We start from the raw sequence: 57,671 nt of genomic DNA, 5'->3' as shown, positions 1-57,671 counted from the left end.
GACGCGCCGTCGCGGCTTTGCAGCGTGAGTTCTTCCAGCGTGAACAGGGCGCGCAACGAGGCCGCACCCAGCAAAGCGGCAATCAGCAAAAAAGCGATCACCAGCAGTTGCCGGAACGAAAATTTCTGCAGCATCTTTAAAAGTTAGGGGGTTGCGGTAGTGAAGGTGTTGCCAGTGCAAGGGGGCCGCTTCAGACAGCACCCGTGTGTTGTTGGCGCTTCACGGCGTGGCAAGGAATCTGGCACCATGACTCAAAAATTCATTGTAGATCAATGATCTTGCCACCGGAAAACGATTAAATGCCATCGCCAGGATGGCCTTCATGCCTCAACTGGCAGGCCGGCTATGGCCAATGCTGAGCAGGGTTCCATCGCCCAGCTTGAAGACACTGACGACTTGTTCCAGATGGCCCGCCTGATCCTGCATCGATTGCGCGGCGGCGGCGGCCTGTTCGACCAGGGCGGCATTTTGGTGGGTGACATTGTTCATTTCGCCAATCGCATCGTTGACCCGCTCGATGCCTGCGGTCTGCTCAACGCTGGCGGCGGCAATGTCACCCATGATGTCGGTGACGTGGCGAATGCTGTTGACGATTTCAGTCATGGTGGTGCCAGCCTGATGGACCAAGGTGCTGCCGGCATCGACTTTGTCGACCGAGTCGCCGATCAGCGTCTTGATCTCATGGGCCGCGGCAGCTGAGCGCTGTGCCAGGCTGCGTACTTCCGCGGCGACGACCGCAAAACCGCGCCCCTGCTCACCGGCGCGCGCCGCTTCCACTGCCGCATTCAAGGCCAGGATGTTGGTCTGGAATGCGATGCCATCGATGACGCCAATAATGTCGCCAATTTTTTTCGACGATGCATTGATGGACTCCATGGTATGGACCACTTGCGCCACCACGGCCCCGCCTTTGACCGCGACCTCGGATGCGGAAATGGCAAGCTGATTGGCACGCCGCGCATTATCGGCATTCTGGTTGACCGTGGACGTGAGGTCTTGCATGGAGGACGCCGTCTTCTCCAAAGAACCGGCCTGCGACTCGGTCCGTCTGGACAAATCGAGATTGCCGCGGGCAATCTCACTGGAGGCGCCGAAGATGGTGTCGGTGCCCTCGCGCACCTGGCCGACGACTCGCACCAGGCTTTCATTCATGTCTTGCAAGGCCTGCTGCAGCTCGCCCATTTCGTTGTTGGAGTCAACCGAGATTTGCTGCGTCAGATCGCCAGCCGCAATGTTGCGCGCCACCTTCACGCCGGACTCCAGCGGCTGGGTGACGACTTTGCGAATGAACGGGTAGATCAGCATCAGCACCGGAATGCAGGTGATGAAGGCGGCAAGAATCGACTTCAGACGCTGATCAGCCAGGCCCGCGTTGACCTGATCGAGCGAGACCTTCATGCTGACAGCACCCAGCACGGTGTTCTCGGGCACCAGGTGACAGAGCGTGCAGTCCTTGCCCAGGGAATTCTTCATCGCCAGGGTGGGACGCACGGCCCGCAGATATTCACCCTTGCCGTCGGATTCGACCTGGATGACTTCCTTGCCGGTCTGCAGCACCTGTTTTTCGATGGCGTCCGGATTGCTGTCATCCTTGGCGGTGCCGGGCCCAAAGAGCTTGCTGACGCTCTCGCCGCGCAGCACGCGCACGTCACGAATCGAGCCGAGCTGCTTGACCTGATCGAGAAACACATCGCGCTGCGCCACGGTGCCTGTCACCATCATGCCCGTGAGTCCCGCCATGGTGGCGTTGTGCATGCTGAGGGAAAATTCGCGCGCCTGATCCAGGGCCGCCTCGCGGTAAACATAGCCTTGCCAGACGATCACCCCGGACCACACAACGATCAGGGCGGCTCCGATGGTGGCCAAGAGCTGTACCCAGATTTTGAATTTAGCGACGCGCAAGGTGTGAGTCCTCATGGGATCGAATAAAAAAGCCGCTGATTTTACCGTGGGGTGGTCTGGCTCACCTAGTTCGTTAGAACTAGGTGAGCGGCATCGCGCATAGTTCTTTTTTCAAGAAGGACCTGTTCCACAGAGGGATAGCGTCGCAGGGTTGAAAAACCTAAAGTCATGTCAATCCAAAAGGAGTTTCTGACATGACCAAGAAAGGGCAAGCCCTCTCGGTGCTGATGGTTAGCACATTCGCATTCACCGTGTGTTTCATGGTCTGGATGATGTTTGCCGTGATCGGTATCCCGATCAAGAAAACACTGGATCTCAATTCAACCCAATTTGGCATTCTGATGGCGATGCCCGTGTTGACCGGCTCGCTGATCCGGGTGCCACTGGGCATCTGGACGGACAAATTTGGCGGCCGCATTGTGATGACCGTCCTGATGGCCTCCACGGTGCCCGCCATCTGGCTCATGACCTACGCCACCGCCTATTGGCACTACCTGAGCATTGGCCTCTTTGTCGGTATGGCGGGCGGCGCGTTCTCGGTCGGTACGCCCTACGTGGCACGCTGGTTTCCGAGAAAACAGCAGGGCTTTGCGATGGGTATTTTTGGCATGGGCAACGCCGGAGCCGCCCTGAACAAGTTTGTGGCACCGGCGCTGGTGGTGGGCTTTGGCTGGACCATGGTGCCCAAGGTTTACGCCGGCATCATGCTCGGCACCGTCATTCTGTTCTGGTTGTTCAGCCACAGCGATCCAACGCACCAGGTGCCCAGCCACGTCAAATTTGTCGATCAACTCAAGTCGCTGAAAGACCCCAAAGTTTTCAAGTACTGCCAGTACTACAGCATCGTGTTTGGCGGCTATGTGGCCATGTCGCTGTGGATGGTGCAGTACTACGTGGGGGAGTTCGGGCTGGATATTCGCACCGCCGCCCTGCTGGCCGCGTGCTTTTCGCTCCCAGGTGGCATCCTGCGTGCCGTCGGTGGCTGGTTGTCGGACAAATACGGCGCCCACGCCATGACCTGGTGGGTGCTGTGGGTGAGCTGGGTCTGCCTGTTTTTGTTGAGCTACCCGCAAACCGACTTGACGATCGCCACCACGTCGGGCCCAAAAACATTTCACATCGGCCTGAACGTCTATCTCTTCACCATTTTGATGTTCACCCTGGGCGTTGCCTGGGCTTTTGGCAAAGCCAGCGTGTTCAAGTACATCAGCGATGACTACCCGCACAACATCGGCACCATCAGCGGCATTGTGGGTCTGGCCGGCGGCATGGGCGGCTTCTTGTTGCCCATCATGTTTGGCGCCCTGATGGACCTGACCGGCATCCGCTCCAGCGCCTTCATGCTGATGTACGGCGTGGTCTGGGTGTCGCTGATCTGGATGTACCTGACCGAGATACGCCGCAGCGAATTTCTGGGCAAGAGCGTCCCGGCGCCCGCAGCGCAGAACTGAAGCCAATTTTTTTTGAAAGACCACAATGACCAAGCAAGCAAGAACCGGTGCTGACATTGCCGACTGGCGCCCCGAAGACGAGCAGTTCTGGGAAAACACCGGCAAAAAAATCGCCTACCGCAACCTGTGGATTTCCGTGCCCAGCCTGCTGTGCGGTTTCGCCGTCTGGGGCATGTGGGGCATCATCACGGTGCAGATGCTCAACCTGGGCTTTCCTTTTACCCAAGCTGAACTGTTCTCGCTCACCGCCATTTCCGGGCTGGCCGGCGCCACCATGCGCATCCCCTCGTCTTTCTATATCCGCCTGGCCGGCGGGCGCAACACCATTTTCCTGACCACTGCCATGCTGCTGGCACCGGCCCTGGGCACTGGCATCGCATTGCAGCACAAGGATTGGCCTCTCTGGGTGTTCCAGATGCTGGCCTTGTGGTCGGGCGTGGGCGGTGGCAATTTTGCCAGTTCCATGTCCAACATCACCACCTTCTTTCCCAAGCGCCTGCAAGGCACCGCGCTCGGTCTTAATGCCGGCTTGGGCAATTTCGGCGTCACCGCCATGCAGATCATTATTCCTTTGGTGATGACGGTTGGCATGTTTGGCGCCATGGGCGGAGACCCGATGCCGCTGATCAAGGACAGCGGCTGGATATTCGGAAAAATTGTCGCCGGCACCCCAACCTACATTCAAAACGCCGGGTTTGCCTGGGTCCTGTCACTGGTTCCCTTGTCGGCACTGTGCTGGTTTGGCATGAACAACCTGCTTCCTATTTCCCCCAATATTGGCGGCACCTTGATGGCGTTCATCAAGATCACCTGGATCTACACCTTGACCTTCATTCCGGCCGGGATCGGTCTGTATCTCTATATGCCCGCACCGACCGGCCTTGGCTTGCTCAATATGTGGATTGCCATGCCTTTGATCATTGTCGGGACCCTGTTTCTGATGAAGCTGGCTGCGTTTGGAACGATGAAAGACAACATTGCCAAGCAGTTTGAAATCTTCAAGAACAAGCACACCTGGTCGTTGACCTTGCTGTACCTGGTGACCTTTGGTTCGTTCATTGGTTTTTCGATGGCACTGCCGCTGGCCATCACCGTGATCTTTGGTGTCAGCCATGTGCCGGACGCTGCCGGTGTGATGCAACACACGCTGAAAAACCCGAACGCACCGTCGGCCCTGACCTACGCCTGGATCGGCCCCTTTGTCGGCGCGCTGATTCGGCCGGTAGGCGGCTGGATTGCCGACAAGGTGGGGGGTTCCATCGTGACGCAGATCATCTCGGTGGTGATGGTGGGCGCCTCCACGGGCGTCGGCTACGTGATGATGCAAGCCTATGGTTCAGCGACGCCCGAGCAGTACTTCTCGCTCTTCATGTGGTTGTTCGTGCTGCTGTTTGCCGCCAGCGGCATTGGCAACGGTTCTACTTTTCGCACCGTCGGCGTGATCTTTGATCGCCAACAGGCCGGGCCGGTGCTGGGTTGGACCTCGGCCGTGGCAGCCTACGGCGCCTTTATCGCACCGGTCGTGATTGGGACCCAGATCAAGGCCGGCACGCCGCAAACCGCCATGTACGGCTTTGCCATCTTTTACGCCCTGTGCCTGGTGCTCAATTGGTGGTTCTACCTGCGTGCCGGCTCGGAAATCAAGAACCCATAAGCCATTTGCTCCGACACCCATGCGCTTAATACGCTATTTATTTAATAGCACACTAGGCAGATAACACGGGGGCTAGAGCCTGTTTTTATATAAACTTTACCGAGGTATTCCATGAGCCACTTCCTGGATCGACTGACTTACTTTTCACAACCCAAAGAGCCTTTCTCGGGCGAGCACGGCGTCACCACGGGTGAAGACCGCACCTGGGAAGACGCCTACCGCGACCGCTGGGCGCACGACAAGATCGTGCGCTCCACCCACGGTGTGAACTGCACCGGCTCTTGCTCGTGGCAGATCTTCGTCAAGGGCGGCATCGTGACCTGGGAAACCCAGCAGACCGACTACCCCCGCACCCGCTGGGACATGCCCAACCACGAACCGCGGGGTTGCGCACGCGGCGCCAGTTACAGCTGGTATTTGTACAGCGCCAACCGGGTCAAGTACCCGATGGTGCGCGGCCGCCTGCTTAAATTGTGGCGCGAAGCCCGTCAGTCCCATGATCCGGTCGATGCCTGGGCCTCGATTGCCCAGTCTGAGCCTAAGCGCCGCGAGTACCAGAGCGTGCGCGGCCTGGGCGGTTTTGTGCGTTCCAGCTGGGAGGAAGTCAATGAGATGGTGGCGGCAGCCAACGTTTACACCATCAAGCAACACGGCCCGGATCGCATCATCGGCTTCTCGCCGATCCCGGCGATGTCGATGGTTTCGTATGCGGCGGGTAGCCGTTATCTGGCGCTCATCGGTGGCGTGCCGATCAGCTTTTACGACTGGTACTGCGACCTGCCACCGGCCAGCCCGCAGGTCTGGGGTGAGCAAACCGACGTGCCGGAATCGGCCGACTGGTACAACTCCACGTTCATCATTGCCTGGGGCTCCAACGTGCCGCAGACGCGCACGCCGGACGCCCATTTCTTCACCGAGGTGCGCTACAAAGGGGCCAAGACAGTGGCGGTGACGCCCGATTATTCAGAAGTGGCCAAGCTGTCCGACATCTGGATGAAGCCCAAGCAAGGGACCGATGCGGCGGTGGCGATGGCCATGGGCCACGTCATCCTGAAGGAGTTTTACTTCCCCGATGGAGGCAAGCCGCGCAGCGCTTACTTTGACAACTACGTGCGCCGCTACACCGACATGCCCATGCTGGTGATGCTGAAAGAACATCAGTTGCCCAATGGCGACACGGTGATGGTGCCGGATCGTTATGTGCGCGCCTCTGACTTCAATGGCAAGCTCGGCGCCGCCAACAACCCCGAATGGAAAACGGTTGCCTTCGACGACAACGGCAAAGTGGTTTTGCCCAACGGCGCAATCGGTTTCCGCTGGGGCGCAGACGGCCGTGCCGATGAAGGCCAATGGAATCTTGAAGCGAAAGAAGCTCGCCACGGCACTGAGGTCAAACTCAAGCTCTCGGCGCTCGAAGGTGAGAACCCAAGCAGCGAGACGGCCAAGGTCGGCTTCCCCTACTTCGGCGGCATCGTCAGCGAGCACTTTCCGAACAACGCCACCGGAGCGGGCGCCAACAATGTGCTGGTGCGCACGGTGCCGGTGCAACGCATTTCGCTCGGCAAAGAAGGCGACCAGCGCGACGCCCTGGTCGCCACCGTGTTCGACCTGCAAGTGGCCAACTACGGTGTGGCACGGGGTCTGCCGGGCGAGCTGGCGGCGAAGGATTTCAACGACGACACGCCTTACACACCGGCCTGGCAGGAGCGCATCACCGGCACGCCGCGCGAGCAGCTCATCACGGTGGCGCGCCAGTTTGCCGAAAACGCCGACAAGACGCAGGGCAAGTCGATGGTGATCATTGGTGCGGCCATGACCCACTGGTACCACTGCGACATGAACTACCGCGGCGTCATCAACATGCTGATGATGTGCGGCTGCATTGGCCAAAGCGGCGGCGGCTGGGCGCACTACGTGGGCCAGGAGAAGCTCAGACCCCAGACTGGCTGGACCGCACTCGCCTTTGCGCTGGACTGGGTGCGCCCGCCGCGGCAGATGAACGGCACCAGCTTCTTCTACACGCACACGGATCAGTGGCGCTATGAAAAACTGGGCGTGGATGAAATCCTGTCGCCGCTGGCGGACAAGTCCAAATTTGGCGGCAGCATGATCGACTACAACGTGCGCGCCGAGCGCATGGGCTGGCTGCCGTCGGCACCCCAACTCAAGACCAATCCGTTTCAGGTGGTGCGCGACGCCTTTGCTGCGGGCATGGACGCGAAAGACTACACCGTCAAGAGCCTGAAGGACGGCTCGCTGCAGATGAGCTGCGAAGACCCGGACCATCCTGACAACTGGCCGCGCAACATGTTCATCTGGCGCTCCAACATCTTGGGCTCCAGCGGCAAGGGGCACGAGTACTTCTTGAAGCATCTGCTGGGCACCACGCATGGCGTGCAAGGCAAAGACCTGGGCGCTGACGAAGCCCGTCCAACCGAAGTGGTCTGGCATGACAAGGCCCCTGAAGGCAAGCTGGACCTGGTGGTCACGCTGGACTTCCGCATGAGCACCACCTGCCTGTACTCCGACATCGTGCTGCCGACCGCCACCTGGTACGAGAAGAACGACCTCAACACCAGTGACATGCACCCCTTCATTCACCCGCTGTCCACCGCCGTGGACCCGGCCTGGCAGTCCCGCAGCGACTGGGAAATCTACAAAGGCTTTGCCAAGAAATTCAGCGAAGTCTGTGTCGGCCATCTGGGAGTCGAGCGTGAAATGGTGCTCACCCCCTTGATGCACGATTCCCCCGCCGAGCTGGCGCAGCCGTTTGGCGTGCAAGACTGGAAGCGCGGCGAGATTGACCTGATCCCCGGCAAGACCGCACCCAATATGACGGTGGTGGAGCGGGACTATCCGAATGTGTACAAGCGCTTCACGGCCCTGGGCCCGCTGATGAACAAAGTCGGCAATGCTGGCAAGGGCATCGCATGGAACACACAAACCGAGGTCAAGCAACTCGGTGAGCTCAACGGACTGGAAACGGCTGAGGGGGTGACCTGCGGCATGCCCAAAATTGACACCGACATCGATGCCTGTGAGGTGATCCTGCAGCTCGCACCGGAAACCAATGGGCATGTGGCCGTCAAAGCCTGGGAGGCCTTGAGCAAACAAACCGGGCGGGACCACACCCACTTGGCCTTGCACCGTGAAGACGAAAAGATACGCTTTCGCGATATTCAGGCGCAGCCGCGCAAGATCATCAGCTCCCCCACCTGGAGCGGCATTGAGTCCGAAACCGTGTCCTACACCGCCAACTACACCAATGTGCATGAGTACATTCCATGGCGCACCCTCACCGGTCGCCAGCAGTTCTACATGGATCATCCGTGGATGGCCGCGTTTGGCGAAGGCTTCACCAGCTACCGCCCACCGGTTGACCTCAAGACCACCGCCGGCATCCAGGGTGTCAAGCCCAACGGCAACACGGAGATTGCGCTGAACTTCATCACGCCGCACCAGAAGTGGGGTATTCACTCCACCTACAGCGACAACCTGATGATGCTCACGCTCAGCCGCGGAGGCGCCATCGTCTGGATTAGCGAAGATGACGCCAAGAGCGCCGGTATTGAGGACAACGACTGGATCGAGCTGTTCAACGTCAACGGCGCACTGACGGCGCGCGCGGTGGTCAGCCAGCGGGTCAAGCCCGGCATGGTGATGATGTACCACGCACAAGAAAAAATCATCAACATCCCGGGCTCCGAGATCACCGGTGGCCGGGGCGGCATTCACAACTCGGTGACCCGCATTGTGCTCAAACCGACTCACATGATTGGTGGCTACGCGCAATTCAGTTACGGCTTCAACTACTACGGAACCATTGGCACCAACCGCGATGAGTTTGTCGTGGTGCGCAAGATGAACAAGGTGGATTGGCTGGATGAAGAGACACAAGGAGCAGCAGCATGAAAATACGCGCACAAATTGGCATGGTGCTGAACCTGGACAAGTGCATCGGTTGCCACACCTGTTCCGTCACCTGCAAAAACGTCTGGACCAGCCGCCCTGGCATGGAATACGCCTGGTTCAACAACGTCGAGACCAAACCCGGCATTGGCTACCCCAAGGAGTGGGAAAACCAGGACAAATGGAATGGGGGCTGGCATCGATTAGCCAGTGGCAAGATCGAACCGCGCCAGGGAGCAAAGTGGAAGTTGCTGATGCGCATCTTCGCCAACCCGAACCTGCCCGAAATTGATGACTATTACGAGCCCTTCACCTTTGACTACGAGCACTTGCAGTCGGCACCTGAATCAAAAGCCGTACCGACAGCGCGCCCGCGCAGCCTGATCACCGGCCAGCGGATGGAGAAAATCGAATGGGGTCCGAACTGGGAAGAAATTCTGGGCGGCGAATTCTCCAAGCGCAGCAAGGACAAGAACTTCGACGATATCCAGAAGGACATCTACGGGCAGTTTGAAAACACCTTCATGATGTACCTGCCAAGGCTGTGTGAGCACTGCCTGAATCCGGCCTGCGTGGCGAGCTGCCCCTCGGGCTCGATCTACAAGCGCGAGGAAGACGGCATTGTGCTGATTGACCAGGACAAATGCCGTGGCTGGCGCATGTGCGTCAGCGGCTGTCCCTACAAGAAGATCTACTACAACTGGAAGAGTGGCAAGGCAGAGAAGTGCATCTTCTGCTACCCGCGTATTGAAGCCGGTCAGCCGACCGTGTGCTCGGAAACCTGCGTCGGTCGTATTCGTTACCTTGGCGTGCTGCTGTACGATGCCGACCGGATTCAGGAAGCCGCCAGCGTCGAACATGATCGCGATCTGTACCAGGCCCAGTTGGACATCTTCCTTGATCCCAACGACCCCAAGGTGATCGAACAGGCTAGAGCCGACGGCATTCCCGACAATTGGATGATTGCGGCACGCAAGAGCCCGGTGTACAAGATGGCCGTTGACTGGAAAGTCGCCCTGCCGCTGCATCCCGAGTACCGCACGCTGCCGATGGTCTGGTATGTACCACCGCTGTCGCCCATCAGTGCCGCCGCCAATGCCGGTCACATCGGCACCAACGGCGAAATTCCGGACGTGAAACAACTGCGCATCCCGGTCAAGTATTTGGCCAATCTTCTGACCGCTGGCGACACCCAGCCGGTCGAGCGCGCACTGGAGCGCATGCTCGCCATGCGGGCGTACCAGCGTGAAAAACATGTCGATGGCCGCATCAACACCGCAGCGCTGGATCAGGTCCACATGACCCAGGCCGAAGTGGAAGAGATGTACCACGTGATGGCGATTGCCAATTACGAGGATCGTTTTGTGATCCCGAGCACGCACCGCGAGTATGCAGAGAACACCTTCGATGTGCGCGGCGGCTGCGGCTTCTCGTTCGGCAATGGCTGCTCGGATGGCGCCAGTGAAACGAGTTTATTTGGCGGCCCCAAACGCCGCACCATTCCAATCAAGGCGGGAGTCTGATCATGGCACTCAAAAACGCTTCTATCACCCTGCGCGTGCTGGCACGCCTGCTGTCCTACCCCAACGCCGAACTCAAAAGCGACCTGGCCGACATGCAGAGCGCCGTTCACGCCGAGCAGGCCCTGGGCAAGGATCGACTGGCTGAAATCGACGCACTCACCAGGCACCTGGCGCACAGTGACACGCTGGAACTTGAGGGCGAGTTCGTCGAACTGTTTGACCGGGGTCACGCCACCTCACTGCACTTGTTCGAGCATGTGCATGGCGACTCGCGCGAGCGCGGTCCGGCCATGATTGACCTGGTGCAGACCTACGAAAAAGCGGGTTTGTTTCTGGGGCCAGATGAAATGCCGGACTACCTGCCGGTGGTGCTTGAATTTGTGTCCACGCAACCGCCCAAAGAAGCCCGCGCTTTTCTGGCCGAGATGGCGCATATTTTCAATGCCATCTTCAGCGCCCTGCAACAACGCCAGAGCGCTTACGCCAGCGTGCTGGGTGCCCTGTTGGAATTGGCCGGCGAAAAGGCGCACGCCGTCAAAGTCGCGGCCGAGGAGCCGCTCGATGCCAGCTGGGAAGAACCTGTGGTCTTCGACGGTTGCTCTGTCAAAGGGCAAGCCAAACCGGGTCAATCGCAAGCGATTCACTTTGTCAAAAATGAGGCGACGCACGCCAGCGCAAAGGCCACCGTGCACGAAGGAGTACCACAATGAACGCGTTCGAGAATTTTCTGTTTGGCATCTATCCCTACATCTGCCTCACCGTTTTTTTGCTCGGCAGCCTGATTCGATTTGACCGGGACCAATACACCTGGAAGAGCGATTCATCGCAGATGCTCAAAGCCGGGCAGTTGCGCTGGGGCAGCAACCTGTTTCATATCGGTGTGCTGTTCCTGTTCTTCGGGCATTTCGCGGGCCTGCTCACGCCGCACTTTGTCTATGAGCGCTTCGTGAGCGCAGGTGACAAGCAATTGATGGCCATGGTCACTGGCGGCATCGCAGGGCTGCTGGGTTTTATCGGCGTGAGCTTGCTGTTGCACCGCCGACTGTCCGAGCCCCGTATCCGCATCAACTCCAAAACCAGCGATATCTTGCTGCTGGTTTTGCTCTGGCTCCAGTTTGCCCTGGGACTGGTGACGATTCCGGTGTCGGCACAACATATGGACGGCGGCTTGATGATGGCATTCGGTGAATGGGCACAGCACATTGCCACGTTCCGTCCGGGTGCAGCTGAGCTTCTGGCTGGGGCCGGCGTGATTTTCAAATTGCACCTGTTCCTGGGCATGAGCATTTTCCTGATCTTTCCGTTTACCCGGCTGGTGCACGTCTGGAGTGGTTTTGGCACGGTCGCGTATCTGATGCGACCTTACCAGGTGGTACGCGCCCGTCGCTTGAACGTGCCGGCCGGTCAGAATCAACCCCGCCAGCCCGGCGCGGGCGTATAAGGATTGAGCCATGCAAGTCAACACGCCATCTCAAGCAGAAATTGCCCACGTCAACGGTTTGGCACTGCACGCGACAGACGAGGTACTGTCCGCCGACGAGCTGCGCCAACGTGCCTGTTCCGAACTGTTGCGCCAAGCCGCCATTGCCAAGGGCTTGCTCCCCGCCAGCGACACCTTGTCCACCGACGGCGTATTGAGTGAAGACGCCAGCAGCGCGATTGAAGCCTTGCTGGAGCAAAGCTTGGCCATCCCGGAGCCCTCGGAGGAGGCCTGCAGGCGCCACCACGCCGCGCACCTTGCCCTCTACAGCACCGGTGAGCGGGTCGAAGTACGGCACATTCTGTTCGCCGTGACACAAGGCGTTGATGTGGTGGCTTTGCGCAATCGCGCCGAGACCACCCTGCTCGACGTGCGCTGCCATGACGGAACTGGTGCTGAAGACAGATTTGCCAAAGCGGCCGGCACCTTGTCCAACTGCCCGAGCGGGGCGCAGGGTGGCAAGCTGGGCTGGCTGGTCGCCGCGGACTGTGCCCCCGAGTTCGCCAAGGAGCTTTTTGGCCACACAGAGGTCGGTGTGCTGCCGCGTCTGGTGCACAGCCGTTTTGGTTTACATGTGGTTGAAGTGCTGGCGCGCGAGCCCGGGGTTGAACAGCCGTTTGAAGCCGTCAGAGGAGCTGTTGCGATGTCACTGCGGCAAAAGACTTACGTGACCGCCTTGCGTCAGTATTTGCAGCTGTTGGCCGGCCAAGCGGACATCGCTGGGGTCGACCTGGAGGCGTCGGACACAGCCCTGGTTCAGTGACCGCGCCATCAATGGAAGCGACGCTCTAACCGAGGGCGTCGTTCACCTGGTCGTTGAACTCGGCCAGACTGACAGCATTGCCAATCTCGCGAGGCATGGCGTCGCGAATCGAAAATACGCCCAGGATCTTGCCCGCCGTATTGATGATCGGCAAATGCCGGAAACCACGCTCGATCATGATTACCACGGCATCCGCAACTCTCATATCGGGACCAACGCTTTGAGGGTTGCGTGTCATCACATCCGACGCCAGCGTGGTTTGTGGGTTGAGTGCCTTGGCCAGCACGCGGGTCATCAAGTCACGTTCGGTCAGGATGCCCTGCAACACCCCTGCAGCATCGATGACCAGAATACTGCCGCAGTTGGCCTTGGTCATGATGCACGCCGCATCCCAAACGCTGGCCTGCGGTAAAAGGCTCACCACATGACGCTGTGGTATCGATTGAAACACGGTGCGTTCAGGCATGATTTGCGTCCTATTCAAAAAAATGAATGAAAAAGTGCAGGCCAGTATCAGCGCAGGGCTGCGTTGATCTTGTCGAGCGCCTGAGACCCCGGGCAAAGTTGCTTGACACCAAACTTGTTCAGGGGAGTGTCGCTGGTGTTGAGTGACACATGCAAATCAACGGCAAGCGGATCGAGGTAGAGCAGACCAGTGACCACTTCACCACGTTCCTGGTGCGCGTTGATGTAGCTGAGCGCTGCGTAGCGGTCAGTCGGATCGTAATCGCTGTGCAGCTTGCGCAGACGCAAAATGGTGCCGTCGTGTTGTTCGACATCCACCACTTCGCCTGGCGCGTACTCGGTCGTGATCGGGCTGTGCTGCGGGATGAAGTCAATGCGGCTGACCGCTTCGTTGTGCGCACGCACATAGTCGTAGCTCTTGGTGCTGCCGCCATGATTGTTGAAGGTCACGCAGGGGCTGATGACATCAATAAACGCCGCTCCACCGTGTTCGATGGCACCCTTGATCAGGGGCACCAGCTGGGCCTTGTCACCCGAGAAGCTGCGCGCCACATAGGTAGCGCCCAGTTGCAGGGCCAGTCCGACCAGATCAACGGGGCTGTCGCGGTTGATGGCCCCCTTCTTGCTCTTGGAGCCCCGGTCTGCCGTGGGCGAAAACTGCCCCTTGGTCAACCCATAAACGCCATTGTTTTCAACAATGTAGGCCATGCGCACGCCCCGGCGCATGGCATTGGCGAACTGCCCCAGGCCAATGGAAGCCGAATCACCATCACCCGACACGCCCAGGTACAGCAAATCGCGGTTCGCCAGATTCGCACCGGTCAAGACCGACGGCATGCGTCCATGCACGGTATTGAAGCCATGCGAAGCGCCAAGAAAATAGGTAGGTGTCTTGGAGCTGCAACCGATGCCCGACAACTTGGCAACACGGTGCGGCGCGATATCCAATTCAAAACAGGCCTGAATGATGGCCGCTGAAATGGAGTCGTGGCCGCAACCGGCACACAGCGTGGAAACCGGGCCTTCGTAGTCACGACGGGTGTAGCCGACCTTGTTCCTGGTCAGCTCTGGATGATGCATCCGGGGTTTGGCAATGTAGGTCATGCGGCCTCCTTTTGCAGGGAAGTGATGGAAGAAACCAGCGCATTCAAATTCTTGCTGATGGCCTGGGTGATGAATCGTGCCGTGATGGGGGTGCCGTCGTAGTGCAGCACCTTGACCAGACGCTTCGGATCAACCTCCAGTTCATTGACCAGCAGGGAGCGCATTTGCGCATCACGGTTTTGCTCGACGACAAACACCTTGTCATGCTCCGCGATGAACCGATCAACCGACGCCGGGAACGGGAACGCCAGAAGCCGCATCGCATCCAGATGCATGCCCTGCTCTTCGAGCACATCCAGGGCTTCGCGCATGGCCGGGCTGGTTGAACCAAAATAGATCACACCGAAGCGCGTGGCTTGCTGGGCCTTGCGCAGCAGCGGTTGCGGCACCAGATCGGCGGCAGTTTTGAACTTCTTGAGCAGACGTTCCATGTTGTAGACGTAATCTGGCCCGCGCTCGGAGTAGCGGGCATAGGCGTCTTTGGAAGTGCCGCGCGTAAAGTAAGCACCCTTGCTCGGATGCGTACCCGGCAGCGTGCGCCAGGGAATGCCATCGCCGTCCACATCTTTGTAACGACCAAAATCCTTGCCGGCTTCGAGTTCCTCGGCCGTCATGACCTTGCCGCGATCGTATTCACGCGCATCGTCCCAGACGAAAGGCTTGCACAAGCGCTGATTCATGCCAATGTCCAGATCGGACATGACAAAGATCGGCGTTTGCAGACGATCAGCCAGATCCAGCGCCGCCGCCGCATGCTCAAAACACTCATGCGGGTCTTGCGGGAAAAGCATCACATGCTTGGTGTCGCCATGTGACGCGTAGGCGCAAGCCAGCAAATCAGACTGCTGCGTGCGCGTGGGCATGCCGGTGGAAGGCCCGCCGCGCTGCACATTGATCAAGGTGACCGGAATTTCGGCGAAGTAGGCCAGCCCAAGGAACTCGGTCATCAGCGATATGCCAGCGCCGGAGGTGGCGGTGAAAGACCGCGCGCCATTCCAGCCAGCGCCAATGGCCATGCCAATAGAGGCCAATTCGTCTTCGGCTTGCACGATGGCGTAATTGAGTTGACCGGTTTCAGGATCGACCCGGAACTTGTCGCAATACTTCTGAAATGCCTCGGGCACCGAGGACGACGGTGTAATCGGGTACCAGGCCGCTACCGTGGCACCACCATAGACGCAGCCCAAAGCAAGCGCGCTGTTGCCATCCGTAAAAATCTGGTCGCCCACCTTGTCGGATCGGCGCACCCGGATGCCCAATGGGGCCTCAATATGCTGCTTGACGTAGTCGCGCCCCAGATGGATCGCGCGCACGTTGGACTCAAGCAGTCGCTCCTTGCCCTTGAACTGCTCGGCAAAAAGCTTTTCAAAAACACTGGCATCAACATCGAGCAACACAGAGAGAGCGCCGACGTAAATGATGTTCTTGAACAACTGACGTTGCCGGGGATCGGTATACGCCGCGTTGCTGATTTCGGTCAGTGGCACGCCGATGACTTGCACATCCTTGCGAAACTTGGACTCAGGGATGGGGCGCGTGCTGTCGTAAAAAAGATAACCACCGGGCTCGATTTCGGCCACGTCCGCGTCCCAGGTCTGGGGATTCATGGCGACCATCATGTCAACGCCACCGCGGCGTCCGTGGTAACCCTTTTCGCAAACCCGCGCCTCGTACCAGGTCGGCATGCCTTGAATGTTGCTGGGGAAGATGTTGCGCGGACTCACCGGCACCCCCATGCGCATCACAGCCTTGGCAAACAGTTCATTGGCCGAAGCCGAACCGGAGCCGTTGATATTGGCAAATTTAATGACGAAATCGTTAATGGCTTCAATGCGCTTCATGCTTAATTCCTAATTGGTTGGGGACAGAGCTAGCTCGCTAACGCGTAGCTGCGGTCAGTCCCGCAAAGCTTCATGATGAACTTTTTGGCTGTCCCGACACCCGGGACCAGCCTGGGTCGTGTTCAGCAAGAATTTCTGCATATCCCAAGCGCCCGTCGGGCAACGCTCGGCACACAAACCACAGTGCAAGCACACGTCTTCATCCTTGACCATGACACGCCCGGTCTTGAGTTCGCTCGAAACATACAGGTCTTGCGCCGTGTGGTGCGCCGGGGCTTTCAGCCGGGTACGCAAATCAGCTTCGTCACCATTGCTGGTGAAGGTGATGCAATCCATCGGACAGATATCGACACAGGCGTCGCACTCGATGCACGTGTCACGGTTGAACACGGTCTGCACGTCACAGTTCAGGCAGCGACTGGCTTCCTTGAAAGCGGTGGCGGCATCAAAACCCAGTTCCACTTCGACGCGGATGCTCGCCAATGCCACCTCGGCCTTGGCCCAGGGCACGACAAAGCGCTTGTCGACCGATACATCGTTGTGGTAGCTCCACTCGTGAATACCCATTTTCTGGGACATCAGGTTAGTGCGTGGTGCCGGGCGAACCTCCACCGCTTCGCCATTGAGAAACCGGTCAATCGACACCGCGGCCTCATGACCATGCGCCACGGCGGTAATGATGTTTTTAGGTCCATACGCGGCGTCGCCACCAAAGAACACCCGGGGAACAGATGATTGAAAAGTATCTTTACCCAGCACCGGCAAGCCCCACTTGTCAAACTCAATGCCAGTGTCACGCTCAATCCAGGGGAAAGCGTTTTCTTGACCGACGGCCACCAGCACAGTGTCGCACTCAAAAACCACATCAGGCTCGCCCGTGGGCACCAAGGTGCGCCGACCCTTGTCGTCATAAACCGCGCTCACCACCTCAAAGGTCATGCCCGTGAGCTTGCCGTCCTTATGGTTGAAACTTTTTGGAACATGGAAGTTGATGATTGGAATGCCTTCGTGTTGCGCGTCTTCCTTCTCCCAAGGCGAGGCCTTCATCTCTTCGAAGCCGCTGCGCACGATCACTTTGACGTCGGAGCCACCCAGGCGCCGAGCGGAGCGGCAGCAGTCCATCGCGGTGTTGCCGCCACCCAGCACAATGACACGCGGTCCGACGCTGGTGACGTGGCCAAAGGAAACGGACGCCAGCCAGTCAATGCCAATGTGAATACCAGCCTCGGCTTGTTTATGCCCGGGCAAATCCAGCACCCGTCCCCGAGGCGCGCCACAGCCGACAAACACAGCGTCATAGCCCTGCGCCATCAACTCTTTCATCGAGTCAACACGCTGATTATTCTTGAACTTCACCCCCAGATTAAGGATGTAACCTGTCTCTTCATCAATGACCGATTCGGGTAGCCTGAAATGCGGAATCTGGGTGCGCATAAAGCCGCCGGCCTTGGCTTCGCCCTCGAACACGGTCACTTCGTAACCCAAAGGTACCAGGTCACGTGCCACCGTCAATGACGCCGGACCCGCTCCAACACAGGCGATGCGTTTGCCATTGGACGGCGCCACCTGGGGCATACGCGCTTTGACATCGTCCTTGTTATCGGCGGCCACCCGTTTGAGGCGACAAATCGCCACCGGCTCGGGCTTCTCGCCATTGTTTTCCTCGACGCGTCCGCGACGACAGGCGGGCTCACAGGGACGGTCGCAGGTGCGCCCGAGAATGCCTGGAAATACGTTGGACACCCAATTGATCATGTAGGCATCGGTGTAACGCCCTTGACCAATCAGACGAATATATTCAGGAACGGGGGTGTGGGCCGGGCAGGCCCATTGACAATCAACGACTTTGTGAAAATAAGCCGGATTGCCCAGGTTGGTAGCTTGCAATTTTGTCTCCTATACCCTTGATACACCGCTGCTGCGAAGGTGCTTGAAAAAGTGTACACGCATAGGACTGTAATTCACTCTCGGGTCAATCCCGTAGCCAGGTGCTACAAAGGCGTTAGTTATTGACCCAACGCAAATATCTGGCGTCGACCCGCACAAACTTCAGGCCGCCCCTGCCGACAGCTTGCCCAACGCAACAACAACCTCCGCCGGGGCCTGCACCAACTCAATCAAAACCCCCTCGCCACTGATCGGAAATTCGTCATTCGATTTAGGGTGCAAAAAACAGATATCAAAACCAGCCGCACCCTTGCGAATGCCGCCCGGCGCAAAACGCACACCATTGGCCGTGAGCCATTGCACGGCCAATGGCAGGTCGTCGATCCAGAGCCCGACGTGGTTGAGCGGCGTGCTGTGTACGGCAGGCTTCTTGTCAGGGTCCACCGGCTGCATCAGGTCGACTTCAACCTTGAATGGACCGCTGCCCATGGCGCATATGTCTTCATCCACGTTTTCACGCTCGCTCCTGAAAGTGCCCGTCAGTTCCAAGCCCAGCATGTCGATCCAGAGCTTTTGCAGTCGGGTTTTGTCGGTGCCTCCAATCGCAATCTGCTGGACGCCCAGCACTTTGAAAGGCCGCTCCGAAGCTGGCCGAAAAGAGCCGCTACTCATGCGAACTCCACAATCGGCTGATCCACGGTCAGGCTCTCTCCCTTCGCCGCCAACACCTTGGCCACCACACCGTCGGCCACCGCAAAGAGCACGTTTTCCATCTTCATGGCCTCGATCACCGCCACGCGCTCACCCGCCAGCACTTTTTGACCCGCTTGTACCGCCACGTCCACCAGCAAACCTGGCATCGGGGACAGCACATAACGGCTCATGTCGGGCGGCGCCTTGTAGGGCATCAGGGCATAAAGCTCGGCGGCACGCTTGGAGAGCACCAGCGTGTCAATCTGTGTGCCGTTGTGCAAAACCCGGATCGCCAGCGGATTTTTGCCAGCCAAACTGCCGCGCTCGACCTGCGCTGTGAAGGGCTCGCCATTGCAAGTGCCCTCCACACGCACTTGACCCAGGTGGTAATTGCTGCATATTTTGTAGCTGCTGGCGCCCACCCTGACAAGACCACAGCCTGTTTTCCCTTCAAATTCCGTGACGACAACCGGTGTCGGTTTGGAGGCCCCTTGCTGACCCAGGGTCACCACCACAAAGTCTTCACCCACCTCCACCTCATGGCCCTCCATCTGACCGCTGATGAATGTGGCGCGGTTGCGGTACATGCGGTTAACAAATGCCGCCAGGGCAATCAGCAGGTCGGCATCGTCGTGCGGGACATCTTCGGCGCGGAAACCTTTTGAATAATTCTCAGCAATAAAACCGGTGTTGAAGTCCCCGGCAACCACTTTGGGATGCGCCAGCAATGCGGCCTGAAACGGGATGCTGCTACTGACGCCACGGATCACAAAACCGTTGAGTGCTTCGCGCATCTTGGCAATCGCGTCAAGGCGGTCCTTGCCATGCACGATCAGCTTGGCGATCATGGAGTCGTAATACATCGGAATTTCGCCGCCGTCCTGCACCCCGGTATCCACCCGCACACCGTGCCACTGGCTGGTATCGGCCGCAAACATGGTCTCCTTCGGCGGCTGAAAGCGCACCAGTCGCCCGGTCGATGGCAAAAAGTTGCGAAACGGATCTTCGGCGTTGATGCGGCATTCAATCGCCCAGCCATCGCGCTTCACATCAGCCTGGCTCAAAGGCAGCTTTTCACCCGCGGCGACGCGAATCATCAGCTCCACCAGGTCCAGGCCCGTGATGCACTCGGTCACTGGGTGCTCCACCTGCAAGCGGGTATTCATCTCCAGAAAGTAAAAACTCTGGTCTTTGCCGACGACGAATTCCACGGTACCGGCACTCTGGTAGTTCACCGCTTTGGCCAGCGCCACCGCCTGCTCGCCCATCGCCTTGCGGGTGGCTTCGCTGATGAAGGACGACGGCGCTTCTTCCAGTACCTTTTGATGACGACGCTGGAGCGAGCATTCACGCTCGTTGAGGTAAACCACGTTGCCAAAGCTGTCGCCAATCAACTGAATTTCAATGTGGCGCGGCTCCTCGACATACTTCTCGACAAACACGCGGTCGTCGCCAAAGCTGCTGCGAGCTTCGTTACGGCAACTGGTATAGCCCTCAAACGCTTCCTTGTCGTTGTAGGCGACGCGCAGGCCTTTGCCACCGCCGCCCGCGCTGGCTTTGATCATGACGGGGTAGCCAATGCCTTGGGCAATTTCCACCGCCTTTTCCGCCGTTTCAATCGCGCTATTGACGCCGGGAATGCAGTTCACGCCCGCAGCTCCAGCCAGCTTCTTGGACTCAATCTTGTCGCCCATGGCGGCCATCGAGTAATGCTTGGGGCCGATGAAGACAATGCCTTCTTCTTCCACTTTTTTCGCAAATGCCGCGTTTTCACTCAGAAATCCATAGCCGGGGTGCAAGGCCTGGGCGCCGGTCTGCTTGCAGGCGGCGATGATCTTGTCGGCCTGCAGATAGCTGTCGCGGCTCGGCGCCGGGCCGATGTTGACAGCCTCGTCGGCCAACAGCACATGGCGTGCGTCCTTGTCGGCGTCGGAATACACCGCCACCGTTTTGATACCCATTTTTTGGGCGGTCTTGATGACACGGCAAGCGATCTCGCCGCGGTTGGCGATCAGAATTTTGGTAAACATGGTGCTCTCCTAACGTTATTCGGTCAGCGAATGTTGAAATTCGTTGTGGTACTGGGTCTGTTCTGTTGACGGTGCGCCAAGGTCTTCTTCTGGGCCCGCGGCAGGCCGGGGGTGTCCGTCTGCGCTCATGTCCCCCGTCCAAAGGCTCCCGCCTTTGGACTCCTCCTTGACTTCGCTGCAACGGACACCCCCATCCTGCCGCTGCGAAGTTCTGAATTTGACTTTCGCGCTGGAATACCAAGTGGCCGGGATCGGGCTGTCTGGGTGTTCTGCGTAGGTAAAGGAGGAGGCCGCAGGCCGGGGGACACGCAGCAGAGCACCCGGGCAGGCCGATCCAGCGCGATACAACTTCATATGAAACCTCAACGGAAGTTACAGCGGAATATTGCCGTGTTTGCGCCACGGGTTCTCAAGCTTCTTGTCACGCAGCATGACCAGCGAGCGGCAGATGCGTTTTCGGGTTTCGTGCGGCAGGATCACGTCGTCAATAAAACCCCGGGCCCCCGCCACAAACGGATTGGCAAAGCGGGCCTTGTACTCGGCTTCTCTGGCGGCCAGCTTGGCGGGGTCGCCCTTGTCTTCACGGAAAATAATTTCCACCGCACCCTTGGCGCCCATCACCGCAATTTCGGCGTTGGGCCATGCCAGGTTGACGTCACCGCGCAGATGCTTGGAGCTCATCACGTCGTAAGCGCCACCGTAGGCTTTGCGGGTAATGACGGTAATCTTGGGCACCGTGCACTCGGCAAAGGCATACAGCAGCTTGGCACCGTGCTTGATGATGCCGCCGTACTCCTGCGCGGTGCCGGGCATAAAGCCAGGCACATCGACAAAGGTGATGACCGGGATGTTGAAGGCATCGCAAAAGCGCACAAAGCGCGCCGCCTTGATACTGCTCTTGATATCCAGGCAGCCAGCCAGCACCAGCGGCTGATTGGCCACGATGCCCACGGTCTGTCCTTCCATGCGGCCAAAGCCAATCAGGATGTTCTTGGCGTACTCGGGCTGCAGCTCAAAAAAGTCGCCATCGTCCACCGTCTTGACGATCAGTTCCTTCATGTCGTAGGGCTTGTTGGCGTTGTCGGGCACCAGCGAGTCCAGGCTCAGGTCCATACGGTCGGCCGGGTCGCCGCTGCGGCGCACCGGTGCTTTCTCGCGGTTGTTGAGCGGCAGGTAGTTGTAGAGGCGACGCAGCATCAGCAACGCTTCCACATCGTTCTCAAACGCCAGATCGGCCACGCCGCTCCGGGTGGTGTGGCTGATGGCGCCGCCCAGCTCTTCGGCCGTCACCTCTTCGTGCGTCACGGTCTTCACCACCTCGGGGCCGGTGACGAACATGTAGGAACTGTCCTTGACCATGAAGATGAAGTCGGTCATGGCGGGTGAGTACACCGCACCCCCGGCGCAGGGGCCCATGATCATGCTGATCTGCGGCACCACGCCGCTGGCCATCACGTTGCGCTGGAACACATCTGCGTAACCGCCCAGAGACGCCACGCCCTCCTGAATACGGGCGCCACCCGAGTCGTTCAGGCCGATCACGGGTGCACCAACCTTCATGGCCTGGTCCATCACCTTGCAAATTTTTTCCGCGTGCGCCTCACTCAAGGCACCACCAAACACGGTGAAATCCTGGCTGAACACAAACACCAGGCGACCGTTGATCATGCCGTAGCCGGTGACCACGCCATCGCCCGGAATCTTCTGGTCCTGCATGCCGAAATCGACGCATCGGTGTTCGACGAACATGTCCCACTCTTCAAACGTGCCCTCGTCGAGCAGCAAATCCAGGCGCTCGCGGGCAGTCAGCTTGCCTTTTTTGTGTTGCGCGTCAATGCGCTTTTGGCCACCACCCAGGCGCGCAAGCTCGCGTTTGGCTTCAAGTTGTTCAAGGATGTCGTGCATGGTTTTCTCTTTCTTAAGATGTGATCGTCTCGGTCGATGTTTACTATTATTTTTATAGCTAACTACGCCCTGTTTACCTGGGCTAGGAGCAAATTTCGTGCTGCAGTGGAGGCGGCCATGCGGCCTTCCAGCACCGCCTGGGTCAGTTGGGGCAGCAGCGCCTGCACTTGCGGGTGCTGGCGAAACGCCTGCTTCAAACCGGCATCAATACGCTCCCACATCCAGGCCAGTGATTGCTGCTGGCGGCGTGCGGCGAAGTTGCCACTTTGTGTTTGCAGTGCCTTGAAATGCTGCACCGCAGCCCAGAAGGTTTCCACGCCCTGCTCTTTCAGGGCACTGATTTGAATCACTTGCGGATGCCAGATTGCTTCATTGTGATGCGCATGTTCCGGGTTGCCATGCAAGCCCAGCAAGCGCAGTGACGAGGTGATCTGCGCTTGCGCCCGCGTGGCGGCATGAGGGTCAATATCAGCCTTGTTGATCACCACCAGATCAGCCAGCTCCATCACGCCTTTTTTGATCGCCTGCAGATCGTCCCCCGCGTTGGGCAGTTGCATCAGCACAAACATATCGGTCATGTTGGCCACGGCGGTCTCGGACTGCCCCACGCCCACGGTTTCGACAATCACCACGTCATAACCTGCGGCCTCACACACCAGCATCGCTTCACGCGTTTTTTCGGCCACGCCGCCGAGCGTGCCACTGCTGGGGCTGGGGCGGATGTAAGCGTGCTCATGCACCGAGAGCTTTTCCATGCGCGTCTTGTCGCCCAGGATCGATCCCCCCGAGACGGAGGAAGACGGGTCAATGGTGAGCACCGCCACGCGGTGGCCCTGACCAATCAGATACAGGCCCAGCACCTCGATGAAGGTAGATTTGCCAACGCCCGGCACGCCGCTGATGCCGAGACGGAACGATTTGCCGGTGTGAGGCAGCAAGGCCGTCAAAAGCTCGTCAGCCTGCACCCGATGGTCGGCGCGGGTCGATTCCAGCAAAGTGATGGACTTGGCGATGGCACGGCGCTGGGCAGCATGATTGGCACTCAAAACGCCTTCGAAATAGACCCGTTCGGGCTGAGCTTGTCGAAGCCCACCGAGCCCTTCGACAGGGCCTGTCCTGAGCGTGTCGAAGGGCTCAGGGTGAACGGCGGAATCCGGTGTTGCTTGTAAATCAGTCTTTGACTTGGACAGTTCCTTGATTCGCGCCCAATCCCCAGCAATCAAAGCCTCTTTCTTCGCACGCGACCAACCTTTGATCTGCTGCTCAAACGCAATCGCCCCTTCGCGGGTTTCAAACTCGCCTTGCCAGACAAGCTCAACTGGCTTGCGCGTCGCGGTGTAGCCAATTTCGCCCGCGTAATGCTGCTGCATGCGGACCTCAATGTTGTCGGTTTGCCCGGCGTAATAAGAGCCATCGGAGCATTGCAGGAGATAAACAAAGAAGGGCTTCATGCCAGACGAACTCCACATCTCAAGTCCCGGGGCCCCAAGCGCTTAAGAGGTGCAAGCTTCACTTCAAAGGCGTCAACATCCCAGCGCCACGCTTCCTGAATTGTGTAACTTTCGTCGTAAAGAACCCAAATGAAAAAATCCCAATCTTGATTGCTTGGCTTGCCTGTTCTGGTAACGAAAGAGCCCGGCTTACCACTCGGGCGATTCCCTTTTACTTGGTAGCGCTGACCTGAATACCGAAAATCAAAGCCCTTGCGAACCGCAGTCGCACCTTGCATTTCTAGCGAATAACTCTCTGGCGAGTGACCGATCAACATAGCTGCATCAAACTCAGCGACAGCTCCAGTCACACCTTGCGGCGCCACTCCAAAGGCCTTCTCCCACTCAAGAGCAATGCGAACCAGGTCTGTACGGAGACTGTTATGGGTGTAATCGTGCGTCACAGTAGTACTTTGACAGAGTGCCCTTCGACAAGCTCAGGGCGAACGGTTTGAATTTCAGGCAATGGCCTTCTTGATCTGCTCCAGCACATCTTTGGCGCTGGCCGGTATCGGTGTGCCGGGGCCATAAATGCCCTTGACGCCAGCCTCATAAAGCATCTCGTAGTCCTGGCGCGGAATCACGCCGCCTACGAACACGATGATGTCGTCGGCGCCCTGCTTCTTGAGTTCGGCAATGATGGCGGGCACCAGGGTTTTGTGGCCCGCCGCCAAGGTGCTCACGCCGACGGCATGCACGTCGTTTTCAATCGCCTGGCGGGCGCATTCTTCGGGGGTCTGGAACAGCGGGCCCATGTCCACGTCAAAACCCAAGTCAGCAAACGCCGTGGCCACCACTTTGGCGCCGCGGTCGTGGCCGTCCTGGCCGAGTTTGGAAATCATGACACGCGGGCGGCGACCGTAAGCCTCGGCAAAAGCGTTGATTTCAGTCTTGAGGGCTTCCCAGCCCTCGGCGGAGTCATAAGCTGCTGCATACACGCCGGTCACCTTTTGTGTGTCGGCGCGGTGGCGCCCATAAATTTTTTCCATGGCATCACTCACCTCACCCACGGTAGCGCGCAGGCGCATCGCTTTGATCACCAGATCCAGCAAATTGCCTTCACCCGTTTCCGCTGCAAAAGTAATAGCTGTCAACGCTGCATCCACGAGGGCTGGGTCCCGTTTTTGCTTGATACTTTTGAGACGCTCGATCTGCCCGTCGCGCACCGCCACGTTGTCAATATCGCGCGATTCAATCGCATCTTCGGTCTTGAGCTTGTACTTGTTGACGCCGACGATCACGTCTTTTCCGCTGTCAATACGCGCCTGCTTTTCGGCCGCAGCGGCTTCAATTTTCAGCTTCGCCCAGCCGCTGTCAACGGCCTGGGTCATGCCTCCCATGGCCTCGACTTCTTCAATGATGGCCCAAGCCGCATCCGCCATGTCTTGCGTCAGCTTTTCCATCATGTAGCTGCCAGCCCAGGGGTCGATCACATTCGGAATATGGGTTTCTTCCTGAATGATGAGCTGGGTGTTGCGGGCAATGCGCGAGCTGAATTCGGTGGGCAGCGCAATGGCTTCATCAAAGCTGTTGGTGTGCAGACTTTGCGTGCCGCCAAACACGGCCGCCATCGCTTCAATGGTGGTGCGCACCACGTTGTTGTAGGGGTCTTGCTCGGTCAGGCTCCAGCCACTGGTCTGGCAGTGGGTGCGCAGCATCAGCGACTTGGGCGACTTGGCGTTGAAGCCTTTCATGATGCGGCACCACAGCAGACGCGCGGCGCGCATCTTGGCCACTTCCAGATAGAAGTTCATGCCGATGGCCCAGAAGAAAGAGAGCCGCCCGGCGAACTCGTCCACATCCATGCCCTTGGCAATGGCGGTCTTCACATACTCCTTGCCGTCGGCCAGCGTGAAGGCCAGCTCCAGCGCCTGATTGGCGCCGGCCTCCTGCATGTGGTAGCCGGAAATCGAAATCGAGTTGAACTTCGGCATGTTCTTGGCCGTGTACTCGATGATGTCGCCAATGATGCGCATGGAAGGTGCAGGCGGGTAGATGTAGGTGTTGCGCACCATGAACTCTTTCAGAATGTCGTTCTGAATGGTACCGGAGAGCTTGTCCTGGCTCACGCCCTGCTCTTCGGCCGCCACCACGTAACCCGCCAGCACCGGCAGCACGGCACCGTTCATGGTCATGGACACGCTCACCTTGTCCAGCGGAATCTGGTCGAACAGCACCTTCATGTCTTCGACCGAATCAATCGCCACGCCCGCCTTGCCCACGTCCCCTGTCACGCGGGGATGGTCGCTGTCGTAGCCCCGGTGGGTCGCCAGGTCGAACGCCACGCTCACGCCCTGCCCGCCCGCGGCCAGCGCCTTGCGGTAAAACGCGTTGGATTCTTCGGCGGTGGAGAAACCGGCGTATTGCCGAATCGTCCAGGGCCGCACCGCGTACATGGTGGCCTGCGGTCCGCGCAAGTAGGGCTCAAAGCCCGGCAAGGTGTTGGCGTAAGGCAGGTTTTGGGTGTCGGCAGCGGTGTAAAGCGGCTTGACCGTGATGCCGTCCGGCGTGTGCCAGTTGAGTGCCTCCACATTGCCGCCCGGTGCGGATTTGGCGGCCGCTTTGGCCCAGGCCTCAAGGCTGGCAGTCTGAAATTCAGGGTTGTTTTGGGTCATGGCAGAGGCCGTTCGCAATGGGTTGATCAAAATCAATCGGGTACCGGATGATCACGGACCTCTCTAGCCCGTGCTTGTCTCGATACGGAGATGAGAGTTTACGTTATTTATAATTATTGATTCAAAAAATTATTTCAAGCTTAGAATTCGCCCCATGTCAGCACTTTCGCTTTCTCCCCGCGCACTCTATGAAGAGGTGGCTGAACTCCTGCGTCAGCGCATTTTCGCGCGTGAGCTGGCGCCCGGGAGCTGGATTGACGAGCTCAAAATTGCCGAAGCCTATGGCATCAGCCGCACGCCGCTGCGTGAAGCGCTCAAAGTGCTGGCGGCCGAAGGCCTGGTCACCATGAAGGTGCGCCGTGGTGCTTATGTGACCGAGGTGTCCGAACGCGACTTGTCAGATGTGTACCACCTGCTCAGCTTGCTGGAATCTGATGGTGCCGGCGTGGTGGCAACAACGGCCACGACACCCCAGATCGAAGAGCTGCAGGCGCTGCACCTTGAACTGGAAGCAGCTGCCGCCCCGGACCGGCAAGACCGGGAACTCTTTTTTGAGATCAACGAACGCTTTCACATGCGCTTGCTGGAGATTGCCAACAACCGCTGGCGCGACCAGATGGTGACCGATCTGCGCAAGGTGATGAAGCTCAACCGCCACAACTCGCTGCTGAAATCAGGGCGCATCGAAGAATCACTGAACGAACACCGTGCGCTGATGGCGGCCATTGCGTCACGGGACGCGGCACTGTCCGTGCGGCGGATGCAGGAACACTTCAAGAACGGCCTGGAAGCCGCCAACTGAACCGTGGTTCAGAAGGCGTAAAAAGGGCCGGTTCCCAGCGTCGATGCCTGCCCCTCGATGCCAAAAAACACCCGTCGGCCGTAAAAGAAGGGCAAACCCCAGTCAAAGGTGGACGGATGGCCAGGGATGTCACCCGCCAAGGTTGGAAATACGTGATTGCGAACTGTATTGGTTCTGCTGGCAAACAAGTCCGTCGCGTTGCCAATCGGAAACAAGAGCTCGGGACTCGACGCCCCTTTCGCGTCCACCAGCGTGGCTAACAAGGTGGTGGGTGACGTTGGACAATAGAAACCGTCTCCACATTTTTCAATGGCGGATTCAAAAAACAAGCCATTGGAGCCCGAGTCGATAAAGCTGCGGGTAAAGTTAGGCAGGTTTTGTCCTGCCAGCACGGTGGTGAAATAGCCGGACGAGTCTGGGGTCAGAACGGTGACAGAGGCGAGTGACTGCGTGCCGATGCCAAAAGTCAGGATGCCGTCCCAGGTGGGAACTCCGGTTGAGGTGATGGCTGGCAAGGCAATCTGCACGCCGTTGTTATCGGTATCAAACAGGGGCACAGGGTTTTGCACCTGTTGGTCAAGACTTGTTGTCTTCGCACCGGTGATGACCGTGCAATTGGCGTCAGTGCAGGTGTAATAAGAACCGTTGTTGACAATGTTATTGCAGCGTTCCCCACAGTCTTCCTTGAACAATCCAATCCCAAGGATGCCGTTCGCGCCAAGCGCCTTTGCTGTGGTCATCGCGGTGCCGCCGACCGAACATGTATCAGCCGGGCTGTTGAAGGACGGGTCTGCGATGACTTGAATCGGCACACTGGCGGCCGTTTTGCCCCCCAGCACAACATCGGCCCTCACCACCGGGCCCCAGGCAAAGCTGAGGTCGACAAACTGCGCGCAATTGATCAGCGGTAAACCGCCCGTTACTGTCTCACGATCCAAATTCAAGGCAGGTGCCATCGCGCTGGACAAAAGCCGCAGGCCAAATGAGCCGGTATCCACCAGCACATGGTTGATGGTCTGGCATTGCGTGGGACTGCCGGCAGAGCTCATACCGGGATAGCAAACGGTCACATCGGTATACAAGCGGTTGACGTTGTAGACCGTGTCGTCTGGGCCCGCGTCGACATAGATGCGGAGTTCGTTGTTCTTCACCCCAGGCGCAATGGTGGGCAAACTATTTAGCGTGGGCGCTCCTGGTACGCTGATCGGAGCAGGCGCTGACCCGCCGCCGCCACCGCCGCAAGCCGTGACGAGCGTCGCAACCAGCACCAACGCGAGGACGCGATTCAAATATTTATTGCAGTACATCTTTGATATTCAGACCGGCTGGGATCAGGGCCGGCGCATAGGCATGTCCAAAAAAATTTCGCATCCGGCCACTCGATTGAATGACGAGGTCGGGATGCTCAATGCTCACCGGTCCACCGCGTCGTCCCGCAGCGCGAACCCGCTCAGTTTCCAGTTTGAAGGTGTTGAAATAAGTGCCCAGCAGGGCACTCAAGTCCGGCAACACCGGCCCCTGCCACGACACCGCAAAAACAATTCCGGCAGGCGTCGCATATTCGCGAACGCTGGTTCCATTTTCAAGCTGAACCTCGTGAAGCGTGTAGAGACTGCCTGGGGCCACGGGTGTAACAGCCTGCATTTTTGCAGCGGGCACCGCAGCCGACGCTGCGCCAGCCCCGGCTACCGAGGGTGACTGCCCCAAAGTGGCAGTCGCCGCGCCCGCGCTGATTGCCAGTAACAAACCGAGCAACAGCCGAAGCTGATTGAGCAAGTAATTCATGTTCATCATTGATCCGGCGACTCGGGCCGCTTCTGTTGCATCGCCTCTTCAACCGAGCGCTTGACCTGGTCTTGCAATTGCTGGCTTTGTTGCCGCGGCGTACCCACGGGCGCAGAAACGCCAGCCTGGGTTGCGGGCGCTGTGCCCGACACCACGCCCAACTGTTTTTTGGCCAGCAGCCCAACGACGACAAGCGCCACCAACAGACCCAAAATACCCATACCCGCTCTCATATTTCACACCTCTTTCTGGCCCTGCGCTGAACAGGTCATCCTTTAGCCCCCCTCATGTCACCTCTCTGCGGCGACGCAATTGGGCGACCCAAAGAGCTTCGATTATTACCAAGGTCGAACATCCATCAGGCGAGCCAACCAGAAATTTATATGTTTTAGGGCTCTAGCCCCCGTGAATACTGGATAGATAGCTATCAATACAGAAGCAACAAAGCTCTGGCATTACAGGGGGCTTTGGGCATTGTCGGGGCAGGCGGGGCAACACCCGCACGGGCGTTGCCATTTGAAATAATCGTTTACAACTTTTTTCGCCGCCCGCCCTGAACCTCAATAACTCGCCAGGGGAACCGGCAAGGCATTCTTGAAGGTATAGACCGTGATCGGCGCCTGCTTCATATTGCCTTTGTCGTCATAAGCATAGTTGCCGGCAATTCCCTTGTAAGTCGACTTGTAGATCTCTGCGCCGACTTTGTTCGGGTCGATGGAGTTGGCCTTCTGCATGGACTCGCCAATGAACATGGTCTGGTCATAAAAAGGCGCTGCATAAACATCGGGGTCCAGGCCAAAGCGCTTCTTGAACTTCGCCTTGAAAGCGGGGCCACTGGCGGCCTTGTCCAGAATCGAACCCCCCTGGGCACAAAACACAACATCGTTGACCGCTTCACCACCGAGCTTGCCCATCTCGGGGCTGCACAGCGTGTCGCCGCCCAACAACTTGGTCTTGATCGCCAGTTGCTGCAATTGGCGCGCCAGCGGCCCGGCCTGCGGTGCATAGCCGCCGAAGAAAATGGCTTCCGGCTTCTTGGCCTTCAAGGTGGTCAAGATGGCGGTGAAGTCCGTCGCTTTATCGGTCGTGAATTCCTGGCCCACCACACTGAGCCCCAGATTTTTGGCTTCTTTGGTGAATTCTTCGGCCACGCCCTGGCCAAAGGCGGTGCGGTCGTCGATCACGGCAACCGATTTGACCTTCAACACCTTGGCCGCATAAGCCGCCATGCTGGCGCCAATCTGGTTGTCGCTGGCAATGATGCGAAACAGGTTCTTGTAGCCGCCTTGGGTGACTTTGGGGTTGGTGCCCACGGTCGACAGCATGGCGCCGCCCTGGCTGTACAGGCGTGACGCAGGAACTGCAACGCCGGAGCAATACGGGCCCATGACAAATTTGACACTGCTATCGACCAGCTTTTGCGCCACCATGACGCCGGCTCTAGGGTCGCATTGGTCGTCTTCGGATTGCAGTTCAAATTTCAAGGTCTTGCCGCCGACTGTGATTTTCTTGCTGTTGAGGTCCTCAATGGCCAGGCGCACACCGTTTTCATTGTCTTTGCCGGCAAAGGCGTTGGCGCCTGACAAGGGGCCGGTCAGGCCAATGACGACTTTTTGTTCCTGCGCATAAGCATGGCTTGCAAAGGCAACCGCCAGAGCGCCAAAAAGGGGAATGAATGTGGTTTTGAGTTTCATGTTGGTTTCCTGAAAGTGAAGGGTTTGGTGTTGGGTTTTGATCTGCGCTGCGCTCGATCCCCACCTCATGGCGGCGTCTTGAATTTCATCGATCTCTCCTCGTTATGGGTTGTGGTGAATCAAGAAACGGCGCCTGTCCGGCGCCTGAGAATGTTGGGGGTCAGTCCATCGTCATGAGCTGCGCGTTGCCGCCTGCGGCTGCGGTGTTGGTGCTGATGCTTTGCTCGTGCATCAGTGCGCTCAGGTCGTAGCACGCGCCGGCTGCCAACTGCGCCGGTGACAGGCTTTCAATACGCACAATAGCGCCGGCCTGCTGCGCCACGCGGGGCGACAGGGCCTGCAAGGCGTCGCCATCGCCCTCAAACAACATGGCGCTCAAATGCGGCTCGCTGCGCAATTGATCGGCGCTGCGCTGCTGCACGAAGCGCAGCACCTCGGGCGGCAGCGTGTTGAGAATGCGCGCCACGACACTGTCGCCGGCGGGTGTTTCGATCCAGCACGGGTTGCCGCTGGCCAGGGCCGCTGCCAGCTGGTGTACAAGCCCAAGCGCCGTTTGCGGCACGGCCCAGACCGCGCCACGCGGCAGCAGTTGGTAACGGTTCGACTCCCCCGTGGGCCCCGGCAGCATGAAGGCCTGGCCGAGCACACTGCAGGCAAGGTAGGCTTCGCACGCGGCTGCGCCTTGAGCGGCGTCAAAGCTGCCCAGTGCACCTTGCGCTGCCGCCAGCATTGGCCCCTGCAGGCTCGCCATCAGACGCTGCAAAGCCTGCAGCGCGGGATGCGCGGCCAGCTGACGATCAAAGCTGCCAGGCACAAGCACGCGACTGGCGGGCGAGACTGCCAGCGCGGTCAGCCCCGGGTTGCTCTGCGCATCGTCCTCCTGCAGCAGCCGGTACACATAGAGCGGTCCGCCGGCTTTGGGCCCCGTGCCTGACAAGCCCATGCCGCCAAAGGGTTGCACACCAACCACGGCCCCGATCACATTGCGGTTGACGTAAATATTGCCAGCCTGCACCTTCTGGGTGACCTGGGCAATGGTTTCATCGATGCGGCTGTGCACACCGAAAGTCAGGCCGTAACCGGTGGCATTGATGGCGTCCAGCACGGCGTCGAGGTCGTCACGCCGGTAGCGCAACACATGCAGCACCGGGCCAAACACTTCACGCTGCAGACGCTCAATGCGGTCGATTTCAATCAGGGTGGGCATCACAAAATGACCTTGTGCCCCGCTCTCATCGCGTGCCATGCGTGTGACCGCTTGACCGTCTGAGCGCATGCGCTCAATGTGCTGCTCAATCTGCGCGCGCGCATCCTCATCGATCACCGGACCCACGTCGGTGTGCATGCGGTCCGGATTGCCCATGACCCACTCGCGCATGGCGTCCTTGATCATGCCGATCACGCGCTCGGCCACGTCTTCCTGAATGCACAACAAACGAAGCGCCGAGCAGCGCTGGCCGGCCGAGTCGAAGGCCGACGACAGCACGTCGCCCACCACCTGCTCGGCCAGTGCCGATGAGTCGACCACCATGGCATTCTGGCCGCCGGTCTCGGCAATCAGCGGGATGCAGCGGCCCTGCCGGCTCAGGCGCTGTGACAAAGTCTGCGCGATCAGGCGCGCCACCTCGGTGGAGCCGGTAAACATGACACCCGCCACTTGGCGGTGCGCCACCAGCGCGGCACCCACGACTTCACCGGTGCCGGGAACCAGTTGCACCGCATCCGTCGGCACACCGGCTTCGTGCAGAATTTTCACCATCAGGTCGGCCACCAGCGGCGTCTGTTCCGCCGGTTTGGCCAGCACACAGTTGCCGCTGGCCAGCGCTGCAGCGACTTGACCGGCAAAGATCGCCAGCGGGAAATTCCACGGGCTGATGCACAGCACCACTCCCAAGGGCCGCTGCGTCTGGTTGTCAAAAGTGGCTTCCACCTGTGCTGCGTAATAGCGCAGAAAGTCCACCGCCTCGCGGATTTCTGAAATGGCGTTGGGCAGCGACTTGCCCGCCTCGCGCACGATCAAGCCCAGGATGCTTTGCGTGCGCTGCTCCAGCAGGTCAGCCGCGCGCTTCAGGCAGGCAGCGCGCTCCTGCGGCGGTGTGACCTGCCAGATCTGCGTGGCGCGGGCCGCGCGGTTGACGGCCAATTCCACCTCCGCCACTGTCGCCGGGCGCACCCAACCGACCTGGTCGCGCGTGTCGGCCGGGTTGCACACCGCTTGCCAGCCATCAGCGGCTGCCGTTTGCGGGTTAACGTGCGCCACGCCAGCGACCGTGGCAGCGGCTGCGTAGTTGCCTTGTGTGCTGCGCAGCAAACCTGCGGCGAGCGAGGCCAGCTGTTGTTCGTTGGCCAGGTTCAAGCCCGAGGAGTTCAGGCGCGACTGCGCGCCAAGGGCAGCAAACAACTGGCGCGGCAGCGCAATCTTCGGGTGCGGCGCGCCGAGCTGGCCCGCCTCAACTTCTATCGCCTGCGCCTCCAGCACCGGGTCGGCCACCAGCTCTTCCACGCGCACCTTGGGGTCGCCGATGCGGTTGACAAACGAGGAGTTGGAGCCGTTCTCAAGCAAACGCCGAACCAGGTAGGCCAGCAGCGTCTCATGCGTGCCGACCGGCGCGTAAATGCGGCACGGGCGCCCCAGCTTGCCGTCAGCGACTGTGCCGGTCACCTGTTCATAGAGCGGCTCGCCCATGCCGTGCAGACACTGGAATTCGTACTGACCCGCGTAGTAATTGTTGCCGGCCATCTGGTAAATCGAAGCCACGGTTTGTGCGTTGTGGGTGGCGAACTGGGGGTAAACCGCCTCCGGCGCGGCCAGCAGCTTGCGCGCGCAGGCCAGGTAAGAAACGTCGGTATGCACCTTGCGCGTATAGACCGGGTAGCCGTCCAGACCGTCAAGCTGGGCGCGTTTGATCTCGGCGTCCCAGTAGGCGCCTTTCACCAGGCGGATCATCAAGCGGCGGCCGCTGCGGCGTGCCAGGTCGATCACATGGTCGATCACATAAGGGCAACGCTTGAGGTACGCCTGCACCACGAAGCCGATGCCGTTCCAGCCTTTGAGCCTGGGGTCGAAACACAGGCTTTCCAGCAGGTCCAGTGAGAGTTCCAGCCGGTCGGACTCTTCGGCATCGATGTTGATGGCGATGTCGTACTGGCGTGCCAGCAAGGCCAGTTTGGTCAGGCGCGGCAGCAACTCACCCATGACGCGGTCGCGCTGGGCGCGGCTGTAGCGCGTGTGCAGCGCCGACAGCTTGACCGAGATGCCCGGACCTTCAAAGATACCGCGGCCGTTCGACGCCATGCCGATGGCCCGGATCGACTGCTCGTAGGAGGCCACGTAGCGCTCGGCGTCAAGCTCGGTGGTAGCGGCCTCGCCCAGCATGTCGTAGGAGTAACGAAAGCCTTTTTTCTCCAGCGCGCGGCTGTTGGCCAGCGCCTCGGAGATGGTTTGCCCGGTGACAAATTGCTCACCCATCAGCTTCATGGCCCGGTGCACGCCCTGGCGGATCAGTGGTTCGCCACCCTTGCCGATCATCCGCGTGAGCGCGCTCGCCATGCTCTTCTCGCTGGCGGTGGCGGTGAGCTTGCCGGTCAGCATCAGGCCCCAGACGGCGGCGTTGACGAACATCGAGGGCGAGTTGCCCAGATGCGAATGCCAGTCGCCGTGGCTGATCTTGTCGCGAATCAGCGCATCGCGGGTGGCGTTGTCGGGGATGCGCAACAGCGCCTCGGCCATGCACATCAGCGCCACGCCTTCCTGGCTGGAGAGTGAGAACTCCTGCACCAGCGCTTCCACGCCGCCGCTGTCCTTGTTGCTGCGCAGGCCTTCTACCAGGCGGGTGCCGACTTCCGCAATGGCCACGCGCTGTACCGGGTCGGTCACGTGGGCCAGTTGCACCAGCATCGGCAGACATTCAGGCTCAGGCCGGTGCCAGGCGGCCGTGATGGCGGCACGCATCTCGGTCTGAGGCAACACGTTTTGTGCCCAGTCAAGGAAGGGCTGCGGCGCGGAGAGTGCGGGACTGGCTGGCAGCGTCAAGTCGTCAGCGTCGTCAACCTCGACTGCCTCAACCATGCCGGTTGCACCTGCGGTTGCAACTTGCGGTCGATGGCCGCGCTCGATGCCCTCCACATACTGCAAGACCGCCTGTTTGATCAGCCAGTGGGAGGTTCGGCCCTGCAATGTGGCTGCGTCCTTGATGCGTGATCGCAGGGTTTCATCGACCTTGATGCCGAGCGTGACTGTGGCCATGGTTGCACCTTTTTATAAAACTGGTTGCACCCAGTTTAATTTAGGTGCAACCTATTTTTAATAAGGGTTAACCCTGCTAAAAAAGTAAAGCTCTCTGTCCACGGGCCATCTGGACCCCATAAAAAACCTGTGCCGTCACCAGTCAGCGGCGGCAAATATCATGGACTCCTTGTCGCGCCGCCACGTGACTGAATCCTGGTGCACGGCGAGCCACCAGATTTGCATCAAGGGATGCGGTTTGGACTTGGCAAAGGCTTGCGGCGTGAGAAGTGCGAGGCACCAGGCCGGATTGGGGTCGCGCACAGACTGGTATTGAATTCCGCCAAGATTGGCCTTGCGTGCCACCTGGGCAATGGCCTGGGTGGCGGTGTAGTCGGTGGGATGCAGCCAATAGGGTGCATCTAGACTGAACGGTGCCTGGCGCAGATCGACCACCTGGGTTTTAACATCGGCACGGAAAGCGGTGTGCGCGACCGGCTCCAGCTTTTCCAGGTCCACAGCGTCTTTGAGAAACTTCCAGCGCCAGTAGCCCAGCTCCGCGCTGGCGGTACGCACCGACTCTGCGCCATAGAACACGCCGGGGTCGGTGATCGCCCTGAAACGGGAGCCGCCGCGCAAGGGGCTGTAGCGAAACGGGGTGGCCAGCAAGTAGTCGAGCTTCAGGGCGCCGGCGGGCGGGGCGGGTTTACTGCCTTCCAGCAGGGACTCCAGCAGGTCTTGCTCGTCGTGGTTGTCAACGATTTTCATGGTGGAGGCAATGTGCTGTGCCTCCACCATGCGCCACACGGCCCCCGCCCAAGGGCGCGCCTCAGACGAGAGCGCGGCTGGCGTCCAGGTATTGAACGACACGGACCAATCCTTCAGTGTTGCGAATGAGTTCGATGGGCTTGGCATTGAGCCCCCGGTTGTCACTGGTGAGCCATTTGCGCGCAGTGGACTCGTCACCCACGATAGAGTCGAGCGAGCGGAACACGCGCACAAAAAGCAGCGCAAAGTCCCACTCTTTGCGCTTGGGGTCAAGCAGGTAGTTGCCGCTGTAGAGCCGGGTGATCGTGGGCGGGCTCACGCCCAGCACCTTGGCCAGCAAGGATTTGGAAACGTCCAGACGCTCGGCGGCGCGAGCAACCGCCTTGCTGAGAACGGCTGCGGCTTCTGGTTTTTTGATGACTTGTTGATCGAGGGCAGGCATGAGGCTCGCTCCTGTATTTGGTTTCTACGGAAATAATATAGTACTATTATTCCTGCAGAAAGTAAAACAAGGGGATGCGGATCATTTGGCCGGTGCTTGGGTGCCCGGTAAAGAAAACGCCCCAACAGCGGCGGCACCTGTCTTTAGATGTGCGCGGCTGGCAATTCCATGGCCTGGTGATCTGGGAGTGGTGTGCTGAGTGACGAAGTCCTGAGACTGCCGCGCTTTTTTATGATGGTCTGCCCGGAGGGGATCGAACCCCCGACCCACAGCTTAGAAGGCTGTTGCTCTATCCAACTGAGCTACGGGCAGCCGCACGAGGACTATACCCGACGGACTCAGCCAGCATACATTTTCTCGACCACGTCGCGGTGGCGCTCCAGCACCGCATTGCGCTTGATCTTCATGCTTGCCGTCCATGCGCCCGTTCAATGTTGCACGCAAAGTACAAGGCATAAGCCCAGCAAGCTGGGGGCCTGGCTGGAAGTGGCGTTTGTCAGTGCGCCAGTCCGAGCAGGAGCCGCGCTTCTGCCGGGCTGGCCACGGATCGGCCAGCGTTGCGGGCGCATGCCGCCAGCGCGGTGATCAGCTCGCCATTGCCGCTGGCCCGGTCCCCATTGGCCAAGTAAAACGTATCTTCCAGTCCAGTGCGCAACATGCCACCCATGTCGGCGGTTTTCTGATGTACCGGCCAGATCTCGCTGCGCCCAATCAGCGTGGTCTGCCAGATGCTGTTCGGTGCCATCCAGCGGGGGATGAGTGCAAGCAGGTCGGCATCACACGGCATGCCCGACGCCACACCCATCACCAGGTTGTACTCGGCTCGTCCCATCGCGGGTTTGAGCATCCCGGCCTTCAAATACATGCCGACCGAGCGCACGATGCCAACGTCAAAACATTCGAATTCGGGGTGCACGTTGCAGTCTTCCATGACATCCAGAAACTGCTGGACCTTGGCCACCGGGTTGTCAAACACCATCGGGGGCCAGGCCCACTGACCATCGTCCTTGATCTTGAGGTAGTTCAGACTGCCGGCATTGCAGGCCGCAATTTCAGGCTTGACGCGGCGGATGCAGGCCAAGGGGCCCGAAATGTCCTTGCCGACCACGCCGGTCGTCAGGTTGATGATGACACCGGGACAGGCCGCGCGGATGGCATTGACCACGGTCTCAGCCACATCAGGCTCCCAGGACGGCATATGGCCCATGCCCTCTTCCTGGCAACGCACGTGGACATGCATGATGGAAGCGCCCGCATTGAAGGCGTCACGCGCCTGTGCGGCCATCTGGGCCGGGGTCACCGGCACCGGGTGTTGCTTGGGGTTGGTCAGCACCCCGGTCAAGGCGCAAGTCAGAATCGCTTTGTCCATCATGTTTCCTTTTCGTCTTCCAGTTCAATTTCGATCAGCAGGGCACCCGATTCGACCTGCTCGCCAACTTTCACGTGCAAGGCCACCACCGTGCCGGCGGCCTGTGCCGTCAGCCACATTTCCATCTTCATGGCTTCAACGCACACGAGGGCCTGCCCCTCTTTGACGCCCTCACCGACCGCAAATTGAATTTGCGTGACCTTGCCGGCCACAGGGGACAGCGCCCGGGTGGCGTCCAGCGCCGCGTCTTTGCCTGGAAATGGCGACACTTCATGAAAGACAAAAGAGGCGCCTCCCAACGCGATGTGCAACTCCTGCTGATGCTTGACCGCCACCGCGGTTCGCGTTACGCCATCGATCTCGAAGCGCAGCCTGCCATCTTTGAAGTCGATGATCCGCACCAGATGCTTTTGGCTTCCCAAAGTGACCGTCACCTGCCCCGACCGGTCCGGGTGAACCCGAAGCGTTTGCGTGAGCTCATCGCAGCGCAAAGGCATATCAAAGGCCGCCACACTGTCGGCACGCCAGTTGGCACCGTTTTGCATGGCAAAGCTTGCTGCCACAACGCACCAGGCTTCGTCGCCCGGGAGCGGACGCTGCAGCAACGCCTCGCCCGCCTCTTGCCACTGGTCAATCAGGGTGGTGGTCATCGCCGCAGCACGAAATGCCGGATGGTTCACCAGATCAGACAAAAACCGGCCGTTGTTGCGCAGCCCGAGCAGGGGTGCGTCCTCTAGGGCGACGCGCAAGCGGCGGATCGCCTCATTGCGGTCACGCCCATGCACAATGACCTTGGCCACCATGGCGTCGTAATAGGGAGAAATTTCACTCCCTTCTTCGATGCCGTCGTCAATGCGCACCCCGGCCAATAGGGCTTGCTGGGGACGCCACCAGCGCACCGTTCCAGTTTGCGGCGCAAAGCCGGCGTATGGGTCTTCGACATACAGGCGCGCCTCCATCGCATGGCCCGTCAGTTTGATGTCGGCCTGAGTTGCCGGCAGGGGCTGACCGGCCGCCACCAGCAGTTGCCACTCCACCAGATCAAAACCCGTCACCAGCTCGGTCACCGGGTGCTCGACCTGCAAACGGGTGTTCATTTCCAGGAAATAGTGCTTGAGGTCTGCATCCACGATGAACTCGACCGTGCCCGCCCCGCGGTAACCCACGGCCAGAGCCGCCGCGACCGCATCCTTGCCCATGGACTCGCGTAGCGCCGCATTGACGACGGGCGACGGCGCTTCCTCGATCACTTTCTGCCTTCTGCGCTGGGCCGTGCAATCGCGCTCGCCCAGATACACGGCATGGCCGTGCGCATCGGCAAACACCTGGATTTCAATATGCCGACCGTTGTCGATCAAGCGTTCCAGCATCAAGGTGCCATCGCCAAAGGCGTTTTGCGCCTCACGCCGGGCAGCCACAATGGCCTGTTTAATTTCGCCAGCCTCACGCACCAGGCGCATACCACGGCCACCACCACCCGCCACCGCCTTGACCAGCAGCGGGAAACCGAGTTTCAACGCTTCCTCGGTCAGTCGTGTGTCGTCCTGCTCTTCACCCAGATAGCCTGGCGCGCAGGGCACACCGGCGGCGATCATGCGACGCTTGGCCAACGCCTTGTCGCCCATCGCCTCAATGGCAGCTGGGGGCGGGCCAATAAACACCAGCCCGGCATCCAGGCAGGCCTGGGCAAAGCCCGCGTTTTCGCTCAGGAATCCGTAACCGGGGTGAATGGCATCGGCACCGGTCTTGCGCGCGGCCTCCAGCAAGGCATCCACCCGCAGGTACGAATCGGCTGCCGCAGAGCCCCCGATATGGACCGCTTCATCGGCCAGCCGGACGTGCGGCGCGGTCTTGTCAGCATCACTGTAGACAGCAACGGTTCGATAACCCAGGTTGCGCGCGGTTCGTATGACGCGACAAGCGATCTCGCCCCGATTGGCAATCAGAATTTTTGAAAAGCTCATTGACTAGCCCAGCTTGGTTTGCGCTTTTGCAGAAAGGCGGTGGTGCCTTCCAGCCCCTCGGGGCCTTGTGCGGCGCGGGAAAAAATGAGGGCCGCCTCTTGCACCAGGCTGGCAGGCTCGCGCAAGCGTGCTTTGGCCATCAGCGCCTTGGTGGCGGCGACGGCTCCTGGGGCGCAGGCTTGAATATCCATCAGGACGTCTGCCAGTGCGGCATCAATCTGCTCTGGCGCATGGACGGCATGCACCAAGCCAATCGCCAACGCCTTGGCCGCATTCAGACGCCCGCCCGTCACCGCGAGCCGCTTGGCCTGCGAATAGCCCAGACGCTCGACCAGGAAGGGTGCGATCTGGGCCGGCACCAGGCCCAGGGCCGTCTCGGGCAGACGAAATGCGGCCGATTCACAAGCCAGTGCCACATCCGCCACACAGGCCAGACCCAGTCCACCACCCATCACACTGCCCTCCAGCACCACCACCAGCGCCAGCGGCGTTGTGGCGTAGGCAACACAGAGCGCCCCGAACTGCGCGTTGGCCTGTGCCACGGCGTCCAGCGCCACGCCTGCTTCACTTGGCTCGGGCGTGTTCTGCCTAGCCCGCAGGCGCGCCGCGGCCATGTCCTGCAAATCGGCACCCGCGCAGAAATGCCCACCCGCGCCACGCAACACCAGCACGCGAACGTTGCCAGCGGCCTCCAAGGCAGCAAGCGCTGAGCGCAACTCTGCCACCATCTGCAGTGACATGGCATTGCGCAATGCCGGGCGGTTCAAGGAAATATGGGCCACAGCCCCCGTCTTCTGGACCTTTATAGCTTCGTAATTCATAGCACCTGTCATTGCCCTTTGCCCGGCAGGGTGCCCTCTAACTTGCAGATGATGCCCAGCATGATCTCGTCGGCACCGCCGCCAATCGAGATCAAACGACTGTCACGGTAAGCCTGCGAAATCGGGTTGTCCCTGGTGTAGCCCATGCCGCCCCAGTACTGCAGGCAACTGTCGGCCACCTCGCGGCTCAGGCGACCGGCCTTGAGCTTGGCCATGGAAGCCAGCCGGGTCACGTCCTTGCCCGAGATATAGGATTCGACCGCGCGATAGGTCAAGGCGCGCAAGGCCTCGACTTCGGTGCGCAGCTCGGCCAACCGGAAGTGCACCACCTGGTTGTGCAGAATCGGCTTGCCGAAGGTCTGGCGTTGACGGGTGTAGTCAATGGTTTGATCGATCAAACGGTCCAGTGAACGCAGGCAGCCGGCGGCCCCATACAGCCGCTCCTCCTGGAACTGCAACATCTGGAACATGAAACCCATGCCCTCCTGCCCGATCAGGTTGCGTTGCGGCACGCGCACATTGTCAAAAAACAATTGCGCCGTGTCGGATGAGTCCATGCCGATCTTGTGGATCTTCTGCCGCGTGACACCGGGACTGTCCAGGCGCACCATGATCAGCGACTTGTTCTTGTGCACCGAACCTTCCGAGGTATTGGCCAGCAGACAGCACCAGTCTGCCTGCATGCCGTTGGTGATCCACATCTTGGAGCCGTTGATGAGGTAGTCAGCGCCGTCCTTTTTGGCTGTGGTCTTGAGCGCCGCCACATCCGAGCCACCGCCGACCTCACTGACGCCAATACAACCCACCATGTCTCCGGCGATGCTGGGGGCCAAAAACTCGCGTTTGAGCTCATCGGAGCCAAAGCGCGCCAAGGCCGGCGTACACATATCGGTTTGCACGCCAATCGCCATCGGCACCCCGCCCGCATTGCATTCACCGAGCGCTTCGGCCATCACCATGGAGTAGCTGAAGTCCAGCCCCATGCCGCCGTATTCCACCGGGTACTTGATGCCCAGCAGCCCCAGGTCGCCCATCTTCTTGAATAATTCATGCGCCGGGAACTGGCCCGCCGCTTCCCACTGCGGCAGGTGCGGATTGATCTCTTTGGCAACAAACTTGCGCACCGTGTCGGCAATCTGTTCGTGTTCAGGGGTGAATTTCATAAAGACCTCTCGGTTAAATAACTAACTTGAAATCGAAAATAGTTGTTCTATAGACGCGCCACGCCAAAGGTATTGGCGCGCAGCTGGCGGCTCTGCGCCTCATCCGCCAAGGCCAGACAAAGCCCAAGCAGCCGGCGCGTGTCGCGCGGATCGATGATGCCGTCGTCCCACAGCCGTGCGGTGCCAAACAGCGCCGCAGACTCCTTGTCCAGACGCAGGCGCAAGCCATCTGACATGGCCTTCAGGGCTTCCTCGTTGGCGGTCATGCCGGTGCGTTCCATCTTGGCGCGATTGACGATATCCATCACCTTGGCCGCCTGCGCGCCGCCCATCACGGCGGTGCGGGCCGTGGGCCAGGAAAAAATGAAATTCGGATCAAAGCCCCGACCGCACATGCCATAGTTGCCCGCCCCGTAGGAGCCGCCCAGCACCACCGTGAACTTGGGCACCCGCGCATTCGCGACCGCCTGAATCATCTTGGAACCATGCTTGATGGCGCCATTGCGCTCGGCCACCGAACCGACCATGTAGCCGGTCGTGTTTTGCAGAAAAATCAGCGGCGTACCGGTTTGATCACACAGCTGGATAAATTGCCCGGCCTTGGTAGAACCACTGGGCTGAATCGGACCGTTGTTACCCAGAATGCCCACCAGCCGACCCTGCACACGGGCATGGCCGCACATCATCTCGCTGGCGTACTCGGCCTTGAACTCCAGAAAATCGGAGCCATCCACCAGCCGCGCAATCACCTCGCGCACATCGTAGGGCTCGCGCTCATCGGCAGGCACCAGTCCCATCAAGTCCTGCTCGTCGTACAGGGGTTCGACCCAACTTGTCTCAACCGGCGCCAGATCCCACTTCAACTTGTCCAGCACTTCACGCGCCATGCCAATCGCATGGGCATCGTCCTCACACAGATACTCACCCAGACCCGTCACCTGCGCATGGGTCTCGGCGCCGCCCAACTCGTCTTCGGTGCAATCTTCGCCAATGGCGGCCTTCACCAGCGGCGGGCCCGCCAGGAAGATATTGGAGCGCCCGCGCACCAGAATCACATAGTCCGACAAGCCGGGCAGGTACGCGCCCCCTGCGGTGGAAGAGCCGTGAACAACGGCTATTTGCGGCAGACCTTGCGCCGACATCCGCGCCTGGTTGGCAAAGCTGCGCCCGCCCTCAATAAAAATCTCGCTCTGGTACATCAGGTTCGCGCCACCGCTCTCCACCAGATAGATCACCGGCAACTTGTTCTCGCGCGCGATCTCCTGCGCACGCAAGGCCTTGCGCAAGCCCATCGGCGCCACCGTGCCGCCCTTGACCGCGCTGTCACTGGCAGAAATCAGGCAGCGCTTGCCCGCCACCACACCAATGCCAACGATGGAGCCACCCCCGAGCACCGATTTTTTTCCATCGTCATCGTGCATATTGAGACCGGCCAATCGGCTGAGCTCCAGAAACGGCGAACCACGGTCGAGCAGGCGGGCCACCCGCTCCCGCGGCAGCAACTGGCCGCGCGCCTCGAACTTGTCACGCTTGGATTCGGACTCGGCAATCACCATCTGCTCAAGACGCTGGACTTCAGAGAGCAATTCACGCATGCGCCGCGCGTTGACGCCAAACGCGTCGGATTTGGCATCGATCTTTGAACGAATAACAGGCATTGGATGTGATCCTCTTGATTGCTCCGTATTAGACGTGATGGTGACGTTAACGTCAACCTGATTGCGTATAGGTATTTCCCCTATACTTCGCGTCATGCGGCCCTGATAGCATCCAGCCGCGATCAATGCTTTGCATTTGATGCCCACTTTTTTCACAAGGAACACCATGAACCTCGAAGCCTGCACCGAAACCATTCGCACCAAAGTCGGCACCGACAGCGGCCTTGACGCCACCCTGAAATTCGACTGCGGCGAGGATGGTGTCATTTGTATTGACGGAAAGTCCGCGCCCAACACCGTCAGCAACATCAACCTGGATACCGACTGCACGGTCGGCATCACGCTTGAAAACCTGAACGCCATGCTCGCCGGCGATCTGGAGCCCGCCACCGGCTTCATGATGGGCAAGCTCAAGGTGACAGGCGACATGGGCGTCGCCATGCGTCTGCAGCGCGTCATCTGACTCTCTCAATCCGGACTCCAGGCGTGGCGTTAACCACTTCTCGGCCCAGGTCGTCGCGACCACGCCCCCAAGGTGTTCGCACGGTCACGCCTACGCCGAGTGACGCGCAGGCTTTTGTCGACTCACACCGTGACGAGGGAACGGCCGAGTTGTTCGGTATTACCGAGTTGTGCAAGGAGTTCGGCATCACCTTGCGCGCGCTGCGGTTTTATGAGGACAAGGGGCTGCTGGCTCCCAGGCGGATCAACGGAGCACGCGTTTACACCCGGCGCGACCGCGCCCGACTGGCGCTTATCCTGCGGGCAAAAGCCATCGGCTCACCCCTGTCGGAGATCAAACGCTATCTGGATTTATATGGCGACCACGGCGAAGGCCGGGCACAACAGCTCACCTACGTCATCGACCGCACCGATACCGCCATCCATGAACTGGAGCAAAAGCGTGCCCAGATCGACGAAACGCTTGCCGAACTGCAACTCATCAATGCCACCTGCCGCAAACATTTGCAGGACCGTCGACAAGTTGAGGGCAAACAGCGAAAAGTCGCTATTTGAAGCCCTGTGCTCATGGCGATATTGCGCGGTAGCGCAACTCTCGAACTAACAGGCAAGCATTCGACTTTGGAACGGTCAAAAATGACGCTATAATTTACGGCTTTGCAGCGTATCGAAAGCTTCGATTCAAAGCAAGAAGGGATGTTAGCTCAGTTGGTAGAGCAGCGGACTTTTAATCCGTTTGTCGTGGGTTCGACCCCCGCACATCCCACCAATTAGCCCGCATGGGCATTGAAAAGCCTGCTACTTAATTGTTAGCAGGCTTTTTTGTTTCTGGCGCTGGTGACAGTTTGAGCGTCGATGCTTTTTTATTCCATGAATGACAAATATTCTTCTGGTATTCCAAAAAGCTGCTGTGGTGGGCCTTATCAAAGCTGAACTGACGAGAAAGTTTTTGGCAAAATTTGCTTGCTTCCAAGGCGTCATCAGTACTGTTCTGCGTCATTGGCGTTGATCAACGATGTTCGGCATCAATGTACGAAGTGCCACACCCCAAAACCGATGCCACCGTACATCAATCCGGAAACGGCACCAACCTTGATGTCGGTGGTTGATGGAATGCAGGAAAAAAAAGCACAAGCAGTCACGTATCCAGACGCAACCCAAATCAAGTAATTGGTCGCATGGAAAGTTGGCAGCGTCCAATTCACGTATAGCAGCCAACCGATACCGAGCATCAACAGTGGAGCAAATGCGACCGGTGCAGCGTTCCAAATATTCAGATTGCTAAAGCCAACCGAACCCAACACCCAAGTATTCCTTTCTCGCTTGGGGAAGATTGAAAACGACTTGGGCTTGGCGAAAAGAACCAACCCCACCATCCCATGCAATGCTTCATGCATGGCCGTACCGGGAAGGCTGATAAATGCAAGCTGCCACTTTGAATAGCGGGTCGACCGCATGACGACTAACCATGTCAGGATCAGCACGGCTGACGCAAGCGCCTCAGTCGTCAAATAGAAGTTATCGGGCAGGCGCATGCTGGCGAATAATAGCCAAAAGCAGTGGGCATCAGTTCAATCAGATTTCAAGTGTGTAGACCATTGCCCCAGCCCTTTCGGCGGCACTGTGCCCTAGCAAAGCACGATCCCACTCGGAGCCGAGCGCCCCAACTTCCGGAACCAGACCACTTGTCATAGCCGAGACTTCCTCAACGGCGGCATCGAATTCGGCCACCTGTTCGCGCGTATCCAGAAACATTCGCGCGACCATGTACCCGCCAGAGTCGATAACCACAAGGAAACGCGCAGGCTGTCGATGCGACCCGTGGTTGTGCTTTCGCGGTGATTCCATGCCAAAAGTTTGACTCATGGTTCATGTTGCCACACTTACGCCATCTGGGTTTAGACAGGGCGAAATTCGCAGTTGAAATGAACATTCCGAAATTTTCGTAAAAACGCGACGCAACCGTTTACTTCTTTTCCAGATTTCGTATACTGTATGAAACAACAGTACATTGATTTTTGGAGAAGCTGCAATGGAGACAAGTGAATGGATCGCAAGGTGCTCTGCCCGCCTGCACGCGCAATGGCCAAGGCTGCATAGAGATCAGCGCGATGAAGTGGCAAAGGACCTCTGGAGTGACCAGCGGTGGCAACAGAGTGAACCAGAAACAGCGGTGGTCGAATGGTTGCGCCAAGACATTCCTGTGCCAATCGGGAGTGAGCAGCAATGAAGCACACCACCTATTCCCAAACACCAGATTTCAAGCACCCTTGGAGTCTTCCATATGCATTGCCGGGGCGTCGAGTTTTCGTTGCGATTTGGAACTGGCTGTAATGGACGGTCTGGGGGTTGGGCTTAGCGTACAGTCACGGCATACCTAGAAGTTCATGGAGGAATGTCAATGAAGTGGCTAATTTGTTTGGTCAGCCTGTTCCCGTTCTATTCGGATGCAGGTTCACTTTATCTTTGTAGGGCCTATGGCGGTGGCACCTTTTGGGCGCAGGCGCACTGCAACCAGCACAACGCCTTGATTGAGCGGATTGTCAGTGTCCCTGACACACTTCCGTTTGATCAACAAGTCAAACTTGCTGAACAGCAACGTCAAACGACCACCAGCACGAACACCGTTACCAACACGACGGTTATCAATAACACGCCCGCAGTCAGTCATGTTGCGGAATGCAAAGCACTCGACGCCCAAATCGCAAACTATGACGCCATGGCGCGACAGCCGCAAAGTGGGCAAATGCAAGACTGGATTACTGCGGAAAAGAAAAAGGCTAGGGATCAACAATTCCGAATTAGATGCTGAGTCTCTCTGTCAGAAATTTGATCCGATGAGCATCAAGTCCATACCGAATTTCAGCGATCCTGCAGCCAAGATGCTGGCGGCAAGAGCGATGCGGGAAGCTAAGAAGGGCTAGGCCGGTCGATGGTCTGACTATCATTCGCCGCCTCGCGATACCACAACCTTCCCCACCTACACACCACTCAAAATAGTGGAGGAACCATGGCAATTCGCTTCAGGAAGTCACTCAAGTTAGCCCCGGGCATTCGCATGAACCTTAGCGGCGGCGGCCTCAGTTGGTCACTTGGCCCCCGTGGGGCGTCTATTGGAATTGGAAAGCGCGGGACCTTCCTCAACACGGGCATTCCGGGGACGGGTCTGTCCTTACGCCAATCCTTGACCGGTGGAGGAAGTGCTAATCGGGAAATGCGGCGGCCCACTGGACAGCAGCAGCCCACTGCAGCCACCACGGTGTCGCTGACGGTTTCAGTGAGTGATGATGGAGCGGTCACCTTCAAGGACTCCAATGGGAACCCTGTGTCTGCGGACCTGATTGAATCAGCAAAGCAGCAGAAGGGGGATGCCATCAAGGGAGTGATTCAGAAAGCCTGTGACGACCTCAATGCACAGGTTGAATCCCTCGGGGAGTTGCATCTGCAAACGCCATCCCCGAAAAAGCCCCCAACCTACCAACCACGGAGCTTTGATGTACCACGTCCGGCGCCACCAGTGCCAAAGGTGCCCGGGTTCTTTGCAGGATTTTTCAAGAGCAAAGTGGCTGACATCGAAGCTGCGAACGCCCGAGCACAAGACAATTTCGGTTCAGCCCTTCGGGAGTGGGAGTACGCAAAGACGCAGTTCGAGGCCGCCGAGCGTAGGAAGCAGGAACTCATATCGAAGGCGGTCTCTGGTGATACTGAAGCGATGGAGGGATTCTTCGGGGAAGTCTTGATGGACATCGTATGGCCACGGGAAACTGTCGTTTCCTTCGAGGTGCGGGAAGGAGGGACACATCTGGCCTTTGACGTTGACCTGCCCGAGAGGGAAGACATGCCGACGAAGACCGCCTCAGTTCCACAACGGGGCTTCAAGCTGTCAGTGAAGGAAATCGGGCCGACGAACATTCAAAAGATGTACGCCAAGCACATTCATTCCATTGGGTTCCGGTTGCTGGGTGAGGCGTTCGGGATGCTGCCCACGGTTCAGGAAGTGACTCTGTCGGCGTATTCGCAGCGAAAGAACAAAGCAACCGGTCAAGAGGCTGATGAGTACCTGCTGTCCATGGTCGTGCCCAGAGTAGGATGGGAAGGCATCAACTTCGACAGCCTTCAATCTATAGACGTACTGGAGGCATTCACTCGTTTCGAACTCAGGCGCGAAATGACGAAGACGGGCATCTTCAAGGCAATACAGCCGTTCTGACAACAGGATGAGGCATGAAGCGTATTGCCGCACCCGTCCAATTTTTGTCCGTGTAAGCTTGCACCATGGACAAGAGTGGCTCCGCCTGTTGGGAAACCCTGCCTTATGAACCAGCCGCAGCAACAACACAAAAACCCTGAGCCAAACACAGCCGCTGAACCCGGGAGCGCGTTGCCGGCCCGTGGCTCTGCCAGTGAGGTGTTCCTCGCCTTCCTGAAGCTGGGCCTGACTTCGTTCGGAGGTCCGGTGGCACACCTTGGCTACTTCCGCACAGAGTTTGTCGACCGGCGAAAGTGGCTGGACGACAAAAGCTACTCCGACTTGGTGGCCTTGCGTCAGTTTCTTCCGGGACCCGCCAGCAGCCAGGTCGGAATCGCCCTCGGGCTCGGCCGTGCTGGATGGCTTGGCGCCATTGGCGCATGGGCGGGATTCACGCTGCCGTCGGCCATTGCGCTTATTCTTTTTGCCTTCGGTGTCACACAGTGGACCGGCCTTTCCCAGTCAGGGGCAGTCCATGGCCTGAAGGTGGTCGCGGTCGCGGTGGTCGCGCAGGCTGTTTGGGGCATGGCCAAGTCGCTGTGCCCAGACCGCATTAGAGCGGGGGTCGCCGTTGGGGCGGCGCTGCTGGTTCTTGCGACCCCGTCGGCCGTCGGACAAATCCTGGCCATCGTCGCCGGTGGTGTTGTAGGTCGATGGGCACTGCAGCTTGGACACCTTCCTCCAACTCGTCATCACGACTATGGCGTCAGCAAGACCACGGGGGCTGTCCTGCTGCTGCTGTTCGGTCTCTTGCTGATCTTGCTCCCGGCACTGGCCGCCACAGTCCAGTCTCCCATCGCGTCAGCGGTTTCAACCTTCTACCGGGCGGGCGCACTGGTGTTCGGTGGTGGACATGTCGTGCTGCCACTTCTCCAAGCTGGCGTTGTGCCGAACGGGTTGGTCAGCAACGACTCGTTCCTTGCTGGATACGGAGCTGCACAGGCTGTTCCAGGGCCGCTGTTCACCTTCGCGGCCTACCTCGGGGCCGTGATGCCCCCTCCGCTGGGCGGCTGGTTGGGTGGCTTGGGTCTACTCGTCGCCATCTTCGTTCCCGCGTTCTTGTTGGTCGTCGGCGCTTTGCCGTTCTGGGAGGCGCTGCGTCAACGCGACGCCGTGCAGCGAGCGATGGCCGGCGTCAACGCCGCTGTGGTCGGTGTGCTTGGAGCTGCACTGTACGACCCGGTATGGACGAGCGCCATTCACTCCCGAGGAGATTTCGGGCTCGCGTTGGCGGCATTCGGCTTGCTGGTCTATGGGCGCCAATCACCTGTGCTGGTCGTGGCCTTTGCTGCGGTAGCAGGCTGGCTACTCGCCCTTTGACTGGTTTTCTGACGAACCTATGGCGGCTGCGGGCTCGCGTGGTCGCCAGCGCGAGGTGCTAGCCTGCGCATGTTTGTAGTTCCAACGCAAAACGCGTAGCATGTCTAAAGTTAAATTGATTAACTCTTAGGAGCATTGTGATGAGCAACCATGTCTACAAGCTGCTTGAACTGACCGGTTCCTCCAGCGTCAGTATTGAAGATGCTGTGAGCGCCGCCATCGCCAAGGCGCATGAGACGGTGCGAAACATCCAGTGGTTCAGCATCACCGAGACCCGGGGCCATGTGGTCGATGGCAAGGTGGCGCACTGGCAGGTTTCCCTGAAGATCGGATTCACGCTCGAATAAGCGCCAGCCCAACAACTCGGAGGTGTGCCATGTACAAACGAATCTTGCTGGCTTATGACGGCTCTGCCCCGGGGCAGCAGGCCCTGCTCGATTGCAATGAAATCGCGCAGTGGAGCCATTCTGAGTTAACACTGATTGCCGTGATGCCGCTGGCCCTGACCGTCATCGGCCCCGAGAGCGGCGTCTACGACGAGTCGCTTCAAGACGGCGAGAAAGGCCGCTATCAGGCGATTCTCGACACCGGTGTGCGCAAGCTGGCCGATGCCGGGCTGAGCGCGCGCGGCGAAGTGGTGATCGGGGATGCGGTGACAGAGATTGCGCGTTGCGCCCGTCGGATCGACGCCAACCTGATCGTTGTCGGTCACAAGCATCTGGAGGGCTGGGCAGCGCGCTGGTGGCGCGGCTCCATCTCCAAGGCACTGATTGAGCACGCACCCTGCAGCGTGCTGGTGGTCATCACGCATTGAAAGCGCCTTGGCACCATTCACCCGCTGGTGTTGGGAGGATCGCGTGGTGTCGGCGCGGTCAGGCGAGCCCCAGCGCGTGGAAAACACGAACGGCGGCATAGGCATCATTGGCGGCGTACACCAACTGGGCTTGGCTCAGGCTGGGCAAGGCCCAATTGGACGTGGTCGCCTTCTTCGACTTGATGAAACGCTGGTTGAACAGCACCGCCACGGCCCCTTTGACGCCCATGTCCTTGCGGTAGCCGCGCTGGCGAAACACGGTGTTGAGCTCCAGCATGCCCACCACCTCCACGCCCAGCTTGGACTGGATGCGCTTACGATCGTCGCCCAGGCCAAAGCCAGCCTTGGTGAAACCCGGCAGGGCCAGCAGTTGTGCCACCACGGCGCGGCACGCCGGGTCGTGCAACTGAAACACCCAGGCCTGGTCCAGCGTGGCCAGTTGCACGATGTGCGGGCCATCGGACACCTGGTCTTTGAAAAACGTGGGTTTGGATTCGGTATCGAAGCCCCAAACCGTGGCGGCGCTGAGTTCCGCATGCGCTTCGTGCGCCTGTGCGGCGGTGGTCACGAGCGCAATGCGACTGGGCCCCAGGCGGTCGAATTCTGGCAGCAGCGCAATCTGCTCTTTGCTGGGGGTGCTGTGTTGGGTGTGCATGGGGGATGTGAAAGCGCAGGGCGCAAGCTTAACGCCTTGCCGCTTCCGCCCAAATATACTACATTTTTTATAGCTATATAGCCAGTATTGACGGGGGCTAGAGGCCAGTTTTGTGTAAAAAATCTGTTAACCAGCGGCAACCTGGACGCCAGCGAGCACGAGGAATACTCAAGCACACCAAAGACAATAGGGGCTCCATGCTCAACAAGGCACTGGAGGTGCTGCACCGGCGGCGCGTCATCCTGGCTTGCATACACTTGAACGAGCCCGGGTAATCATATTTTGCGGATAATCACCCAATGACTTCAACATTAAACGCTGATCCGGCCGAACTGGCCAAGTTTTCTGATCTTGCCCACCGCTGGTGGGACATGGAGGGCGAATTTCGTCCATTGCATCAAATTAATCCCCTGCGCCTGGAGTGGATTAACCATCTTTGTCCGGTCGCGGGCCAGCAAGTTCTTGATGTGGGCTGCGGCGGTGGCATCCTGGCAGACTCGATGGCCCGACTGGGCGCCCAGGTGACCGGAATTGATCTGGCCAGCAAAGCGCTCAGAGTGGCGCAGTTGCACGCCCTTGAAGCGCAAACCCCCAACTTGCAGTACCAGGAAATCAGCGTTGAAGCCTTGGCAGCGCAGCAACCCGGCAGCTTTGATGTTGTGACTTGCATGGAAATGCTGGAACATGTGCCCGATCCGGCCTCGGTGGTTCGGGCCTGCGCCACACTGGTCAAACCCGGTGGCTGGGTCTTTTTTTCCACGCTGAACCGCAGCCCCAAGTCCTTTGTTCTGGCCATCGTGGGTGCCGAGTACGTGCTCAACCTGCTGCCGCGCGGAACCCACGAATACGCCAAGATGATTCGACCCAGCGAGTTGGCAAGTTACTGCCGATCGGTGGAACTTGACCTGCGCCACACACGCGGTATGCAATACAACCCGCTGACCCGGCGCTACTGGATGAGCGACGACACCAGCGTGAACTATCTTTTTGCCACCCAAAAATCTCTGACCGCTGTCCTGTGACTGGCACTCCTGGCATGTTTGCCGATATACAGGCGGTACTGTTTGACCTGGATGGCACTTTGATTGACAGCGCGCCGGATTTGGGTGCTGCTGCCGACAAAATGCGTGTCGTTCGTGGCCTGCCTTCGTTGCCGATGGTGCACTATCGCCCAATGGCTGGCGCCGGGGCCAGAGGCATGATTGAGCTTGCATTGGGGCTGACCCCCGCGCATCCGGATTTTGACGTTTTGCGTGAAGAGTTTTTCAGCAATTACGAACAATGCATGACGGAGCAAACCTATGCCTTTGACGGCGTGCACGAATTGATCCGTTGTTTGCTGGCGCGCGGTCTGCCGTGGGGTGTTGTCACCAATAAATCCAAGCGATTTACCGATCCCCTGATGCGCAGCATGCCGCTGTTTGAATCGGCCAGGGTTGTGATCAGTGGCGACACCACGCCCCATGCAAAGCCCCATCCAGAACCGCTGTTGACAGCGGCCCGGCAACTGGCCATTGAGCCGGCGCATTGCCTGTATGTTGGCGATGATGAACGCGATATTGTGGCGGGGCGGGCCGCTGGCATGGGAACGGTCGCCGCCACCTACGGCTATCTTGGCCAAAAAGCCGATCCACTCCAGTGGGGCGCGCACGCAATCATCAATTTTCCGGCCGACCTCTTGCAATTGCTGCATAAGGCCTAAAATAGCGTTCCTGGGGCTGCACTGGTTTCGACGTGGGTACGGAATCGCTGTGGTGCATGTCGAGCTGAATGCGCTCGTAAAACAGATTCAAAAAAACTAACTGCAAACGACGAACGTTTCGCACTCGCTGCTTAAACACCAGTGAGCCTTACAACAGCAGGCCGATGGGCTGGGCAAGGGGTCTCTAGCGCAAGTTAAGGATTCCAGGCTGTAAGGTCATTCACATCGGCTGGCGCTGAACCGGGTACCTTGGTTTGGAGCAAGACAATAGGGTACTGGCGACTGTGAAAGCGTGTGGCTGCGCGTTCACAAGGGCGAGACTCAAATCAGACCACTAAACATGTAGATCTGCTCGAAGATGGCTTGCGGACGCGGGTTCAAATCCCGCCAGCTCCACCATATCCCCTGACGAAGGCCGCTAACGACATACAGTTAGCGGCTTTTTTCTTTGGTAAATCAATCACTGACAGTACAAGAACGATGCCGCTGAGAGTAATTGCTCTGAACTATTCGTTACCGTCAGCGGTACTGGCGAAGCACCCGGTAGGGTTGCGCCCTGTCCCCCGTTGAGACGACCAGCGCAAAACTCCGCACCCACCACACCACTGGCGCAGGTGCCGCCGGCGGGATCGCAGCACCCGCACGCCGCGCGAATGTGACATGGGGCAGATAGGGTCGGGTCTCGACCGCAAGATCAAGCCCGCGCAGCGCGTACCCAAGCCGCTCGTACAGCGCCCTGAGGGGCATGGGCACCTCAGTCGTGCCAAGTACCGCCAATCCGTGAGGCCAGAGCCTGGGCTGATCCAGAACCAACTCGAATGGTTGGAACGGCACATCTGCGCCGGCCATGATGGCTGCCACGCGATCGGCATCCACGTTACCGATGAAATGCAGGGTGACATGCCAGTCTGCAGGCGCGGATTGCATACATCCAGCGGGCCAGGTCCATTGCCTGGCATGTGCGACCAGTTGCCCCTGAACACCCTCATCGGGCCAAAGCGCCAGAAAAAGGCGCTGGGTTCGGGCGATAAGGGGTTTGCCACGGTCCATGTCTGCGTTCCGATAGTCCAAAGAAACTTCAGTAGCAGGCTACGTCTTCTTCTTGATGACCAGATGGGTGGCATTGGATGAGGCTGCATGTTCGGCACATTGGTAACCAAGCGACAGCATGTTGAGATCGGCGAATAGGCGCTCGCCGGAGCCGAGCAGGATGGGGGCGATTGCAATGTGCATTTCGTCAACCAAGCCGGCACGCAGGTATTGCTGAATCGTCGCCACGCCCCCGCCAAGCCGAACATCGAGCCCATTGGCCGCTTGTCTGGCACGCGCCAATGCGCTGAAAATGCCGTCGGTGACAAAGTGAAAAGTTGTACCGCCATCCATGGTGATCGACTCGCGGGGGTGGTGGGTCAATACAAACACCTGGGTGTGATACGGTGGATTGTCGCCCCACCAACCTTTCCAATTCATATCAGGCCATGGCCCGCGAATCGGTCCGAACATGTTCCGACCCATGATCCACGCGCCTATGTTCCGAAAACCACGGGCGGCAAATTCTTCGTCGGTGCCGGTTGTGCCGCCGTCATGTCCAAATATCGTTTGAAACGTCTTGGTCGGCCATGCCCACTGGTGTAGTGCCGGCCCCCCAGCTCCGAGAGGATTCTCAAGATTCTGGTTCGGTCCTGCACCAAATCCGTCGATGGAAATGGTGAAACTCTCTACACGCAGCTTTGACATGGTCGTTCCCTTGGTAGAAATAGGGTTGCCTTTCCCCGTGGGGCGACACGCCCCCAGGCCCCTCAACGCAACTGCAGCTTCGGGGTCCCCGCCCCGGCCGTGATCTCGCCAATCTCGCAGGCCGCATCAAACCCATGCTGCCTGAAAATGGCCAGCACCGCGTCCACCGCCGCAGGGGCGCATGACACCAACAGGCCACCACTGGTTTGCGGGTCGCTCAAGAGCGCTTGGTCAACCTCGGCAAAGCCGGTGGGCAAGGCAATCTCCTGCCCATAAGCGGTCCAGTTGCGCCCGGAAGCGCCGGTGACAATACCCTGCAACGCCAGTTCACGCACACCGGCCAGCAGTGGCACCCGCGCCCAGTCGATTTGCACGGTGCAGTGTGCTCCGCGTGCAAGTTCCAACGCGTGGCCGGCCAGGCCAAAACCAGTGACGTCGGTCATGGCGTGCACGCCGCTCAGCGCGGCCAGTTCGGGGCCGGGGGTGTTCAACTGGGTCGTGACGGCGATCATCTGGGCGTAGCCGGGTCCATCCAGTTTTTCCTTTTTAAGCGCCGCCGACAAAATGCCCACGCCCAGCGGTTTGCCCAAAATCAGCTTGTCGCCCACCTGGGCATCGGCATTGCGCTTCACGCGGCTGGGGTGCACCAGACCGAGGGCCACCAAGCCGTAAATCGGCTCGACCGAGTCGATGGTGTGGCCACCGGCGATCGGGATGCCGGCGGCACGACAGACCGAGGCGCCGCCTTCGAGGATTTTGGCGATGGTCTCGGTGGACAGCACGTTGATCGGCATGCCGACCAGGGCCAGCGCCAGAATCGGCTTGCCGCCCATGGCATAGACGTCGGAGATGGCGTTGGTGGCGGCGATGCGGCCAAAGTCAAACGGGTCGTCGACGATCGGCATGAAGAAGTCGGTGGTGGCGATCAGGGCCTGCTCGTCGTTAAGCCGGTAGACAGCTGCATCATCGGCGGTCTCGATGCCCACCATCAGCTCCTTCGGGATCGGCATGGCGGTGATGCCCTTGAGGATTTCAGACAGGACACCAGGCGCAATCTTGCAGCCGCAGCCGCCGCCATGGGACAGGCTGGTGAGGCGCGGCTGCTTGGGTGGGGTGGTCGCAGGGCTTGGGGTGAGTGAGGTGATCAAGTTTTTTTTCCTGTTGAAGCTTCAAGTCATGTGTTTCAGGGTTCAGCGACCCGGACTGGGCGCGAAAACCATGCGAATGCAAGCATGGGGCATGTCGGCGACTGTAAGCCAGAACAAAGCATCATCTGATGGGGCTCTATGGCAGTCAGCGCAAGTGCCTCCCCTACTGCCCCGCCTGATCACCCCAGAGCTGTTGCAGCCGCGCATCACGGCCGCAGCCCTTGCGGTAGAACTGGTAGCGCACCGGGTTGTTCTGGTGGTAGTTTTGATGCTCAGGTTCAGCCGGATAAAAGTCATCGGCCATCACGATCTGGGTGACGATGGATTCTTTGAATGGCTTTGATTTTTCCAGTGCCAAACGAGAAGCCTGGGCGATCCGGAACTGCTCCGGTGTCGTGGCAAAAATAACGGTCCGGTAGGGTGAGCCGATGTCACAAAACTGGCGATCTTTGGTGGTGGGGTCAATGGTGCGCCAGAAATGCGCCACCAGGCGTTCGTAGCTCACCTGCTTGGGGTCAAAAACCACTTGCACAGCTTCCGCATGACCGGTGGCCTGGCTGGAGACTTCGGCATAGCTGGGGTTGGCCGTTTTGCCGCCGGTGTAGCCTGACGTTGTGGACAACACGCCTGGCACTTTGTCAAAGTCGGCTTCGGTGCACCAGAAACACCCCCCGGCAAACACGGCAAGCTCGCTGCCATCGGGTCGCGCAGTGGGTGCGGCCAGCACAGGCGACGGCGACGTACTGCGTGGCACCGACAGTTCCCACCAGGCAATCAGCGCCAAAACAAACACCAGTGCGATCCACAAGGCGCGGCGCGATGGTTTGTGGGGCCTAGTCTGGGGTTGTGGGCTCATGCGGCATCATAAAAAATTACCAAAGACCGTCAGAGACGGGGGGTATTTCAAAGGACGCATGACACAAGGCGTCGGCGTTTGAGTCAGCCTTCCAACGCGCCGCTAACGGGCGCTGCGAACCGAATGGGATTTAAGCTATATTATTTATAGCTGCTCACGCATGATTGACAGGGGCTACAGGCCAGTTTTATATAAACAAACACAGCGACAGCCCCCTCCGGCACAAACGCGCTTCAACTGAACACGCCGCCGTACTGCTTGCGCAAATCGCCCTTCTGCACTTTGCCGGTGCCGCCGACTGGCAGCGCGTCGAGAAAAACAACATCATCCGGCACCCACCACTTGGCCACGCGCTCGGTGAGAAACGCCAGAATTTCTTCGCGCTCCACCGCCTTGCCCGGCTTGCGCACAATGAACAGCAGCGGGCGTTCATCCCACTTGGGGTGTTTGACGCCGATGACGGCCGCCATCGCCACCGCCGGGTGGCCCATCGCGGCGCTTTCCAGATCAATCGAGCTGATCCACTCGCCGCCGGTCTTGATGACGTCTTTGGCGCGGTCGCGGATCTGCATGACGCCGTGGGCGTCGATGGTGGCAATGTCGCCGGTGGGGAACCAGCCATCGACCAGCGGCGAGCGATCCCCCTTGTAATAGCCGGTCACGATCCACTGTCCGCGCACCATCAGTTCGCCTTGCGACACGCCGTCGCGCGGCAAGGTGACACCGGCTTCATCGACGATCTTGATCTCGGCGCCAAACACCGACTTGCCTTGGCGGGCTATTGTTGCGTGCTGCTGCGCCGGGGTCAGCTCCAGGTCCCTGGGCGTCAGGCAACTCATGGTGGTGGCGGCGGTGGTCTCCGTCATGCCCCAGCCGTGGCGTACCTCGACGCCGTAGTCGTCGGCAAATTTCGCAATCAAGGACGCCGGCATCGCCGAGCCGCCCACCGCCGTGCGGCGCATGCTGGAAAAACGCAGGCCGTGTTGCTCCACATGCTGCATCAGCCCGAGCCAGATGGTGGGCACACCGGCGCTCACCGTGACGCGCTCGGTTTCCATCAGTTCATACAGGCTGGCGCCGTCCAGGCGCGGGCCGGGCAAGACCAGCCGCGAGCCGCCGATGGGCGCGGCGTAGGGAATGCACCAGGCATTGATGTGAAACATGGGCACCACCGGCAGCACCGTGTCTCTGGGCGAGAGCGACAGAATGCCGGGCAGGCAGCCCGACATGGCGTTGAGCACAATCGCGCGGTGCGAGTACAACGCGCCCTTGGGGTTGCCGGTGGTGCCCGAGGTGTAGCACAGGGCGGCGCCGGTGCGCTCGTC

49 protein-coding genes, 2 tRNA genes, 1 other RNA gene and 1 pseudogene (2 of these 53 cut by a window edge) are annotated in these 57,671 nt (G+C 59.2%); 19 read left to right on the top strand and 34 right to left on the bottom strand.

Annotated features, from left to right (window positions below; all coding sequences use genetic code 11):
- On the bottom strand, window positions 1-134 hold the 5' portion of the coding sequence (locus WA157_RS11980; protein ID WP_422621171.1) for a sensor histidine kinase. The gene continues 1,288 nt to the left of window position 1, outside the view; only the first 134 of its 1,422 coding nucleotides appear in the window; it begins with the start codon at window positions 132-134; its stop codon lies beyond the left edge, outside the window.
- Between the two features lie 193 nt (window positions 135-327).
- The gene (locus WA157_RS11975) at window positions 328-1,917 is read right to left on the bottom strand and encodes a methyl-accepting chemotaxis protein (protein WP_422621170.1); all 1,590 of its coding nucleotides are present in this window, start codon (window positions 1,915-1,917) and stop codon (window positions 328-330) included.
- A 179-nt stretch (window positions 1,918-2,096) separates the two neighbouring features.
- Here WA157_RS11975 and WA157_RS11970 point away from each other — a divergent pair, with 179 nt between their 5' ends.
- The 7 genes from WA157_RS11970 (at window position 2,097) to WA157_RS11940 (ending at window position 12,682) form a co-directional block, all read left to right on the top strand.
- Window positions 2,097-3,353 (top strand): MFS transporter, encoded by a 1,257-nt coding sequence (locus tag WA157_RS11970; RefSeq protein WP_422621169.1) that lies wholly within the window; start codon window positions 2,097-2,099, stop codon window positions 3,351-3,353.
- 25 nt (window positions 3,354-3,378) lie between these two features.
- Entirely contained in the window at window positions 3,379-5,007 is a 1,629-nt protein-coding gene (locus WA157_RS11965; RefSeq protein WP_422621168.1) for an antiporter, read from the top strand.
- 111 nt (window positions 5,008-5,118) lie between these two features.
- Window positions 5,119-8,919, top strand: a complete 3,801-nt coding sequence (locus tag WA157_RS11960; protein ID WP_422621167.1) for a nitrate reductase subunit alpha — start codon at window positions 5,119-5,121, stop codon at window positions 8,917-8,919.
- On the top strand, window positions 8,916-10,439 hold the full coding sequence (gene narH / locus WA157_RS11955; RefSeq protein WP_422621166.1) for a nitrate reductase subunit beta: 1,524 nt from the start codon (window positions 8,916-8,918) through the stop codon (window positions 10,437-10,439). Before WA157_RS11960 ends, narH begins: the two co-directional genes overlap by 4 nt.
- Before the next feature lie 2 nt (window positions 10,440-10,441).
- Window positions 10,442-11,149: a nitrate reductase molybdenum cofactor assembly chaperone gene (gene narJ / locus WA157_RS11950; RefSeq protein WP_422621165.1), complete on the top strand. Its 708-nt coding sequence runs from the start codon at window positions 10,442-10,444 to the stop codon at window positions 11,147-11,149.
- On the top strand, window positions 11,146-11,880 hold the full coding sequence (narI, locus tag WA157_RS11945; RefSeq protein WP_422621164.1) for a respiratory nitrate reductase subunit gamma: 735 nt from the start codon (window positions 11,146-11,148) through the stop codon (window positions 11,878-11,880). Before narJ ends, narI begins: the two co-directional genes overlap by 4 nt.
- A 10-nt stretch (window positions 11,881-11,890) precedes the next feature.
- Window positions 11,891-12,682, top strand: a complete 792-nt coding sequence (locus WA157_RS11940) for a peptidylprolyl isomerase (RefSeq protein WP_422621163.1) — start codon at window positions 11,891-11,893, stop codon at window positions 12,680-12,682.
- 25 nt (window positions 12,683-12,707) lie between these two features.
- On the opposite strand, the gene WA157_RS11935 is transcribed toward WA157_RS11940, so the two are convergent.
- The 11 genes and pseudogenes from WA157_RS11935 to scpA form a co-directional block, all read right to left on the bottom strand.
- On the bottom strand, window positions 12,708-13,148 hold the full coding sequence (locus tag WA157_RS11935; RefSeq protein ID WP_011465075.1) for a cyclic nucleotide-binding/CBS domain-containing protein: 441 nt from the start codon (window positions 13,146-13,148) through the stop codon (window positions 12,708-12,710).
- 47 nt (window positions 13,149-13,195) lie between these two features.
- Complete coding sequence (locus tag WA157_RS11930; RefSeq protein WP_422621162.1) at window positions 13,196-14,251, bottom strand: 2-oxoacid:ferredoxin oxidoreductase subunit beta; 1,056 nt, start codon at window positions 14,249-14,251, stop codon at window positions 13,196-13,198.
- The gene (locus WA157_RS11925) at window positions 14,248-16,092 is read right to left on the bottom strand and encodes a 2-oxoacid:acceptor oxidoreductase subunit alpha (protein WP_422621161.1); all 1,845 of its coding nucleotides are present in this window, start codon (window positions 16,090-16,092) and stop codon (window positions 14,248-14,250) included. The genes WA157_RS11930 and WA157_RS11925 overlap by 4 nt, the downstream gene beginning before the upstream one ends.
- Window positions 16,093-16,146: 54 nt before the next feature.
- Window positions 16,147-17,979: an FAD-dependent oxidoreductase gene (locus WA157_RS11920; protein ID WP_422621160.1), complete on the bottom strand. Its 1,833-nt coding sequence runs from the start codon at window positions 17,977-17,979 to the stop codon at window positions 16,147-16,149.
- Window positions 17,980-18,141: 162 nt separating this feature from the next.
- Window positions 18,142-18,651, bottom strand: a complete 510-nt coding sequence (locus WA157_RS11915) for a VOC family protein (RefSeq protein ID WP_422621159.1) — start codon at window positions 18,649-18,651, stop codon at window positions 18,142-18,144.
- Entirely contained in the window at window positions 18,648-20,702 is a 2,055-nt protein-coding gene (locus WA157_RS11910; protein ID WP_422621158.1) for an acetyl-CoA carboxylase biotin carboxylase subunit, read from the bottom strand. Before WA157_RS11910 ends, WA157_RS11915 begins: the two co-directional genes overlap by 4 nt.
- A 372-nt stretch (window positions 20,703-21,074) precedes the next feature.
- Window positions 21,075-22,607: an acyl-CoA carboxylase subunit beta gene (locus tag WA157_RS11905; RefSeq protein WP_422621157.1), complete on the bottom strand. Its 1,533-nt coding sequence runs from the start codon at window positions 22,605-22,607 to the stop codon at window positions 21,075-21,077.
- A 62-nt stretch (window positions 22,608-22,669) separates the two neighbouring features.
- Window positions 22,670-23,653, bottom strand: a complete 984-nt coding sequence (meaB, locus tag WA157_RS11900; RefSeq protein ID WP_422621175.1) for a methylmalonyl Co-A mutase-associated GTPase MeaB — start codon at window positions 23,651-23,653, stop codon at window positions 22,670-22,672.
- A gap of 195 nt (window positions 23,654-23,848) precedes the next feature.
- Window positions 23,849-24,058 (bottom strand): annotated as a pseudogene (locus tag WA157_RS11895) (GIY-YIG nuclease family protein); the annotation flags it as partial.
- Complete coding sequence (locus WA157_RS11890) at window positions 24,055-24,501, bottom strand: hypothetical protein (RefSeq protein WP_422621156.1); 447 nt, start codon at window positions 24,499-24,501, stop codon at window positions 24,055-24,057. The pseudogene WA157_RS11895 and the gene WA157_RS11890, both read right to left, overlap by 4 nt.
- Window positions 24,502-24,555: 54 nt before the next feature.
- On the bottom strand, window positions 24,556-26,712 hold the full coding sequence (scpA, locus tag WA157_RS11885) for a methylmalonyl-CoA mutase (RefSeq protein ID WP_422621155.1): 2,157 nt from the start codon (window positions 26,710-26,712) through the stop codon (window positions 24,556-24,558).
- Between the two features lie 154 nt (window positions 26,713-26,866).
- Here scpA and WA157_RS11880 point away from each other — a divergent pair, with 154 nt between their 5' ends.
- Window positions 26,867-27,514: a GntR family transcriptional regulator gene (locus WA157_RS11880; protein WP_422621154.1), complete on the top strand. Its 648-nt coding sequence runs from the start codon at window positions 26,867-26,869 to the stop codon at window positions 27,512-27,514.
- A gap of 8 nt (window positions 27,515-27,522) precedes the next feature.
- On the opposite strand, the gene WA157_RS11875 is transcribed toward WA157_RS11880, so the two are convergent.
- From WA157_RS11875 to WA157_RS11815, 13 genes are all read right to left on the bottom strand, one after another.
- Entirely contained in the window at window positions 27,523-28,803 is a 1,281-nt protein-coding gene (locus WA157_RS11875) for a DUF3443 domain-containing protein (protein WP_422621153.1), read from the bottom strand.
- 4 nt (window positions 28,804-28,807) lie between these two features.
- Window positions 28,808-29,305, bottom strand: coding sequence for a DUF2844 domain-containing protein (locus tag WA157_RS11870; protein ID WP_422621152.1), 498 nt, complete (start codon window positions 29,303-29,305; stop codon window positions 28,808-28,810).
- A complete protein-coding gene (locus WA157_RS11865) occupies window positions 29,305-29,520 on the bottom strand; it encodes a hypothetical protein (protein WP_422621151.1) in 216 nt (71 codons plus the stop codon). Before WA157_RS11865 ends, WA157_RS11870 begins: the two co-directional genes overlap by 1 nt.
- A gap of 339 nt (window positions 29,521-29,859) precedes the next feature.
- Window positions 29,860-30,993: a branched-chain amino acid ABC transporter substrate-binding protein gene (locus WA157_RS11860; protein WP_422621150.1), complete on the bottom strand. Its 1,134-nt coding sequence runs from the start codon at window positions 30,991-30,993 to the stop codon at window positions 29,860-29,862.
- A 160-nt stretch (window positions 30,994-31,153) separates the two neighbouring features.
- Window positions 31,154-35,239: a trifunctional transcriptional regulator/proline dehydrogenase/L-glutamate gamma-semialdehyde dehydrogenase gene (gene putA, locus WA157_RS11855; RefSeq protein ID WP_422621149.1), complete on the bottom strand. Its 4,086-nt coding sequence runs from the start codon at window positions 35,237-35,239 to the stop codon at window positions 31,154-31,156.
- 135 nt (window positions 35,240-35,374) lie between these two features.
- Window positions 35,375-36,088, bottom strand: coding sequence for an RES family NAD+ phosphorylase (locus WA157_RS11850; protein WP_422621148.1), 714 nt, complete (start codon window positions 36,086-36,088; stop codon window positions 35,375-35,377).
- On the bottom strand, window positions 36,048-36,428 hold the full coding sequence (locus tag WA157_RS11845; protein WP_011465091.1) for an antitoxin Xre-like helix-turn-helix domain-containing protein: 381 nt from the start codon (window positions 36,426-36,428) through the stop codon (window positions 36,048-36,050). Before WA157_RS11845 ends, WA157_RS11850 begins: the two co-directional genes overlap by 41 nt.
- A gap of 235 nt (window positions 36,429-36,663) precedes the next feature.
- Window positions 36,664-36,740: transfer RNA gene (locus tag WA157_RS11840), tRNA-Arg, on the bottom strand.
- Between the two features lie 184 nt (window positions 36,741-36,924).
- Window positions 36,925-37,800: a 3-keto-5-aminohexanoate cleavage protein gene (locus tag WA157_RS11835; protein WP_422621147.1), complete on the bottom strand. Its 876-nt coding sequence runs from the start codon at window positions 37,798-37,800 to the stop codon at window positions 36,925-36,927.
- The gene (locus tag WA157_RS11830) at window positions 37,797-39,761 is read right to left on the bottom strand and encodes an acetyl/propionyl/methylcrotonyl-CoA carboxylase subunit alpha (RefSeq protein ID WP_422621146.1); all 1,965 of its coding nucleotides are present in this window, start codon (window positions 39,759-39,761) and stop codon (window positions 37,797-37,799) included. The genes WA157_RS11835 and WA157_RS11830 overlap by 4 nt, the downstream gene beginning before the upstream one ends.
- Window positions 39,758-40,582 carry an enoyl-CoA hydratase/isomerase family protein gene (locus WA157_RS11825; RefSeq protein ID WP_422621145.1) on the bottom strand — a complete coding sequence of 275 codons (825 nt, stop codon included), beginning with the start codon at window positions 40,580-40,582 and terminating at the stop codon, window positions 39,758-39,760. The genes WA157_RS11830 and WA157_RS11825 overlap by 4 nt, the downstream gene beginning before the upstream one ends.
- Window positions 40,583-40,590: 8 nt before the next feature.
- Entirely contained in the window at window positions 40,591-41,745 is a 1,155-nt protein-coding gene (locus WA157_RS11820) for an acyl-CoA dehydrogenase family protein (RefSeq protein ID WP_422621144.1), read from the bottom strand.
- Between the two features lie 47 nt (window positions 41,746-41,792).
- A complete protein-coding gene (locus tag WA157_RS11815) occupies window positions 41,793-43,403 on the bottom strand; it encodes an acyl-CoA carboxylase subunit beta (protein WP_422621143.1) in 1,611 nt (536 codons plus the stop codon).
- Window positions 43,404-43,569: 166 nt separating this feature from the next.
- On the opposite strand from WA157_RS11815, the gene WA157_RS11810 reads away from it, so the two are divergent.
- The 3 genes from WA157_RS11810 (at window position 43,570) to WA157_RS11800 (ending at window position 44,634) form a co-directional block, all read left to right on the top strand.
- Window positions 43,570-43,866 carry an SCP2 sterol-binding domain-containing protein gene (locus WA157_RS11810; RefSeq protein WP_422621142.1) on the top strand — a complete coding sequence of 99 codons (297 nt, stop codon included), beginning with the start codon at window positions 43,570-43,572 and terminating at the stop codon, window positions 43,864-43,866.
- Window positions 43,867-43,889: 23 nt separating this feature from the next.
- Window positions 43,890-44,420: a MerR family transcriptional regulator gene (locus WA157_RS11805; protein ID WP_422621141.1), complete on the top strand. Its 531-nt coding sequence runs from the start codon at window positions 43,890-43,892 to the stop codon at window positions 44,418-44,420.
- Between the two features lie 138 nt (window positions 44,421-44,558).
- Window positions 44,559-44,634 (top strand) — tRNA-Lys (locus tag WA157_RS11800).
- Between the two features lie 256 nt (window positions 44,635-44,890).
- Here the strand turns inward: WA157_RS11800 and WA157_RS11795 are convergent.
- Both WA157_RS11795 and WA157_RS11790 read right to left on the bottom strand, forming a co-directional pair.
- A complete protein-coding gene (locus tag WA157_RS11795; protein ID WP_422621140.1) occupies window positions 44,891-45,400 on the bottom strand; it encodes a hypothetical protein in 510 nt (169 codons plus the stop codon).
- Window positions 45,401-45,440: 40 nt separating this feature from the next.
- The gene (locus tag WA157_RS11790) at window positions 45,441-45,731 is read right to left on the bottom strand and encodes a hypothetical protein (protein WP_422621139.1); all 291 of its coding nucleotides are present in this window, start codon (window positions 45,729-45,731) and stop codon (window positions 45,441-45,443) included.
- Between the two features lie 535 nt (window positions 45,732-46,266).
- On the opposite strand from WA157_RS11790, the gene WA157_RS11785 reads away from it, so the two are divergent.
- The 5 genes from WA157_RS11785 (at window position 46,267) to WA157_RS11765 (ending at window position 50,248) form a co-directional block, all read left to right on the top strand.
- Window positions 46,267-46,677 carry a hypothetical protein gene (locus WA157_RS11785; RefSeq protein ID WP_422621138.1) on the top strand — a complete coding sequence of 137 codons (411 nt, stop codon included), beginning with the start codon at window positions 46,267-46,269 and terminating at the stop codon, window positions 46,675-46,677.
- 198 nt (window positions 46,678-46,875) lie between these two features.
- Window positions 46,876-48,075: a DUF4236 domain-containing protein gene (locus tag WA157_RS11780; RefSeq protein WP_422621137.1), complete on the top strand. Its 1,200-nt coding sequence runs from the start codon at window positions 46,876-46,878 to the stop codon at window positions 48,073-48,075.
- Window positions 48,076-48,180: 105 nt separating this feature from the next.
- Entirely contained in the window at window positions 48,181-49,434 is a 1,254-nt protein-coding gene (gene chrA / locus WA157_RS11775) for a chromate efflux transporter (RefSeq protein WP_422621136.1), read from the top strand.
- A 140-nt stretch (window positions 49,435-49,574) separates the two neighbouring features.
- Complete coding sequence (locus tag WA157_RS11770) at window positions 49,575-49,781, top strand: dodecin (RefSeq protein ID WP_011465103.1); 207 nt, start codon at window positions 49,575-49,577, stop codon at window positions 49,779-49,781.
- 29 nt (window positions 49,782-49,810) lie between these two features.
- The gene (locus tag WA157_RS11765) at window positions 49,811-50,248 is read left to right on the top strand and encodes a universal stress protein (RefSeq protein ID WP_422621135.1); all 438 of its coding nucleotides are present in this window, start codon (window positions 49,811-49,813) and stop codon (window positions 50,246-50,248) included.
- Window positions 50,249-50,306: 58 nt separating this feature from the next.
- On the opposite strand, the gene WA157_RS11760 is transcribed toward WA157_RS11765, so the two are convergent.
- Window positions 50,307-50,903, bottom strand: a complete 597-nt coding sequence (locus tag WA157_RS11760; RefSeq protein WP_422621134.1) for a 3'-5' exonuclease — start codon at window positions 50,901-50,903, stop codon at window positions 50,307-50,309.
- 299 nt (window positions 50,904-51,202) lie between these two features.
- Between WA157_RS11760 and ubiG the strand changes: the two genes are divergently transcribed.
- The 3 genes from ubiG (at window position 51,203) to ssrA (ending at window position 53,004) form a co-directional block, all read left to right on the top strand.
- Window positions 51,203-51,925: a bifunctional 2-polyprenyl-6-hydroxyphenol methylase/3-demethylubiquinol 3-O-methyltransferase UbiG gene (gene ubiG / locus WA157_RS11755; protein WP_422621133.1), complete on the top strand. Its 723-nt coding sequence runs from the start codon at window positions 51,203-51,205 to the stop codon at window positions 51,923-51,925.
- A gap of 14 nt (window positions 51,926-51,939) precedes the next feature.
- Window positions 51,940-52,605 carry a phosphoglycolate phosphatase gene (gene gph / locus WA157_RS11750; protein WP_422621132.1) on the top strand — a complete coding sequence of 222 codons (666 nt, stop codon included), beginning with the start codon at window positions 51,940-51,942 and terminating at the stop codon, window positions 52,603-52,605.
- 12 nt (window positions 52,606-52,617) lie between these two features.
- Window positions 52,618-53,004: a transfer-messenger RNA gene (gene ssrA / locus WA157_RS11745) on the top strand.
- A 120-nt stretch (window positions 53,005-53,124) separates the two neighbouring features.
- Here the strand turns inward: ssrA and thpR are convergent.
- The 5 genes from thpR to WA157_RS11720 form a co-directional block, all read right to left on the bottom strand.
- The gene (thpR, locus tag WA157_RS11740) at window positions 53,125-53,655 is read right to left on the bottom strand and encodes an RNA 2',3'-cyclic phosphodiesterase (protein WP_422621131.1); all 531 of its coding nucleotides are present in this window, start codon (window positions 53,653-53,655) and stop codon (window positions 53,125-53,127) included.
- A gap of 39 nt (window positions 53,656-53,694) precedes the next feature.
- Entirely contained in the window at window positions 53,695-54,342 is a 648-nt protein-coding gene (locus WA157_RS11735) for a dihydrofolate reductase family protein (protein ID WP_422621130.1), read from the bottom strand.
- 62 nt (window positions 54,343-54,404) lie between these two features.
- Window positions 54,405-55,487, bottom strand: a complete 1,083-nt coding sequence (selD, locus tag WA157_RS11730) for a selenide, water dikinase SelD (RefSeq protein WP_422621174.1) — start codon at window positions 55,485-55,487, stop codon at window positions 54,405-54,407.
- Between the two features lie 166 nt (window positions 55,488-55,653).
- Window positions 55,654-56,346 carry a peptide-methionine (S)-S-oxide reductase MsrA gene (gene msrA / locus WA157_RS11725; protein WP_422621129.1) on the bottom strand — a complete coding sequence of 231 codons (693 nt, stop codon included), beginning with the start codon at window positions 56,344-56,346 and terminating at the stop codon, window positions 55,654-55,656.
- Between the two features lie 233 nt (window positions 56,347-56,579).
- Window positions 56,580-57,671, bottom strand: partial view of a long-chain-fatty-acid--CoA ligase gene (locus WA157_RS11720; protein ID WP_422621128.1) — the 3' portion only. The gene runs 531 nt beyond the window's last position; 1,092 of the gene's 1,623 nt are visible here — the last part of the coding sequence; its start codon lies off the right edge, out of view; the stop codon is at window positions 56,580-56,582.

This window comes from Rhodoferax ferrireducens, from assembly GCF_049302455.1.
GTDB lineage: Bacteria > Pseudomonadota > Gammaproteobacteria > Burkholderiales > Burkholderiaceae_C > Rhodoferax > Rhodoferax ferrireducens_B.
This window is presented reverse-complemented; position numbering and strand designations above follow the sequence as displayed.

Excerpts from the sequence above, each read along its gene's own strand:
- WA157_RS11975 (WP_422621170.1), bottom strand. The coding sequence starts at position 1,917 with ATGAGGACTCACACCTTGCGCGTCGCTAAATTCAAAATCTGGGTACAG.
- WA157_RS11970 (WP_422621169.1), top strand. The coding sequence starts at position 2,097 with ATGACCAAGAAAGGGCAAGCCCTCTCGGTGCTGATGGTTAGCACATTC.
- WA157_RS11965 (WP_422621168.1), top strand. The coding sequence starts at position 3,379 with ATGACCAAGCAAGCAAGAACCGGTGCTGACATTGCCGACTGGCGCCCC.
- WA157_RS11960 (WP_422621167.1), top strand. The coding sequence starts at position 5,119 with ATGAGCCACTTCCTGGATCGACTGACTTACTTTTCACAACCCAAAGAG.
- narH (WP_422621166.1), top strand. The coding sequence starts at position 8,916 with ATGAAAATACGCGCACAAATTGGCATGGTGCTGAACCTGGACAAGTGC.
- narJ (WP_422621165.1), top strand. The coding sequence starts at position 10,442 with ATGGCACTCAAAAACGCTTCTATCACCCTGCGCGTGCTGGCACGCCTG.
- narI (WP_422621164.1), top strand. The coding sequence starts at position 11,146 with ATGAACGCGTTCGAGAATTTTCTGTTTGGCATCTATCCCTACATCTGC.
- WA157_RS11940 (WP_422621163.1), top strand. The coding sequence starts at position 11,891 with ATGCAAGTCAACACGCCATCTCAAGCAGAAATTGCCCACGTCAACGGT.
- WA157_RS11935 (WP_011465075.1), bottom strand. The coding sequence starts at position 13,148 with ATGCCTGAACGCACCGTGTTTCAATCGATACCACAGCGTCATGTGGTG.
- WA157_RS11930 (WP_422621162.1), bottom strand. The coding sequence starts at position 14,251 with ATGACCTACATTGCCAAACCCCGGATGCATCATCCAGAGCTGACCAGG.
- WA157_RS11925 (WP_422621161.1), bottom strand. The coding sequence starts at position 16,092 with ATGAAGCGCATTGAAGCCATTAACGATTTCGTCATTAAATTTGCCAAT.
- WA157_RS11915 (WP_422621159.1), bottom strand. The coding sequence starts at position 18,651 with ATGAGTAGCGGCTCTTTTCGGCCAGCTTCGGAGCGGCCTTTCAAAGTG.
- WA157_RS11910 (WP_422621158.1), bottom strand. The coding sequence starts at position 20,702 with ATGTTTACCAAAATTCTGATCGCCAACCGCGGCGAGATCGCTTGCCGT.
- WA157_RS11905 (WP_422621157.1), bottom strand. The coding sequence starts at position 22,607 with ATGCACGACATCCTTGAACAACTTGAAGCCAAACGCGAGCTTGCGCGC.
- scpA (WP_422621155.1), bottom strand. The coding sequence starts at position 26,712 with ATGACCCAAAACAACCCTGAATTTCAGACTGCCAGCCTTGAGGCCTGG.
- WA157_RS11880 (WP_422621154.1), top strand. The coding sequence starts at position 26,867 with ATGTCAGCACTTTCGCTTTCTCCCCGCGCACTCTATGAAGAGGTGGCT.
- WA157_RS11870 (WP_422621152.1), bottom strand. The coding sequence starts at position 29,305 with ATGAACATGAATTACTTGCTCAATCAGCTTCGGCTGTTGCTCGGTTTG.
- WA157_RS11865 (WP_422621151.1), bottom strand. The coding sequence starts at position 29,520 with ATGGGTATTTTGGGTCTGTTGGTGGCGCTTGTCGTCGTTGGGCTGCTG.
- WA157_RS11860 (WP_422621150.1), bottom strand. The coding sequence starts at position 30,993 with ATGAAACTCAAAACCACATTCATTCCCCTTTTTGGCGCTCTGGCGGTT.
- putA (WP_422621149.1), bottom strand. The coding sequence starts at position 35,239 with ATGGCCACAGTCACGCTCGGCATCAAGGTCGATGAAACCCTGCGATCA.
- WA157_RS11845 (WP_011465091.1), bottom strand. The coding sequence starts at position 36,428 with ATGCCTGCCCTCGATCAACAAGTCATCAAAAAACCAGAAGCCGCAGCC.
- WA157_RS11835 (WP_422621147.1), bottom strand. The coding sequence starts at position 37,800 with ATGATGGACAAAGCGATTCTGACTTGCGCCTTGACCGGGGTGCTGACC.
- WA157_RS11830 (WP_422621146.1), bottom strand. The coding sequence starts at position 39,761 with ATGAGCTTTTCAAAAATTCTGATTGCCAATCGGGGCGAGATCGCTTGT.
- WA157_RS11825 (WP_422621145.1), bottom strand. The coding sequence starts at position 40,582 with ATGAATTACGAAGCTATAAAGGTCCAGAAGACGGGGGCTGTGGCCCAT.
- WA157_RS11820 (WP_422621144.1), bottom strand. The coding sequence starts at position 41,745 with ATGAAATTCACCCCTGAACACGAACAGATTGCCGACACGGTGCGCAAG.
- WA157_RS11815 (WP_422621143.1), bottom strand. The coding sequence starts at position 43,403 with ATGCCTGTTATTCGTTCAAAGATCGATGCCAAATCCGACGCGTTTGGC.
- WA157_RS11810 (WP_422621142.1), top strand. The coding sequence starts at position 43,570 with ATGAACCTCGAAGCCTGCACCGAAACCATTCGCACCAAAGTCGGCACC.
- WA157_RS11795 (WP_422621140.1), bottom strand. The coding sequence starts at position 45,400 with ATGCGCCTGCCCGATAACTTCTATTTGACGACTGAGGCGCTTGCGTCA.
- WA157_RS11790 (WP_422621139.1), bottom strand. The coding sequence starts at position 45,731 with ATGAGTCAAACTTTTGGCATGGAATCACCGCGAAAGCACAACCACGGG.
- WA157_RS11785 (WP_422621138.1), top strand. The coding sequence starts at position 46,267 with ATGAAGTGGCTAATTTGTTTGGTCAGCCTGTTCCCGTTCTATTCGGAT.
- WA157_RS11780 (WP_422621137.1), top strand. The coding sequence starts at position 46,876 with ATGGCAATTCGCTTCAGGAAGTCACTCAAGTTAGCCCCGGGCATTCGC.
- chrA (WP_422621136.1), top strand. The coding sequence starts at position 48,181 with ATGAACCAGCCGCAGCAACAACACAAAAACCCTGAGCCAAACACAGCC.
- WA157_RS11770 (WP_011465103.1), top strand. The coding sequence starts at position 49,575 with ATGAGCAACCATGTCTACAAGCTGCTTGAACTGACCGGTTCCTCCAGC.
- WA157_RS11765 (WP_422621135.1), top strand. The coding sequence starts at position 49,811 with ATGTACAAACGAATCTTGCTGGCTTATGACGGCTCTGCCCCGGGGCAG.
- WA157_RS11760 (WP_422621134.1), bottom strand. The coding sequence starts at position 50,903 with ATGCACACCCAACACAGCACCCCCAGCAAAGAGCAGATTGCGCTGCTG.
- ubiG (WP_422621133.1), top strand. The coding sequence starts at position 51,203 with ATGACTTCAACATTAAACGCTGATCCGGCCGAACTGGCCAAGTTTTCT.
- gph (WP_422621132.1), top strand. The coding sequence starts at position 51,940 with ATGTTTGCCGATATACAGGCGGTACTGTTTGACCTGGATGGCACTTTG.
- thpR (WP_422621131.1), bottom strand. The coding sequence starts at position 53,655 with ATGGACCGTGGCAAACCCCTTATCGCCCGAACCCAGCGCCTTTTTCTG.
- WA157_RS11735 (WP_422621130.1), bottom strand. The coding sequence starts at position 54,342 with ATGTCAAAGCTGCGTGTAGAGAGTTTCACCATTTCCATCGACGGATTT.
- msrA (WP_422621129.1), bottom strand. The coding sequence starts at position 56,346 with ATGAGCCCACAACCCCAGACTAGGCCCCACAAACCATCGCGCCGCGCC.